Here is a 46,315-nt window from a genome sequence, read left to right as displayed (position 1 = left end):
CGCCGTACTGGTTTTTGTTAATCCACTATAAAATATACCGCAAAACATACCATAAAAGAAACGGTAACGGATAGTTGTAAGCGGTTGATGACGATTATAGACAATAACGGGTTTTCCCAATGAAATTATTGTTTGAATAATAAAAAATCCCAAACCGTAAAAGTTTGGGATTTGTATTTGGCAGAGAGGAAGGGATTCGAACCCTCGATACGCTATTCACGTATACACGCTTTCCAGGCGTGCGACTTAAACCACTCATCCACCTCTCTAATGGCGGAAATTATCCCAATCGGGATAATTTATTATTTGGTGCCCAGGAGAAGACTCGAACTTCCACACCCGTGAGGATACCAGCACCTGAAGCTGGCGCGTCTACCAATTCCGCCACCCGGGCAATCTAAATATTGAAATAAAGCAAAGCATTTGATTTGGTGCCCGGGAGAAGACTCGAACTTCCACACCCGTGAGGATACTAGCACCTGAAGCTAGCGCGTCTACCAATTCCGCCACCCGGGCTTTGCTTTATTTGCTGTTTTGCGGTACAGTGTCCTGCCGCAAAGAAGTCGCTATTATATAGTTCATAAAGAGAATGTCAACAGTCCAAATGAATAAAAATATTAAATCTTTAAATTTACGGGAAAAAGACCCGTTTTTAAGTCGTGAAAAACAGCGTTATGAACATCCTTTGCCCAGTCGGGAATGGATAATCGAATTGTTGGAGCGCAAAGGTGTGCCTTCAAAAATCGAATCGCTTGCGCGCGAGCTGTCGATTACGGAAGACGAGTATGTCTTTTTTGAACGCCGTCTGAAGGCGATGGCGCGGGACGGTCAGGTTTTAATCAACCGTCGGGGCGCGGTTTGCGCGGCGGACAAATCGGATTTGGTCAAATGCCGCATCGAGGCGCATAAGGACGGTTTCGGTTTTGCCGTGCCGCTCACGCCCGCCAAAGACGGTGATTTTGTTTTGTATGAACGCCAGATGCGCGGCATTATGCACGGCGATATTGTCACTGTTCGTCCTGCCGGCATGGACCGTAGGGGCCGCCGCGAAGGGACGGTTCTGGATATTGTCGAACGCGCGCAAAGCAAAGTTGTCGGCCGTTTCTATATGGATAGGGGCGTGGCGATTTTGGAGCCGGAAGACAAGCGTCTGAACCAAAGCATCGTATTGGAACCGGACGGCGTGGCGCGTTTCAAACCTGAATCCGGTCAGGTCATCGTCGGCGAAATTGAGGTTTATCCTGAGCAAAACCGGCCGGCAGTGGCAAAAATCATCGAAGTTTTGGGCGATTATGCCGACAGCGGCATGGAGATTGAAATTGCCGTGCGCAAGCATCATTTGCCGCACCAATTCAGTGAAGCGTGTGCCAAAGCCGCGAAAAAAATTCCCGACCATGTACGCAAAAGCGATTTGAAAGGCCGCGTCGATTTGCGCGACCTGCCTTTGGTAACGATAGACGGCGAAACGGCTCGAGATTTTGACGATGCGGTGTTTGCCGAGAAAATCGGACGCAATTACCGTCTGGTCGTGGCGATTGCCGATGTCAGCCATTATGTCCGCCCCGATGACGCTATCGACACGGACGCTCAGGAACGCAGCACCAGTGTTTACTTCCCGCGCCGCGTGATTCCCATGTTGCCGGAAAACCTGTCCAACGGCATCTGCTCGCTCAATCCTCATGTCGAGCGTTTGTGTGTGGTGTGCGATATGGTTATCACTTACGCGGGCAATATCAAAGAATACCGCTTCTACCCCGCCGTGATGCGCTCTCATGCCCGCCTGACCTACAACCAAGTTTGGAAATGGCTTTCAGGCGGCATCGAGCATCCGTTCAAAACCCAAATCGACACGCTTTACAAACTCTTCAAAATCCTTCAGAAAAAGCGTTTCGAACGCGGGGCGGTGGAGTTTGACAGCATCGAAACCCAAATGCTTTTCGACGACAACGGTAAAATTGAAAAAATCGTCCCCGTTGTCCGCAACGATGCCCACAAGCTGATTGAAGAATGTATGTTGGCGGCAAACGTTTGCGCAGCGGATTTTCTGTTGAAAAACAAGCATACCGCATTGTTCCGCAACCATTTGGGGCCCACGCCCGAAAAACTCGCCGCCTTGCGCGAGCAGCTCGGTCTGTTGGGGCTTCAACTTGGCGGCGGCGACAACCCGTCGCCGAAAGACTATGCCGCGCTTGCCGGACAGTTCAAAGGCAGGCCGGATGCCGAATTGCTGCAAGTCATGATGTTGCGCTCCATGCAACAGGCGGTTTACGAACCGCATTGCGACGGACACTTTGGTCTTGCCTACGAAGCATACGCCCACTTCACCTCGCCCATCCGCCGCTATCCCGACCTGACCGTACACCGCGCCATCAAAGCCGTGTTGAATCAGCAAACCTACACGCCAAAAAAAAGCTGGCAGGCTTTGGGCGTGCATACCTCGTTCTGTGAGCGCCGTGCCGACGACGCCAGCCGCGACGTGGAAAACTGGCTGAAAACCTATTATATGCGCGATAAGGTCGGCGAAGTATTCGAAGGTAAAATCTCCGGCATGACCAGTTTTGGTATCTTTGTAACACTGGACGGCATCCACATTGACGGCTTGGTGCATATCAGCGATTTGGGCGAAGACTATTTCAACTTCCGCCCCGAAATCATGGCAATCGAAGGCGAACGCAGCGGCATCCGTTTCAACATGGGGGACAGGGTTGCCGTCCGGGTCGCCCGTGCCGATTTGGATGATGGAAAAATCGATTTTGTCCTGATTGCCGAGGGGAGCGGCAGGGGGCGGAAAGCTAAATCATCCGCGTCTGTCAAACCGGCAGGGACGGCGGGGAAAGGGAAACCGAAAACCGCCGCCGAGAAAAAAACAGCCCGAGGCGGCAAAGTAAGGGGAAGGGGCGCGTCTGCCGCCGCAGAATCGGGGAAAAAGGCAAAGAAACCGGTTCCGATTAAGGTAAAAAAACGGAAAGGCAAATCATAATGCTGACGGGGTGGCTTGGGGAGGGCGGGGCATACTTTCCCGAAGCCGCCGCCCGATTTTTTGATATGGCGGCCGGCGCATCATTTCAGGCCAATCGAAACGCCCGTATTGAAAGATTGCGTTTATTTCCACCGCCGTTTTGAAGGCCGGCGGTATTCGGCAGACGGGGCGCAAACGGCGTTCAGACGGCATTTTCATTCTTTCGGCGTGTCCGTCCGAATTGCTTTGCCCGTCCGCGCAATCAGCCTGTGCGGCTTGCCTTGAACAGACAAAAAATGCCGTCTGAAACCCGGAAATCAGGTTTCAGACGGCATTTTGCCTTGAAAAGGCTGTTCAAATCAGCGATGGTAGTTCGGTGCTTCTTTGGTAATTTGAACGTCGTGAACGTGCGATTCGCTCATACCTGCGGAAGTGATTTCCACAAATTCGGCTTTTTCGTGCATTTCGGCAATATTGGCGCAACCCAAATACCCCATGCTGGAGCGCAGTCCGCCGGTCAGTTGGTGGATGATGTTCACAATCGGGCCTTTGTAAGGCACGCGGCCTTCGATACCTTCAGGGACGTATTTGTCGGTGCTGTCGGTTTTGTCTTGGAAGTAGCGGTCGGCAGAACCTTGGCTCATCGCGCCCAAGGAACCCATACCGCGATAGGATTTGTACGAGCGGCCTTGGTAGAGTTCGATTTCGCCCGGTGCTTCTTCCGTGCCGGCAAACATACCGCCGAGCATGACGCTGTACGCGCCTGCGGCGAGGGCTTTGGCGATGTCGCCGGAGAAGCGGATGCCGCCGTCGGCAATCAGCGGAACGCCCGTGCCTTTGAGGGCTTCGGCAACGTTGTGAATGGCGGTCAGTTGCGGCACGCCGACACCTGCCACGATACGGGTGGTGCAAATCGAACCCGGACCGATACCGACTTTGACGGCATCCGCGCCGGCGGCGACCAAATCCAATGCGGCTTTGGCAGTGGCGATGTTGCCGCCGATGACTTGGATGTGCGGATAGGTTTCTTTCACCCATTTCACGCGGTCAATCACGCCTTGGCTGTGCCCGTGGGCAGTATCGACGACAATCACGTCCACGCCGGCTTCGACCAAGGCTTTGACGCGCTCTTCGGTATCGCCGCCGGTGCCGACTGCCGCACCGACGCGCAGACGGCCTTCGGAGTCTTTGTTGGCGTTGGGAAACTCGGTGGTTTTTAAAATATCTTTAACGGTAATCAGACCTTTGAGTTCGTCTTTTTCGTTCAGAACCAAAACGCGCTCGACTTTGTGCGTGTGCATCAGTTCGCGCGCTTCGTCTATGCTTGTGCCTTCGGGGACGGTAACCAAACGTTCGCGCGGGGTCATAATGGCGGAAACGGGCAAATCGACGCGGTTTTCAAAACGCAGGTCGCGGTTGGTTACGATGCCGACGACTTTGCCGTTTTCAACGACGGGCAGGCCGGACATTTTGCGTTTGCGCTGCGCACGCATTTCCAAGACTTCGCGGATGAGCGTCGTCGGTGCAACGGTTACGGGGTCTTTGACCACGCCGCTTTCGTGGCGTTTCACTTTGGAAACGGCGCGCGCCTGCATTTCGGGCGGCATGTTTTTATGGATGATGCCGATGCCGCCTTCCTGTGCCATCGAAATGGCGAGGCGCGCCTCGGTAACAGTGTCCATCGCAGCGGAAAGCAGGGGGAGGTTGAGTGTGATTTCGCGGGTGAGCTTGGTTTGAAGTTTAACGTCTCGCGGCAGCACGGTCGAATGTGCGGGAACCAACAAAACATCGTCGAAAGTATAGGCTTTTTCTACGATACGCATAATGCTCGGTCTTTCAGTTTGTGCAAGATGCACGGCATTATAGCACGTTACCGGCGGCTTGACAGTTTATCAGGTTTAATTTTGGTCCCCTTTGAATAGCCCGGTTTTCCTTTGCCGACCACTGTTGCTCCCGTTCTTTCAATTTCAGGAAAAGCTTTTTTCTAATTTTTGGTAAGTGGCTCAGTTATTGAAGCCCTATATCGGGCGGTAACTTCCAGCACAAAAAAACGGAGTAGTTCTTTATTTATTTTTTCCTTTAATTTTCAGTATATTATCTTAATATTTCGAGGGTAACATATCTGCTAATCTAGTTACAGCCCCATATATTATAGATTCAATTGAAAAATAACAGATTCAACTGTACCTTTCTTATACCTGATTTCTTTAAAGTTTTTCCCATTGTCAAAACTATAAAAAAGTCTCTCTTCCTCACCAGAATATCCCATTTCTAATACTAAACAATCTATTTCACAATTACCCCCTCCACTCATATATGTAGTATCAATAGAAAATATATTGCATAATTCCAGAGAATTATATTTATCTATATCAAATAGTTGCTCTCCAAAATCTAAACCATTGTTTCCACCTGCATAATACTTCTCTTCAAAGGATGACTTCAAACTATTAAAAACTGCATTTAGCGTAAAATATCCATATGGGCATATCTTAGGATATATATTCTCTCCTATTATTATCTGAATTTTTCCATAAATAAAACCATTACATTCAGAGTTTTCTTCCCATAAAATCCCAAATTTTCTTGTTGAGTCCATAATAATATTCATATAAATCCTTATATTAATAAATTATTTACAATATCCCCCGCTTTCAGACGGCATACGGCGTGGCGGCGGAATGCCGTCTGAAGGCGGGCGTTATGATAATTGTTCCAGCAGCGTCTGCTTCAATGAGGACTGGATTTTTGGGTTTTTCAGGTCTAGGCTAAAAACGGTAAAACTGTCTTCGGCGCGTTCATCCAGTGTGGAGATTTTGGCATAGCGCAGGCTGACGTTGTGGGCGAAAAAGACTTCCGCCATATCGGCGAGCAGGAAGGGGCGGTTGACGGCGGTGATTTCGACGGAGTACCAATCGGGGTAGTCTTCTTCGGGGGTGATGGTGATGCTTGGCGCGATCGGCATATAGCGGCTGCGGCGGCTGATGCGGCGGCTATGGCTGGAGATTTCGGCAACGGTGTGTCCGTGGATAAAGCTGTTGAGTTCGGCTTCGAGCGCGCTTTGGATGTCGGGGTAGTCTTCGGGAGCGTGCTGCGAGGGGATTTGCACGATGAAGGTGTCGAGGATGTAGTCGTGTTCGGTGATAAAGGCGCGGGCGGCGAGGATATCGAAGCCGTGGCGGCTGAAAATGCGGCAGAGGCGGGCGAACAGGCGCGGGCCGTTGGGCATGAAAACCATGACTTGAAAGCTGTTGCTTTTGGGCAGGATGCGGCTGCGGACGATGGGGGTTTCAAAATCGTGTACGAGGTTGGCGGCGTGCCACAGGATTTCGCGGGACTGGTGGCGGGCGAAGTAGGCGGAACCGAGCGCGTTCCATAGTTTTTTCTGCTGTTTTTCGGGGACGGCGGCGCGGGTGAGTAAGTCGGCGGCTTCCTGCCGGCGGCGGCCGAAGAGGGTGTGCGGGTTGCCGCCGTTGCCTGTAAGGTAGCGTCCGGCGGCATGGAAGAGGCTTTCCAGCAGGCTGGCGCGCCATGCGTTCCACAGCTTGGGATTGGTGCCGCGTATGTCGGAAATGGTCAGAAGGTAGAGCGCGCTGAGGCGTTCGTGGGTTTGGACGCGTTTGCAGAAGGCATCGAGTACGCTGGGGTCTTGGATGTCTTCTTTTTGGGCGACGGTGGACATAAGAAGATGGTTTTCAACCAGCCAGGCGAGCAGGTCGCTTTCTTCTTCGGTCAGGAAGTGGTCGGCGGCAAATTGGCGCGCGTCTGCGATGCCTTGTATGGCATGGTCGCCGCCGCGTCCTTTGGCGATGTCATGGAAAAAGGCGGCAAGGTAGAGGATGTCTTGTTTTTCAAAGGACTGCATCAGTGCAGAGGCGTAGGGCAGCTCGTGGCTGTGCATATCCAAGGCAAGGCGGCGGACGTTGCGGACGACGGTGAGGATGTGGTCGTCCACGGGATAGATGTGGAACAGGTCGTGCTGGAGCAGGCCGACGATTTTTTCCCACGCGGGCAGGTAGCGTCCCAATACGCCGTAGAGGTTGAGGAAGCGCAGGGTTTGGGTCAGTCCGTTGCCGTTGCGGAAAAAGCCGGCGAAGCGGTGGCGGTTTTCAGAATTTTGGTAGAAGCTGCGGTTGATTTTGCGCGTCGCGCCCCACCATGCGCGCAGGGTTTGCGGTTCGAGCGCGGTAATATCGTTGCGCTGCTGCATGATTTCGACGATTTTGAAAATGTGTTCGGGCCGTCTGAAAAAAATATCGGTGTGCCGCGCGGCAATTTGGTTGTTGACTTGGATGTAGTCGTCGTCAATCCGCAGGGTAACGCGCAACGGGGTGGAGGAAACGCGGCTTTGCAGCATAGGCGTGAGGATGCCGCCCAGTTGTTTGACGGTTTTAATCGCGCGGTAAAACACGCGCATCAGTTCTTCGCTTTGGCGGCGGAGGTTCAAGCCTTCATAACCCATGCTTTCGGCGACTTGCGGCTGCAAATCGAACAGCAGGCGGTCTTCGGCGCGCTTGGCGTTTAAATGCAGATGGATGCGGATGTGGGCGAGGCGGCGGTAGCCGTGCGAAAGCATACCGGCTTCGGCACGCGTCAAAATCCGCTGTTTGAGCAGGTCGGGCAGGTCGGTCGCCAAGCCTTGCGCCTTCGCTATCCAAAGCAGGGTGTGGATGTCGCGCAGACCGCCCGGACAGCTTTTGATATTCGGCTCCAATACTGCCCCCGAACCTTGCGATTTGGCGTGGCGGTGTTCCATCTCCACCAGTTTTGCCTCGACAAACGCCGCCACATTGCGCTGCGCGTTCATTTTTTTCGCCAGTTCGTCCGCCGTTTGGCGGTTGCCGAACAAAAAACGGGCCTCTAAAAACGCCGTGTCCCCCGTAATATCGTCGCGCACGCTTTCGCACAGTTCGCCAATGCCGCCGCTTTTTACAGACGGCATCAGTTTGCAGTCCCATAGGGTTTGAACAAACCGGGCAATCTGTTCCTGAATGCCGTCTGAAAGCGGGGCAGGGGAGACAACCGCCAAATCCACATCCGAACAGGGATACAGTTCGCCGCGCCCGAAGCCGCCCACCGCCATCAGGCATAACGCGCTGTTTTGAAAATACTCTGCCCACAATGCCGCCAGTAAGGTTTCGACTGCCGCCGTGTATTCTCTGAAAAATACCGACACGCGGTTGGCTTTCAAATAATGCGCTTCGGCGGCATCGCGCTGCTGTTTGAAGGTTTCCAGTGCTGAAGACAGGTTTGCAGGCATTTTTATTCTTTCGATTGGCGGGAAAAAAGGAGACGGATGGTTCGGCGGTCAAATACCGCTTTCAGACGGCATTTGTCGGGTATCGGCGGAATTGGTCATCAGGTTCAACCGTTCCTGCGGCGGCAGCAGCAACTGATACGCCGCCACGCCCAAAGCCGCCGCCATTTTTTCGATATTCGACAGGGCGATGTTCCAGCGTTTGCGTTCGACTGCCGACACATAAGTCCTGTCCAAACCGCATTGCCGCGCCAATTCTTCTTGCGACCAACCCTTGTTCACGCGGAAAAGCCGCATATTGTATGCCAATACCGCCCGCAAATCCTGTTCGTCAGGCAGTTCGGCAGGCAGAGTCAATTTGTTGCCCATCATTTGCTTCCAAATAAATGGTTAAAGTTAAGCATTTGCTGTTACGGATTTTACTTCACATAAAAGCCAAAAAAAAGGGGTGGCGGCAGCCACACCCAAACACACACACATCAAGAGGAAAGAGGTAACATCAAGACAGATTGGGAAACAGCAAACAAGCAATCTAGATTTCATATCGGTATTATCAAACAAAAACCGTTATCGAGTATTGATTCAAATCAATTTAGATTTGATTCGCAAACCGGCAAAGAAAAACGGCATACCCGTTTATACGGATATGCCGTCTGATGATGCAGGGGACTGCTGTATTTGGCAGTGGTTTGTGTTTTAGTCCTCTTGCGCCGCTGTTTGCAGGTAGTTCGGCAAACCAATTTTGCCGATTAGTTCCTGCTGGGTTTCGAGCCAGTCGATGTGTTCTTCGTTGGTGTCTTTTTGTTTTTCCAACAAATCACGGCTGACATAATCCTGTTGCGCTTCTGCCACGGAAATTGCCGCAATCAATGCCTCATGTTTTTCTTTCTCTTTTTCCAAATCGCAGGCGATGATTTCTTCGGTGGACTCGCCAATCAGAAGCTTGCCCAGTTCTTGCAGGTTCGGCAGACCTTCGAGGAACAGAATGCGCTCGATCAAATCGTCGGCAGCTTTCATTTCAACGATGGACTGTTTGAAGAAATGTTCGCCCAGTTCTTCAAAGCCCCAGTTTTTCAAAATACGGGCGTGAAGGAAATATTGGTTGATGGTTACCAGCAGCAAGCCTAAGTTTTTGTTTAGCTCGCGGATAACCAGACGGTCGCCTTTCATACGGACTCCTTTTATTCCGAATACGGATTACAGTTGGCTTTGGTAGTAGTTGCCTTCGCCAATTAACTCGATCAGGCGCAGCTGCTGTTCCAGCCAGTGGGCGTGGTCTTCTTCGGTATCTTTCAGTTGGGCAACCATCAGGTCGCGCGTAACATAGTCTTGAGCCTCTTCGCACAGTTTGATGCCTTTTTTCAACGCATCACGTACTTCGTATTCGGTTTGCAGGTCGGCTTTGAGGCAGGAAACCACGTCCGTGCCGATATTCAGTTCGGCGCGCGCCATTTTCGGCGTGCCGCCCAGCATCAGGATGCGGCGGATGAAGTCTTCGGCGTGTGTGGTTTCTTCTTCCATCTCGTGATTGAGACGTTCAAAAAGTTTGGTGTAGCCCCATTCGGAGTAGAGGCGGGAGTGGATAAAGTATTGGTCGCGTGCCGCCAGCTCGCCAGACAGCAATTCGTTCATATAATCAACAACAGCTTGATTGCCTTGCATAATATCTCTCTTTCTGTAACTTGGTTTTCGGTATGTCTGAACAGCATCTGTGTCGCTATTCGGGATGCGTGCATTGTATGCAAAAGCTGTCGGCATGACAAATTTTCTATTTAAAATACAAACAATTATCAAAAGAAATAGGGCGTATTCCCCGATGCCTTCCAAATCAGTATGCTGTTTCTTATCGGTTTTTTTGCTGCTAAAACTAAGAATCCATCTCATCCATAAAGAACATTTACACTTATTAACCATAGCGAAAAGCAAATACTGTACGGTTTTTTATCAAAATTTATAATGAATCGTTCTCATTAACCGACAGATTCTTTTGAGATTATCGGATTTTGGGAATAAATTATGCCGTCTGAGGGGCTTTCAGACGGCATAGACAATTAAAGCTGATTAAACAACGCGGCAGACAGCAGCGTAGGAAATTATTTTTTACTTCGGAACGGTATTTTGGGTTTAATGATGCCCGCAACCGCCGTGGCTTTCGCGTAAGGCTTCGGCAGCCTGTTCGTCGGCGTGGTAGCTGGAACGTACCATCGCGCCGATGGCGGCATTGCTGAAGCCCAGTTCGTATGCTTCTTTTTCAAAGATTTTGAACTGCTCGGGCGTAACGTAGCGCAGGACGGGCAGGTGTCCGTCTGAAGGCTGGAGGTACTGTCCGATGGTAATCATTTCGATATTGTGCGCCCGCATATCGCGCATAATTTCACGCACGTCTTCGTCTGTTTCGCCCAAGCCGACCATGATGCCGGATTTGGTCGGGATGTGCGGCATCATTTCTTTATAACGTTTTAATAAGTCTAAAGAATGTTGATAATTGGCACCGGGACGGGCTTTTCTGTACAGGCTCGGATGGGTTTCTAGGTTGTGGTTCATCACGTCGGGCGGGGTTTCGGCAAGGATTTTGAGTGCGATGTCCAAGCGTCCTCGGAAGTCGGGGACGAGGATTTCGATTTTGGTGTTCGGGCTGGTTTCGCGGATGGCTTTGATGCAGTCGGCGAAATGCTGTGCGCCGCCGTCGCGCAGGTCGTCGCGGTCGACGGAGGTGATGACGACGTAACGCAGGTTCATGGCTTTGACGGATTCGGCGAGGTTTCTCGGTTCGTCGGGGTCGAGCATATTGGGCCGACCGTGTCCCACGTCGCAGAACGGGCAGCGGCGGGTGCAGATGTCACCCATAATCATGAAGGTCGCCGTGCCTTTGCTGAAGCATTCGCCGATGTTGGGGCAGGAGGCTTCCTCGCAAACGGTGTGCATCTTTTGTTCGCGCAAAATGTCTTTGATTTCAAAGAATTTGCGCGATGGGAGTTTGGCGCGTATCCATTCGGGCTTTTTCAGTTTTTCCTGAAGGGGGACGACTTTGATGGGGATGCGCGCGGTTTTGTCCGCGCCTCTGAGTTTGATGCCGCGTTTGGGGTCGTCGGTTTTGATTTCACTCATTGTTGTCTGCTTTCGGTGTGAATTGTGTTTCAAGGTGTGCGGTAAGTTTGGCGGCGACTTCGTCCGGCGTGGGGCAGGGTTGGACAAAATCCGCGATTTGCGTCATTTCCATACCGGCGTAGCCGCAGGGGTTGATGTGGGTAAACGGGCTTAAATCCATATTGACGTTGAGCGCAAGCCCGTGATAGACGGAGCCGTTTTTGATACGCAGCCCCAGTGAGGCGATTTTGCGTTCGCCGACGTAAACGCCGGGGCGTTTGGGGTCTGCCGCCGCTTCGATGCCGTATTCCGCCAATGTGGCGATGATGCTGTTTTCAAGCGCGGAAACGATGTTGCGGACGCTGGTTTTGCGCCGTTTGAAATCAATCATCGTATAAACGACCAATTGCCCGGGTCCGTGATAGGTAATCTGCCCGCCCCGGTCGATTTGGACGACGGGGATGTCGTCCCTAATCAGCAGGTGCTCGGGTTTTCCCGCCAGTCCTTGTGTAAAGACGGGCGGGTGTTCGACGACCCACAGTTCGTCTTCGGTGTCAGCATTCCGTCCGGCATTAAAGGTTTTCATCGCTTCAAAAGTCGGCAGATATTCGACCAAACCTTTGTGTATGATTTTCATCTCAAAGTACCACTTTGACCAGTTCGTGCGAAGTCAGCGCGCGGTAGATGTTGTCCAATTGTTCTTGGTTTTCAACCTTTACCTGTACGGTGGCGCCGGTATAGTTGCCTTTGCTGCTCGGACGCGTGGTGATGTGGTGCGCCTGCGTGTCGGGGGCGTGGAGGCGGACGGTGTCCAATACCGCCTGCTCGAACTCGGGATGCACCGCGCCCATTACTTTCAATGGGAAGGTGCAGGGAAATTCGATGAGGGATGTTTTGTTTTTTTGTTCGGTCATGATGTGCTGCCTTGTCGTGTACGGTATGCCGTCTGAAGGCGGGTTTGCCTTTCAGACGGCATCGGATGTGCGTTATTTTAGCCTAAACCGCGATAACAGGCTATCGGGAAGGCGGAGGCTTTTTTGACGGCGCGGCGGTTCTGCTATACTGGCGCGCAATATTATTTTTAGAAGGGTGGTTTTTATGTATCGGAGGAAAGGGCGGGGCATCAAGCCGTGGATGGGTGCCGGTGCGGCGTTTGCCGCCTTGGTTTGGCTGGTTTTCGCGCTCGGCGATACTTTGACTCCGTTTGCGGTTGCGGCGGTGCTGGCGTATGTATTGGACCCTTTGGTCGAATGGTTGCAGAAAAAGGGTTTGAACCGTGCATCCGCTTCGATGTCTGTGATGGTGTTTTCCTTGATTTTGTTGTTGGCATTATTGTTGATTATCGTCCCTATGCTGGTCGGGCAGTTCAACAATTTGGCATCGCGCCTGCCCCAATTAATCGGTTTTATGCAGAACACGCTGCTGCCGTGGTTGAAAAATACAATCGGCGGATATGTGGAAATCGATCAGGCATCTATTATTGCGTGGCTTCAGGCGCATACGGGAGAGTTGAGCAACGCGCTTAAGGCGTGGTTTCCCGTTTTGATGAGGCAGGGCGGCAATATTGTCAGCAGTATCGGCAACCTGCTGCTGCTTCCCTTGCTGCTTTACTATTTCCTGCTGGATTGGCAGCGGTGGTCGTGCGGCATTGCCAAACTGGTTCCGAGGCGTTTTGCCGGTGCTTATACGCGCATTACAGGCAATTTGAACGAGGTATTGGGCGAATTTTTGCGCGGGCAGCTTCTGGTGATGCTGATTATGGGTTTGGTTTACGGCTTGGGGTTGGTGCTGGTCGGGCTGGATTCGGGGTTTGCCATCGGTATGCTTGCCGGCATTTTGGTTTTTGTTCCCTATTTGGGCGCGTTTACAGGACTGCTGCTGGCAACCGTCGCCGCCTTGCTCCAGTTCGGTTCGTGGAACGGCATCCTATCGGTTTGGGCGGTTTTTGCCGTAGGACAGTTTCTCGAAAGTTTTTTCATTACGCCGAAAATCGTGGGAGACCGTATCGGGCTGTCGCCGTTTTGGGTTATCTTTTCGCTGATGGCGTTCGGGCAGCTGATGGGCTTTGTCGGAATGTTGGCCGGATTGCCTTTGGCCGCCGTAACCTTGGTCTTGCTTCGCGAGGGCGTGCAGAAATATTTTGCCGGCAGTTTTTACCGGGGCAGGTAGGCGGTTCCGAAACATATTTGAAGCGGAATACAACCTTGCCCGGGTTTAAATAAAAATGCCGTCTGAACCCCGAAAACAGAGCTTCAGACGGCATTTTCATCACGGCTTATTTGGCGGTTTTGCTGCTGTCGATAATTTTCATACCGGCAGAAATCAGGCTGCCGATGTCGGCAACATTGGCGGGCATAATCAGCGTATTGCTTTCTTTGGCAAGATTGTTGAACGCGGCGACGTATTGTTCCGCAATCTTCAGATTGACCGCATCCGCACCGCCTTGGGTTTGAAGGGCGGCGGCAATTTGACGGATGGCTTCGGCATTGGCTTCGGCAACAAGGCGCAAGGATTCCGCTTCACCTTTGGCGCGGTTGATGCGGGCGATTTTTTCGGCATTTGACGCATTGACCGCAGCCTGAGCCTCGCCTTCGGATTGTTGGATTTCGGCTTCGCGCTGACCACTGGCAAGGTTGATTTGTTCGATTTTACGACCTTCGGATTCGGCGATACGGGCGCGTTTTTCGCGTTCGGCAGTAATTTGCGCCTGCATTGAGCGAAGGATTTCTTGCGGCGGAACCAAGTCTTTAATCTCATAACGCAAAACCTTCACACCCCAAGCCCCGGCCGCCTCGTCCAAAGCCGCAACAACAGTACTGTTGATTTCGTCGCGTTCTTCAAACGTTTTGTCCAACTCCATACGCCCGATAACGGAACGCAGCGTCGTTTGGGCAAGCTGGGTAATTGCCATGATGTAGTTGCTCGAACCGTATGAGGCGAGTTTGGGGTCGGTTACTTGGAAATAGATGATGCCGTCAACAGTCAGCTGCGTATTGTCGCGCGTGATGCAGACCTGGCTGGGGACATCCAAGGGAATTTCTTTCAGCGAATGACGGTAGGCGACGCGGTCGATAAAGGGAATCAAAATATTCAAACCGGCCGTTAGGGCGCGATGGAAACGCCCGAGCCTTTCGACAACGTGGACTTCCTGCTGTGGGATGACAACAAAGGATTTGAAACCGAAAACGGCAACGGCTGCCAACAAGATAATGAAAAATTCCATAATTCCTCCGAGTGTTAAGGTTTTGCGATGATAAGAAGGTTGCCTTCCTTGCGGACGATTAGGGCGCGCGTTCCTGGTTCAAGCTCTTCTTGCCCCGTATTTTGCGCCTGCCAGTGCGTACCGCGATAAAAAACTTCGTAACGGTTGCCGCCTGTGTGTCGGAGGATTTCGACATATTGTCCGGCATCCAAATCCTGATATGAATCCGTTTCAACTTTTCTAACGGCGGTTTTGGCGTGTACGAACCAAATACCCAGCGCGGAAAGCAGAGCGGCGGTCAAGACGGCGGCAGGCGTGCTGCCGGTCAGCCCGTAAGCAATGCCCGAACCCGCCAAAGCCGCGCTGACAACCAAAAGATAAACCGTTCCCGTCAATAATTCGATGATTAAGACGGCAACAGCGGCAACAAACCATACAGTCATACATTTCCCCACAAAGCGCGTCGTTTGACAAAATAACGCAATATCAGCAGTATAGCCGAATTTGAAAGGATAGGGCAGATATGGACACTTGGCACGATGCACTCGGCGGCGAAAAACAGCAGCCGTATTTTCAGGAAATTTTAAATGCAGTCAGGCAGGAACGTTTGTCGGGACAAATCATCTATCCGCCGGCGGCGGATGTATTCAACGCATTCCGCCTGACAGCGTTCGACCGGGTCAAAGCCGTTATTCTCGGACAAGACCCGTATCACGGGGCAGGGCAGGCGCACGGTTTGGCATTTTCCGTCAGGCAGGGCGTCCGCATACCCCCGTCTTTACTCAATATCTACAAAGAATTGGAAACCGACATCGAAGGTTTTTCCATTCCCGCGCACGGCTGTCTGACAGCGTGGGCGGAGCAGGGCGTATTGCTTCTGAACACGGTTTTGACGGTGCGTGCAGGACAGGCGCATTCGCACGCCCTTTTAGGCTGGGAACGCTTTACCGATACCGTCATCAGGCAGCTTGCGACACACCGCAAGCACCTTGTCTTCATGTTGTGGGGTGGGTATGCACAACAAAAAGGGAGGCTGATAGACAGTCAAAACCATTTGATATTGACCGCACCGCATCCGTCTCCTCTGTCGGCATATCGCGGTTTTTTCGGCTGCCGCCATTTTTCACAGGCAAACAGCTATTTGAGCCGGCACGGTATCGATCCGATAAACTGGAAGCTGTGAATGCCGATATAGCCGTTGCCGCCGGCGTGTTAAAATCGCGTTTGATTTGTAATTTCCATTTATTAGGCAAAACCTTATGGCAATCAAAAAAAAATCAGCTTTATGCATCACTTTGGGCGGGCTGCGACGAGTTGCGCGGCGGTATGGATGCGAGCCTTTATAAAGAACTATGTGCTTACGCTATTGTTTTTAAAATATGTTTCTGATAAGCATAAGTACGGCGGCGGCATGATTGAGCTGCACGCCGATACGACTTTTGACGACATCGTCAAACTCAAAAACACCGCCGACATCGGCGACCGCCTGAATAAGATCATCGCCCAAATTGCCGAAGCCAACGACTTAAAAGGCGTGATCGACGTTGCCGACTTCAACGACGAAGACAAACTGGGTAAAGGTAAGGAGATGATCGACCGTTTGAGCAGGCTTGTCGGCATTTTTGAAAAGCTCAACCTTTCTTCCAACCAAGCCGAAGACGACGATTTGTTAGGTGATGCCTACGAATACCTGATGCGCCATTTTGCGACCGAGTCAGGCAAATCCAAAGGGCAGTTTTACACGCCTGCCGAAGTCTCGCGCATTATGGCGAAGATTATCGGAATCAGCGCAGATTGCCCGTCCAGCACCAGCGTTTATGACCCGACCTGCGGCTCGGGTTCGCTGTTGCTCAAAGCCGCCGCCCAAGCCGGCAGCCAAATCAGCCTTTACGGTCAGGAAAAAGATGTGGCAACCGCGTCCCTTGCCCGTATGAATATGATTTTGCACAACAACGAAACCGCCGAAATCAACACCGGGAACACTTTGTCCGATTCGTCTTTCCGTGATGAAAACGACGGGCTTAAGACCTTCGATTTTGCCGTTGCCAATTCGCCTTATCCCGCCCGAAAAAAACGGCGATTACGCCTTTTTGCTGCATCTGCTCAAAAGCCTGAAACCAAGCGGCAAAGGTGCGATTATTCTTCCGCACGGTGTGCTGTTTCGCGGCAATGCCGAAGCGCGTATTCGCACGGAATTGCTTAACCTTGACCTTATTAAAGGCATTATCGGGCTGCCTGCCAACCTGTTTTACGGCACGGGCATTCCTGCCTGCATCATCGTCATCGACAAAGAACACGCCCAAACCGCCCAATTTGCCGAAGAGGGAACAAACCAAGTTATCAGTGGCGGCATTAAAGACGGCAACAAAAACCGTCTGCGTGAGCAAGACATTCACAAAATCATCGACACTTTCACAAACCTCGTTACAGCCGTATGGTGCATTTAAGCGAAATCGCAGCACAAGATTACAACCTTAATCTGCCTCGCTATATCGACAGCGGAGAAGTTGAAGACCTGCAAAATCTCGCCGCCTATCTTTATGGCGGCATACCTGCGCACGATATGGACGCATTGGAAGCCTATTGGCAAGTTTTAGGCCGTATGAAAAACGAGTTGTTTGCCGAACACGATGGCCGCTTTACCACTATACAACGGAATCGATTGCAAATCTTTCCCACTCTCAACAGCTTAAAATCCTGCGGGATTGGTGTGGAATTTAGGGCTAATCTAGTACAGCCCCAAATTTAATCCACTATAAAATCGAAAGCAGCCAAATCAAAGCCCATATATTGGCGCACCCCGATTACGCCGCCTTCAAAGCCGGACACCTGGCAAAGTTTGCCGCGTGGCACACTCAAAACGACCTTGCCGCCATCCAACCGGGCAGGCTTATCCGGAAATGGAGCGAAAGCCTGCTGGACGCGTTCAAACCCGGCAGCCTGATTGAAGAATACGATTTCTACCAAATCCTGACGGACTACTGGGCGGAAACCCTGCAAGACGATGTTTATCTCATCGCCCAAGATGGCTGGAAGGCGGTTAAAAACCTGGCCGAAATCACCAAAGAAAGCGATGAAGACGCGAACCTGACCGTCGTCTTTGAGGAAACCGAAACCGGCAAAAAAGGCAAAGCCAAAACCAAGCGCATCAGCAAAAAATACCGCAGCGAAGTCATCGCCCCCGAGCTGGTTGCCCGCCGCTACTTTTCAGACGGCATCGCCAAGCTGGAAGAAAAACAAAGCGAGCTGGAACGCCTAAGCCAAGAATTGGAAAACCACATAGAAGAACACGGCGGCGAAGAGGGTGCGCTGAACGACGTATTGGATGCAAAAGGCAAACTTTCCGCCAAACTTCTGAAAACCGCATTGGAAGAAAGCGGCATAGAAGAAGGCGAACGGGCTGTTTTACAAACCACCCAAACACTGATGACGCAGGAAAAAGCCGCGAAAGACGCAGTCAAAACCCAAATCGAAGCCCTGAACCTTGCCGTATTCAAACAATTCGGCCGACTTTCCGAAGCCGAAATCAAGCAGCTTGCCGTTCAAGACAAATGGCTTGCCGATTTACAAAGCCGAATCGAAAATCGCTTGGAAAACAGTATTCAGCAGCTTATCAGCCGCTTGAACACGCTGGAAGACCGCTACCGCAGCCCGATGGCCGAGCTTGCCCGAGAAGTGGAAAAGTGGCAAAGCAAAGTCAATGCCCACCTTGAAAATATGGGTTTTGGAGGCTGAAATGGCGGCACAGACAGGCTATAAGGCGAGCGGGTTTTGAGACCTTTGCAAAATTCCCCAAAATCCCCTAAATTCCCACCAAGACATTTAGGGGATCGCGGTTCGGGTGTCCGCACCGCTTAATACGTCGTCGTCCACGAACTGACCCATTTGCTCGAACGCCATCGCAACGCCCGTTTTATGGCGCATATGGACAACTTTCTCCCAAACTGGCAAAGCATCAAACAACAGCTTAATGCCTTGGAGTTATTTGCACAAATATATAATTTAACATAATATATATTATGCGAACTATCGGAAACAGTTGTACGTGTCCCTGTGGTCTTTCCAAGTAGGAAAATTAAAGTATGGACAATGCGGCTGAATGTATAGCCCGGAGCATCCGCGTATCCGAAGGTACTGAACGATATGCCCTGCATCCCTTTCGATGCTTCCATCCAGCCGGTATTGGGAAATACGTTGACCTTCAATATAATATACAGGCAGCCGACACACAGGATATGCCGCTGCTTTTTCATCATTTCTTCTGTCAAATCCTTGGAACAGTTGATTTGAAAACACGGCTTTACATACGTCCCAATTCTCTTTGCAGTGCTTGGATATTTTGCTGCCTGTCCAATACATTGCTTTGCAATGCGTTGATTTCTTGATGGTTGATGTTGCCGCCTTTTGCCAGACGTGCTTGTGATAACATTTTTTGGGCTTCAACCAATGCTTTGCGTTCGTTGCTCAATTCTGTTTCGAGAATTGAGCGTCTGCTGTTGTTTGAGGGTGCTTGTTGCGGCGGCGGCGTATTGGATTTTGCCGGCTTGGATACTGTTTTGACCGGGGCTTTATATTTGACAACCTGTCCGCCGTTTGACGGTGATGATACCGGTTCGGGCGTTTGGGGCGGGATATAGCGTTCGCTGCTGTAGTTGCCGATTGGGGGCAAATCGGTTGAGTGGCAGCTTTTGGACGGCTTGGTGGTGTAAACGGTTTCTCCGTTGATTGTGCAGGTGTAGATTTTGGCCGCATTCGCACCCAATGGGCTTGAAATCAGGGAAAAGTTGATTAGGATTAAGGGGAGTTTTGATTTCATAATGTGCTTGATTCTCGGATAATTATTTGATTTTTTGGTATTTTTTATAATGCTTTCTTGGCGTTTTACGGGCTTTTCTTTTCGGTTGTTTGCTTTTGATTTTCTTTCGGGGCTTTGGCAGCCTGCTTGTTCTTTTTCCCGGCAGGTTTTTTGTTTTTCTTTTTACTTTCTATGTGTATTTTGGCTTCTTAACTGAGTTTTTTAATTTTCAGGCGGTATCCGCCTCCCTGATGGCTGCTGATTTTAGGTAAATCCGCATCGGCGCACGATCCTGCTGGGGCTGATGTATATACGCTTTTGCCATTTGAGTTGCAATGGTATACGGAGGCTTGCGCCGCCGCGCCGGAAAGGGACAGGAGACCCAAGGCGGCAAAAAGTCTGATGTTTATACCGGTAAAAGGCGGTGATAACGCCCGAATTATACCGTTATTGGCAGGCAAAGATAAGCACCCTGCCCGCGCTTCTTTATCGCTCGGCAAACTGTTTCTCGATTTCAGTTTCAATCCGTTCCAATTCTTCTTGACAAGCCAGCCAAACCTCTTCGATTTGGGCAAGTTGTGTTTTGACTTTTGCCAGCTGGGATAAGGTATTTTGCAATTTTTCTTTGTTTGCTTCAAGGTAAGCGTCTTCTTGTGCTAAAAATGCTTCACATGCCGTCTGAATTTCGGAAAGCTGCGCCATTTCTTTTTCGGCACGGTCTATTTTCTGCTGTATCGGCTTGCCGCGTCGGGCTTTTTCCTGACGGATTTGCGCTTCGATGCGCTTGGTGTCTTTGCGGCTTTGGCTTTGTGCGGATGCTGCGGGTGCGGCGGCGGCGTTTTCCTGTGCCAAACGCCATTGGCGGTAATCGTTCAAATCGCCGTCGAAGTTCTTCAGACGGCCTTTGTCGATCAGGAGGAAGCTGTCGGTAGTCGCTTCAAGCAGGCTGCGGTCGTGCGATACGATGATTAAGGCGCCTTGGAAACTTTGCAGAGCGAGCGTCAGGGCGTGGCGCATATCCAAGTCCAGATGGTTGGTTGGTTCGTCAAGCAGCAGCAGGTTCGGCTTTTGCCAAATAATCATGGCAAGGGCGAGACGGGCTTTTTCTCCGCCGGAAAAAGGTTCGGTTTTCTGCAACGCCATATCGCCGGCAAAGTTGAAGCCGCCGAGGAAATTTCGGATTTCTTGTTCGCGTACTTCGGGAGAAAGCTGCTGAATATGCCAAACAGGGTTTTGGTCGGCGCGGATGGTATCGAGTTGGTGTTGGGCAAAATAGCCGATATTGAGTTTTTCGGAACGGACGATGCTGCCAGAGAGCAAATCGATTTTGCCCGCCAAGGCTTTGATAAATGTAGATTTACCGCTGCCGTTGACACCCAATAAACCATAGCGCGCGCCGCTTTCCAGCGACAGGGTAATGTCGTGCAAAACAGTTTTGCCTTCGTAACCCAAATCTGCGTGTTCCAGCTTCAGCAAAGGATTGGGCAGATGCTCGGGATTGTAAAACTCAAAGGAAAACTCGCTGTCCAAATGCGCGGGAGCGATGCGTTCGAGCTTTGCCAAAGCCTTCATGCGGCTTTGCGCCTGAACGGCTTTGGTGGCTTTGGCTTTGAAGCGGTCGATAAAGGATTGCAGATGTTTGATTTGCGCCTGCTGTTTGACATAGGCGGCTTGTTGCTGCGCGAGACGCTGCGCGCGTTCGTTTTGGTAAAAATCGTAATTGCCGCCGTATTGCGTGAGCTTTTGCTGGGACAATTCGATGGTTTGGGTGGTTGCCGCATTGAGGAAATCGCGGTCGTGGGAAATGATGATTTGCGTGCAGGGTAAAGAGGCAAGGTGGTTTTCCAGCCACAAGACGGTTTCCAAATCCAAGTGGTTGGTCGGTTCGTCCAAAAGCAGCAAATCGGCGCGGCAAATCAGGGCTTGCGCAAGATTCAAGCGCATACGCCAGCCGCCGGAAAAGGATTTGACGGGGCGGCTGTGTTCTTCTTGCGAAAAACCCAGCCCGTTCAACAATTTTGCCGCGCGGGCCGGCGCGGTATAAGCGTCGATTTCTTCCAATTTGGCATGATATTCCGCCTGTTTCATACCGTCGTTTTGCGCTTCCGCCTGCCTCAATGCCGTCTGAAGGGTCTGTAACTCGGCATCGCCCTGCAAAACGTAATCTAAAGCGGAAATATCCAAATCGGGCGTTTCTTGGGAAACGGAAGCGAGCCGCCAGTTTTTCGGAATCGAGACATCGCCGCCGTCCTGAGTGATTTCACCCTTGATTAAGGCAAACAGGCTCGATTTGCCCGTCCCGTTTTTGCCGATCAAACCGACGCGCTGACCGGGATTGACGGTAGCGTTGGCTTTGTCGAGCAGGACTTTCAAACCGCGTTGCAGGGTGAGGTTTTTGATTTCAATCATAACGGAAACATCGTCGGGCGGGAAAAGCCCGTATTTTACCTGAAAGTCAGTGCCGATGCCGTCTGAAACGGGAAATTTACGGCTGAAGCCAAGCCCAAGCCCTGCGCCCTTCCGAGTGCAGGAAAACCAATGTCCTGAATGCCGAATCGGTATTCATACATTCCACGCCGATTCCGATTCGAGAAAAATCCGCCATGATTTTGGGATGGATAAACTCCTGAGCCGCGCCCGTCCCGATAATCAATATTTCCAGATAGTCAACAGGTTTGATGTCGGACAACAGGTTTTCCGGAGTCAGATCGGACAAGGTTCGGCATTGCGACAGGCAGACCGAATCCTTATGTACAAGCACGGGTTTATGGAAACTTTGCCCCGCCAGCCGGATTCCGCCCGCACCGCATTCATATTCCGCAAACTGTCCGTCTATCGGATTTTCTTCAAACAACATTTTTTTACCCCGTTGCCGCATCATCTACACCGAAAGGGGTGCAAAATCAGGCGAATTCATGTAGGATTGGCAGATTTCATCTGACCCGCCTGCCGATTTCAGACGGCATTTGATTCAAAGTGCGGCACAATTATATCGGCAGCGGATATTTTCGTCTTTCAATATTTACATTTCAGTCGGCTTACAAGGAGACACAATGAAGCCAGTAAACATCGGTCTTTTAGGTTTGGGTACGGTCGGCGGCGGTACGGCTGCCGTGTTGCGGGACAACGCGGAGGAAATTTCCCGTCGCTTGGGGCGCGAAATCCGTATTTCTGCCGTGTGCGATTTGAGTGAAGAAAAAGCCCGACAAACCTGCCCGTCCGCAGCCTTTGTCAAAGATCCGTTCGAACTGGTCGCACGTGAAGACGTCGATGTCGTCGTCGAATTGTTCGGCGGTACCGGCATTGCCAAAGATGCGGTGTTGAAAGCCATTGAAAACGGCAAACACATCGTTACCGCCAACAAAAAACTGCTCGCCGAATACGGCAACGAAATCTTCCCGCTGGCGGAAAAACAAAACGTCATCGTCCAATTTGAAGCGGCAGTAGCGGGCGGTATCCCAATCATCAAAGCCCTGCGCGAAGGTTTGGCGGCAAACAGGATTAAATCCATCGCCGGCATTATTAACGGCACCAGCAACTTCATCCTCTCCGAAATGCGCGAAAAAGGCAGCGCGTTTGCCGATGTACTGAAAGAAGCGCAGGCATTGGGTTATGCCGAAGCCGATCCGACCTTCGACATCGAAGGCAACGATGCGGGCCATAAAATCACCATCATGAGCGCACTGGCATTCGGCACGCCGATGAACTTTTCCGCCTGCTACCTCGAAGGCATCAGCAAACTCGACAGCCGCGACATCAAATACGCCGAAGAACTTGGCTATCGCATCAAACTGTTGGGCATTACCCGCAAAACCGGCAAAGGCATCGAGCTGCGCGTCCACCCTACCCTGATTCCCGAAAGCCGCCTCTTGGCAAACGTCAACGGCGTGATGAACGCCGTGCGCGTCAACGCCGATATGGTTGGCGAAACCTTATATTACGGCGCGGGCGCGGGCGCATTGCCGACCGCTTCCGCCGTGGTTGCCGATATCATCGACATCGCCCGCCTGGTTGAAGCCGATACCGCCCACCGCGTACCGCATCTGGCGTTCCAACCCGCGCAAGTCCAAGCGCAAACCATCCTGCCTATGGACGAAATTACCAGCAGCTACTACCTGCGCGTCCAAGCCAAAGACGAACCGGGCACGCTGGGGCAAATCGCCGCGCTGTTGGCACAAGAAAACGTGTCCATCGAAGCACTGATTCAAAAAGGCGTGATTGATCAGACCACTGCCGAAATCGTGATTCTGACCCACAGCACGGTCGAAAAACACATCAAGTCGGCAATCGCAGCCATCGAAGCACTGGATTGCGTGGAAAAACCGATTACCATGATCCGCATGGAAAGCCTGCATGACTGAGCCGAAACACGAAATGCTGACGAAAGAGCAGGTTGCCGCGCGCAAAAAAGCAAAAGCCAAAATCCGCACCATCCGCATTTGGGCGTGGGTCATTTTGGCGTTGCTCGCTTTAACCGCCCTGCTCTCCCAATGCGCGATGTCCAAACCGCAGGCAAAACAGAAAATTGTCGAGTCTTGCGTGAAGAATATTCCGTTTGCCGAAAAATGGCAAAACGATTTGCGGGCCCGCGGTTTAGATTCAAACAATACCCGCCTCGCCGTCGACTACTGCAAATGTATGTGGGAGCAGCCTTTGGACAGATTGAGCGAGAAACAGATTAGATCCTTCGGCAAACTCGGCGCACAAGAACAGCTTGACCTGCTCGGCGGCGCAAATGCCTTTGAAGCACGTGACAAGCAGTGTGTTGCCGATTTGAAATCAGAATAATGTGGACCGATAAAAAAGCCGATTCTTTAAAGAATCGGCTTTTTTCATAAAAAACGGCTTACAGTGCGTCTTTCAAAGCTTTGCCGGCGCGGAATTTAGGCGTTTTGGCGGCGGCAATGGTCAGAGGCTCGCCGGTTTTGGGGTTGCGGCCTTGGCGTTCCGCACGTTCGCCCACGTAGAAAGTACCGAAACCGACCAAAGTAACGGTGTCGCCTTGTTTCAGGGCGGTGGTTACTGCATTGGTAGTGGCATCCAAAGCTTTTTGTGCGGCGGCTTTGGAAATGTCGGCTTCTTGAGCAATCGCTTCGATCAATTCAGACTTGTTCACAATCAGTCCCTTCCTGTCTTAAAAAATGATGAAATGCCCGAATACTCGGGGTTTGTACTGCTTGAGCAACTTTCGCTTTATAGCAATTCTGAAATTGCCGTGTCAAGCAAAAAATACGGAATCACCCTATTTGACAGGCTTTCAGGACGAAACCGCATTTTTACAACACATTTCCTGCGTTTCAATGTTTGGTTGCCCTGCTGCGGGGTTTTGGTTTTGAAGCGGATTCCGCCGCCGCTTCCGCACCAGAAGGTTCTGCCCAAGGCTCAGGCTGGCTTTCCAAACCCAGAGCCAATACCTCGTCTATCCATTTGACCGGATGGATGGTCAGGCCGGTTTTCACGTTTTCAGGGATTTCTTCCAAGTCTTTGAGGTTGTCTTTTGGAATTAAAACGTGTTTGATGCCGCCGCGAAGCGCAGCCAACAGTTTTTCCTTCAGACCGCCAATCGGCAGGACTTCGCCGCGCAGGGTAATTTCGCCCGTCATGGCAACATCGGCGCGCACCGGGATTTTGGTGAATGCAGACACCATCGCCAAAGTCATGGCAATGCCCGCACTCGGACCGTCTTTCGGCGTCGCACCTTCGGGAACATGGACATGGATGTCTTTTTTCTCGTAAAAATCAGGAGCCAAGCCCACTGATTCCGCGCGGGAGCGGACAACCGACCACGCTGCAGACACGGATTCCTTCATCACATCGCCCAACTGGCCGGTGCACTGAATCACGCCCTTACCCGGCAATGCTGCGGCTTCGACGGTCAGCAGTTCGCCGCCGACTTCTGTCCACGCCAGACCGGTTACTTGTCCGATACGGTTTTCGCTTTCGGCAACGCCGTAATCGAAGCGGCGCACACCCAAATAGTCGTGCAGATTTTTCTCATTTACTTTAACCGCTTTAGGTTTGGCTTTGCTGGTTTTCTTGGTTTCAGACAACCTCTTCTTATCTTCGTCCAAGGTAATCTGCATCACCACCTTGCGGCAGATTTTGGCAATCTCGCGGTCGAGCGAACGCACGCCCGCCTCGCGGGTGTAGTAACGGATAATATCGCGCACCGCGCTTTCTTCGATTGCCAATTCCCCTTCTTTCACGCCGTTGCGCTTCATTTGCTTCGGCACGAGGTACTGCATCGCGATATTGATTTTTTCGTCTTCGGTGTAGCCGGACAGACGGATGATTTCCATACGGTCGAGCAGCGGGGTCGGGATATTCAGGCTGTTTGAAGTCGCAATAAACATCACATCGCTCAAATCGTAATCCACTTCGGCATAATGATCGGCGAACTTGTTGTTTTGCTCGGGATCAAGCACTTCGAGCAACGCGCTGGCGGGATCGCCCCGGAAGTCGCTACCCAATTTGTCGATTTCGTCGAGCAGGAACAATGGGTTTTTTACGCCGGCTTTTGCCATATTCTGCAGAATCTTACCAGGCATGGAGCCGATATAGGTGCGGCGGTGTCCCCGGATTTCGCTTTCGTCGCGCACGCCGCCCAAAGCCATGCGGACATATTTCCGCCCCGTTGCTTTGGCGATGGATTCGCCCAAAGAGGTTTTGCCCACGCCTGGAGGGCCGACCAGGCACAGAATCGGGCCTTTGAGTTTGTCCATACGTTTTTGGACGGCGAGGTATTCCAAAATCCGTTCTTTGACTTTTTCCAGGCCGTAGTGGTCGGCATCCAGCACCAGTCCGGCTTTGGCGATGCCTTTGCTGACGCGGGATTTTTTCTTCCACGGCAGTTCGAGCAGGGTGTCGATGTAGTTGCGTACGACGGTGGATTCGGCAGACATCGGCGGCATCATTTTGAGTTTTTTCAGTTCGGACAGGCATTTTTCTTCCGCTTCTTTACTCATACCCGCCTTTTTGATGCCTGCTTCCAAGGCATCCAGTTCGCCGTTTTCGTCTTCTTCGCCCAATTCTTTGTGTATCGCTTTAATCTGTTCGTTCAGATAATATTCGCGCTGGGATTTTTCCATTTGGCGTTTGACGCGTCCGCGTATGCGTTTTTCGGCCTGCATAATGTCGAGTTCGGATTCCAGCTGTGCCAGCAGGAATTCCATCCGTTTGCCGATTTCGGAAATCTCCAAAATCTGTTGGCGTTGCGTCAGTTTCAACTGCAAATGCGCTGCGACTGTATCGGTTAGCCGGCTGTTTTCGGCAATGCCGTTAATGCTGCCGATAATTTCGGCGGGGATTTTTTTATTGAGTTTGGCGTATTGTTCAAACTGCGCCAACAGGGTGCGGCGCACGGCTTCGAGGTCGGTATTGCCGCCCGTGTCTTCTTCCACGACCGCCTCTATATGGGAAACGAACAGCCCGCCCGTGTCTTCAATAGTCAGAACACGTCCGCGATACAGCCCTTCGACCAATACTTTTACCGTGCCGTCGGGTAGTTTCAACACTTGCAGGACTTGTGCGACCGTACCGGTCTGATACAGGTCGGCGGCAACCGGTTCTTCTACCGCCGCATCGGTTTGCGCCAACAGGAAAACCGGCTCCTCGCGGGTAATGGCGTTTTCCAGTGCGGCGATGGATTTCGGCCTGCCGACAAACAGCGGCAGAACCATATGCGGGTAAACGACGACATCCCGCAAAGGAAGGGTTGCCAAGGCGGCATATTCCTCAAAATGCTTTTCTTTTTGTGTCATAGGTACTCTCTTGTGTCTGACAGATTGCCGATTTTCGCGTACATTGGGGTTGAAGGTATTATTTCAAGCATATGTGGTTTATTTATGGAGTTTGATGCGATGCCGTCTGAAACATTCCGGCTTCAGACGGCATGGGCTTGGAAAGACAAGGCGGGAACAAAAAACTGTTCTGTGTTGCCGCTCCTTGCTGTACCATCCGTATGGTTTGCGGTTCTGCCGCCCTATTTTCAAAACATGACGCAGGTATTCCATGTCTTCTTTTATTTTTCCCGATAACGGGTTCGAATGGCGCAACGAAAGTCTGCAAAAGCCGCCCAAAGGTTGGCATTATGTCCGCGAAAGTGGTGCAAACGGCATTTTGAAGGCTGCCTATCAAAATATTGCAACTGTCTGGCAGGGCGATTTCCACAATGCCAAACAGGTGCTTTCCGCAATGAAGAAGAAGGTCCGCAAACCTGCCGCCGTCCGTTCCGATGCGGATATTGCCGCCCTTTTCCACGCCCACCGTATGAAGCAGGCGCAGCAGAGCCGTATTCTGAATATGCTTGCCGTTGAAATCCGCCCCGGTTTTGTGTTGGACAACAAACGCGCGCCCGATATACGCGCCGCCCTGCTCGACGTGTACGGAGAGGCGGACGGCAAACCGTTTTTCCTGCCGCTCAATCTGCTGCTGGGGTTTATGGGTGCGCACGAGTGGCATAAGAAAGGGGTTGCCGTTCCGCAGCTGGGCAGCAGCATACACGTTCCTTTCGGCGTATTCTCGCCGTTGCGCGGCGAATACCTCGACCTGCTCGCCCATGCGCCGTCAACGGGTTTTCAGACGGCATTCGATATCGGGACGGGCTCGGGCGTGCTTGCCGCCATTTTGGCGAAACAGGGCATTCCTTCCGTCATCGGCACGGATACCAATCCGAAAGCCGTCGCCTGCGCCCGTGCCAATATTGCCCGTTTGGGCTTTGAAAAACAGGTTGAGATACGGGAAACCGATCTGTTTCCCGAAGGGTTTGCCGACCTGATTGTCTGCAATCCGCCCTGGCTTCCTGCCAAGCCAACTTCCGCCGTCGAATCCGCGTTATACGACCCCGAATCTGCGATGCTGGCTGCGTTTTTGCGGGATGCGCCGAAACATCTGAATCCCGATGGAGAAATCCGTCTGATTATTTCCGACCTTGCCGAACATCTGCACCTGCGTCCGTCCGATTTTCTGGATAAGGCATTTGCTCAGGCAGATTTGCGCGTTGCGGATGTTTTGAAAACCAAACCGGTTCACAAAAAAGCTGCCGACCCGGACGATCCGCTGGCTTTTGCCCGAAACAGGGAAACTACTTTCCTATACCGTTTGAAAAAGGCATAAGGGGCTGCGGTGCGCTTCCGGCGGCAGACATCGGAACGCCCGCGCCGCCGGCACGGCATCATTCGGGCGGATTATTCTTGTGAAAATACCCGCTCGAGCATACTGCCCAATGCCGTCTGACGCGTTTTGACAGTGGCGGCAGCTTGCCGGAAGGTTTCTTCTCCGCCGAAGAATACGAACTTCTCCCTCGCGCGGGTAATGGCGGTATATAACAGCTCCTTACTCAATCCGGACAATGCATCGTCCCCTTCGTCCGAAGGTGCGGCGGAAGGCGGCAGCAGCCAGACTTCCCGATATTCCGAACCTTGGCTTTTGTGGACGGTCATGGCGAATGCGGGTTCGAAATCGGGCAGGCAGCTTACCGCTACCTTTTTAAATCCGTCCGCATCGGCAAAATAGGCGGCAAGGCTGCCCTGCCGTCCGACATCTTCCATAATCAATCCGATGTCGCCGTTGAACAGTTCAAGCGCGTAGTCGTTCTGTCTGATCATAATCGGTTCTCCGGCGAAATAGGCCTGATGTTCCGGTATGTTCATTTTGCGGCGTACATGGCGGCAATAGGCTTCGTTGAAGTCTTCCGCATCCTGCCGCCAAGCTGCCAGGACCACGATATCCGAGATGCCTGCGTATGCGGCTTCGATATTGCCGTCTTTTACCGCCTGCCAATAGGCTTTGTGCGCCCGGTACAACCTTTCGACTCGAGCGTTCGGACTGCATTCCGAATGTTCCAGTTCGTCCGGAAACTGGTCAAACAATGCCCACGCCCCCTCATCGCCCGATACGGCGGCACGGGCAAGGCAGCCGATGCCGCTGTTGTCGCCGAAGCGGTGGCTGAACGACAGATGGGCGGTGTTTTGCGCCAACACGGGCGGATTTGCGCTGACGCTGAAACCGTGTTCCGGAAGGAAGCCGGCCAGCCTTTGGTGCGTTTCTCCGTCCAAAACGGTTTTTTGCGACAAAACGGACAGCACCGCCCCGATTCCGACGGACGGGAGCTGGTTTTCATCCCCCAGCAGAATCACGCGCGCGCCGGTTTTGACCGCTTTCAAAAGTTGCAGCATCAATGCGGTATCCAACATGGAGGCTTCATCGACAATCAGCACATCGAACGGCAGCGGACGGATATGGTCGAACGCCGCCTGCATTTTGGGCGGGCGCAGCTTCAGCAATCGGTGGACGGTTTGCCCTTCCAGTTTGAGCAAATGGCGGCGGACGGCCTCCGGCGCGTCAAAACCGTTGATTGCACGGTGCAGCGCGCGCGCCATATGTGCTGCCGCTTTGCCCGTCGGTGCGGCAAGCGCGATATGGGGAAGATTTTCGTCTTCACCGCAAATCAGCGCCAGCAGTTTGGCAACCGTTGTCGTTTTGCCCGTTCCCGGCCCGCCGGTAATCACCATAAAAGACTGTAACAGTGCCAAGGCGGCGGCATCGCGCTGTCCTTCGCTGCCCGCGCCTTGAAACCATTTTGCGAGGTTTTGCCGCGCACCTGTCGCGTCGGGGGCGGATGTGCCGGCTGCCGCCAAGCGTTTTATCTCGGCAGCCAAATCGTATTCCAACTGCCACATCCTGCCCAAAAACAGCCTTCTGCCTTCCAAAATCAAAGGCGCGGCGGATGTTCCGACCACGGGTGCGAGTGCCGACAGCGCATCAGCCTCGCCACCGCTCAAACGGATAAACGAATGACCGTTCTGCAATGCCTGAAACAGGCGTTCGGTACAGTTTGCAAGCACTTCGTCGCCAGAACCCGCATAGTGTTCCAAAAAACGGATTGCCGCCCTTGCCGCCGCTTGGGCAAATTCATCTGTCTGCCGTTCCATCGTATTCCTTGTCGAAATGCCGTCTGAAGGCGTGGGGCTTCAGACGGCGCGGTGTTGTTTCGGCTGTTTAGGCGTTTGCGCCCTGTTTGGGGTGCAGGCTGCCGTCTTTCATGACCATCACGCGCCCGAAGCGGCCGGCGAGTTCGTCGTCGTGCGTTACGACCACCAGCCCCGTTCCCAATTCTGTTTTCAGTTCCAGCATCATATCCAAAACATTCCTTGCGTTTGCTCGGTCGAGATTGCCGGTCGGTTCGTCGGCAAGCAGGCATTTGGGTTGCGTAACCAAGGCGCGCGCAATGGCGGCACGCTGCCGCTCACCGCCTGAAAGTTCGCCCGCGCGGTGCGTCGAACGGTGTTTCAGTCCGACCTTGTCGAGCATCGACATTGCCGTTTCTGCCGCCTCTTCACGGCTTTTTTTGCCGATCAGAAGCGGCATCATCACGTTTTCCAGTGCCGAAAATTCAGGCAGAAGATGGTGGAACTGGTACACGAAACCGAGATGGCGGTTACGTAAATCGCCCAAACGCCGCTGGTTTAAGGTACGCAAATCCTCGCCCATCAGCAGCACCCTGCCTTCAGACGGCATATCCAGCCCGCCTAGAATATGCAGCAGCGTCGATTTTCCGCTGCCCGAAGAACCGATGATGCCAGTGCTTTCCCCCGCGCGGATTTCCAAATCCAAGCCGTGCAGCACCCGAACGTCCAAACCGCCGTCCCGATAGCGTTTGCCCACGCCTTCGCATTTCAAAATCAACTCACTCATAACGCAAAGCCTCCGCCGGTTGGGTTTTTGACGCGCGCCGGCTCGGGTAGAGCGTCGCCACGAAAGACAGTCCCAAAGAAATGCAGGCAATCAGGGCAACGTCGCCCATATCGACATCGCTGGGCAGGTAGTCGATAAAATAAACCTGCGAATTGATGAGGTGGACACCGAGCAGGTTTTCAAAAAACGCCACGACCCTGCCGACGTTCCAACCCAAAAGCACGCCGCAGACCACACCCGCCAGCGTGCCGAAAAAGCCTGAAAACGCGCCCTGCACCATAAAAATCTTCATCACGCCGCCAGGGGAAAGACCCAAAGTCCGTAAAATCGCAATGTCCGCCTGCTTTTCCGTAACCGCCATCACCAAGGAAGAGACAAGGTTGAACGCCGCCACGGCGATAATCAGCGTCAGGATGATGAACATCATCCGTTTTTCCAACTCGACCGCCTCAAAATAGCTTCGATTGCTGAACGTCCAATCGCGCACCCAAACCGTATCCCTTTGCGCCTCCGGAATCAGTGTTGCCGTCAAGGCGGGGGCGTTTTGCGGGTCGGCGAGTTTCAGCCGCAGCCCCGCAACTTCCTTATCCAAGCGGTACAGTACGCGCGCGTCTTGGATATGCGTCATCGCCAATGAGTTGTCCACTTCGTAAACGCCCGTCTTAACCAGACCGACCACGGTAAACTGCTTCAGGCGCGGCACGACTCCGGCAGGGGTAACGTTGCCCTCCGGCGTGATGACGGTAACTTTATTGCCGACTTCCGCCCCCAAAGCCTCCGCCAAGCCGACACCGAGGATAATGTCAAACTCGCCCGGAATCAGGTCTTCAAATTTGCCTGCCGGCATTTTGTCGCCGTATTCCACCACTTTGCGCTCTTCAGACGGCAAAATGCCGCGCATCTGCACGCCCCTGATTTCGCCCGCATTGGCCAGCAATGCCTGATTGGAAACATAGGGCGCGGCAGCCAAAATACCTTTGCGGTTTTCGGTAAACCGAAGCAGGTTGCGCCAATCCGTATCCGTATTGTCGATATAGCCGATTTCGGCGTGCGGCGCGACATTCAGGAGCTGCCCGCGTATTTCTTTCTGAAAGCCGTTCATAACCGACAAGACGACAATCAGCGCGGTTACGCCCAAGGCGATTCCGGCAATCGAAACCATCGTGATAAACGACATAAAGCCGTTGCGCTTTTTCGCCCTGAGATACCTCAAGCCTATCCAAGCCTCTAGAGAAAACATAACGCTACCTTAAAAATGTCTGCAAACGTGCCGCCCCGGACGGCGGTTTGGGGGCGGCGGCAAAAGTTTATTGTACCGTAAAACCCAGGCAGCGTCCGAACGCCCGAGTGCGGGGGACGGGGCGGCAGAGCGGGCGGAAAACTTGCACAACGCGTCAAACTGCCCTATCCTTTCCTTCAGAAAAACCGTTTCTTGAGGAAAACAATGAATATCCGAACTGCTTTTGCTTTGTGCGCCATCGCCTTATCCGCCGCTGCGGCTGCCTACGCCAAAGAAATCAAAATCGATGCCAACAACACGCCTTATTCCGAAGCCGACGCGCAAAAGCTGGCGGCAACGGCAGTCGGTATGGGTGTTAAGGAACCTATCAGCCTGAACGGCGGCAGCGACAGCATTACCGTGTCCGGCAGCAGCGCGACGCAGTGCGTGTTCAAAGTCGGCAACGGAGGCGCATTGCAGATTCAAGGGCTAAACTGCAAGTAAACCGCCCGGAAAAATGCCGTCTGAAGGCTTCAGACGGCATTTTGCATTGGCGGCGTTATGCCCCGCCTTCTTTAATCAGGCGGCGTTCGTACACCGCCTGCGCCAGCGTTCCCGCATCGACATATTCCAATTCGCCGCCCAAGGGGATGCCCTGCGACAGCCTGCTGACTTTGTAAGGCAGGTTTTTAAAAAACTCGGACAGGACATACGCCGTCGCATTGCCTTCTGCGGTAAAAGCGGTTGCAATAATGATTTCTTCGACTTCCCCGCCGCCCAGCCGTTGCGCCAGCCTGTCCAATGCGATGGCGGATACGTCCATTCCCAGTGCCGTATTGATTTGCCCCATCAGGACGAAATACAGCCCGTCGTGGCAGTTTGCCGCTTCCATATTCGACACGTCGGCAGGCATATGCACCACCATCAGCCGCCGCCCGTCGCGTGTTTCATCGGCACAAATATCGCACAATCCGCCTTCGCAAAACGTGTTGCACATCGCGCAATGATCGACCTGCTTCAATGCCGTCTGCAAGGCATCCACCAGTTTTTCAGCCTCTTTGCGCTTGTGTTGGAGCAAATGATACGCTATCCGCTGTGCCGATTTCGGCCCGACGTTGGGTAAAACCTTCAGCGCGTCGATCAATCCTTGGAAGGCATCTTGTTTTTTGTGGCTCATCATATTCCGCCGTATGGGAAAACGGCCGGAATATTCCGACCGTTATTTTGTCAACAAAAGTGTCAATTACTGACCGTCGCCGTTGTCGACCGATTGCGCTCCTTTGGTCTGTTTGATTTTGCCGTTGAAATAACGTATCAACAAGTCGAAAGTATTGGCAGACTGCTGTTGCGCCAAAGCCTGTTTTGCAAGCGGAAGCTGTGCGGCGATATCATCCGGCGGGGTTACAGCCTGTACTTCGACAATCACGGGTGCCGGCAGACCGATCAGCCTGACGTAGGCGGGTTTGCCGTTTGCCGGTTTTGCTTTCAGCAGTTCCGCATAAGCCTCGGGCGGCATGGACTGCCTTGCCTGCTGTGCGCCCAAAACGGACACTTCCGACCATTTCACGTCAACAGCCTTGCCGCCGTTCAGTTGGGTAAGCACGTCTTTTGCCTTGTTTTCGGCAAGTTTGGCGGCTTCGGTACGGATATAAGCCTGACGTACCGCGTCTTTGGCTTCGGCAAACGGCAGGGTTTTCTCTTCGCGGACTTCTTTGGCGCGGACGACCCACGCGGTTTCGCTGTTGATGGTCAGCACTTCGGAATTGTGTTTTTTCTTCAATACGTCGTCGCTGAATACGGCATTGATCAGGTTTTCGGGCATACCGGACATTTGCGCATCCTGCCTGCTCAGCCAAGTTTCTTGGGTTTCGACTTTCAAACCGCTGTTTTTGGCGGCTTCGGCAAGCGAGGAAGGATGGTTGAACGCGTCATCGCCCAGCTTTTCTTTTGCCTTATTGAAGTCGGCAACCGCCTTTTTCATTTTCAATTCGTTTTCGACGGCGGCTTTTTCCTGCTCGAAAGAAGGTTTGGCTTCATTTGTCGGCAAACGCGCCACGCGCTCTTCAAACGCATTTTTCACTTCCGTTTCACTGACGGTCTGTTTGTCTGCAAAATCCTTCAGATTCAAGGCGACATATTCTAATTTGACCGCCTGCGGCAGCAGATAGTCTTTTTTGTTCGCATTATAAAATTTCTGCAAATCGGCTTCAGACACTTTGACTTGGGCGATGAACTCGTCGGGGTTGAAAGTGTGCGAACGGATGGTGCGGTTGACCTGCGTCAGCCTGATCAGCTGTTCCGCCTGCGCGTCGCCGACCAATACGCCGTTTTGGACGAGGTTTACCAAATTCTGCAAGGCAAACTGATCGCGGATTTCTTCGACAAACTGGTCTTCAGACATATGACGTTGGGAAAGGTAGCGGTTTAAAAGCGCGTGGTCGAATTTGCCGTTTGCGTCGTGGAAATTGGGATCGTCCACGATAATCTGCTTGATTTGTTCGGAAGAAACCGAAATGCCCATCAGCTTCGCGCCCTGTTTCAGGTAGGCGCGTTGCAGCAGGGATTGGAACACCGCGTCGCGCGAAGGGCCGCCGCCGTCCGCCTGTTCGTTCTGTATGGCGTTGTTGATGGAGTGGTCGCTGATTTTTTCGTCGCCCACTTGGACGATGTAGTCGGCACCCGGATGGGATACCGTGCTGACCCCGAAGCCGACGAAGGTTAATGCAATCAGGCCCAAAAGGACTTGGGCGGGCGTTCTGTATTTTTCGATGGAATGGAACATATTTTAAATCGGGATATAGAATGGGAACGGGAAATTCAAGTCGGGTATTGTAACGGTTTTTATCCCTGTCTGCACGGGGCTTGCCGGTTGAAGATGCCGTCGTAGGTTTCTTCGCTGAAGCCGGCGTAAACCTTGCCGCCGCACTCCAATACGGGACGCTTGATCAGGCTCGGCATTTCGGACATCAGTTTGACGGCCTCCGCTGTCGAGGACAGGGCTTTTTGCTGTGTTTCGGCATCGAGTTTGCGCCAGCTTGTCCCGCGTTTGTTGAGCAGGGTTTCCAAAGGCACTTGTTCCAGCCACGAGCAGATTTCCGCTTCAGACGGCATCTGTTTTTTGAAATCCCGAAACTCAAACTCCAAGCCGTATCCGGCAAGCCGGTTTTTGGCTTTTTTGACCGTATCGCAATTTGGGATGCCGTGAAGGACTATCATTTGGAAACCTTTTGTCTGAAATAATAAAACGGATATTTTACTATAAGTGTCTGAAAATTTGCCCGTCTGTTTCAGACGGCGGGGCGGTTATGTTACAATCCGAAAATTCAACAAATTTAATCTCTTGTTCAATATAAGGTTTTACCCATAATGATTTCTACCAACGGCATTACCATGCAGTTCGGCGCGAAGCCGCTGTTTGAAAACGTATCCGTCAAATTCGGCGAAGGCAACCGCTACGGCTTGATCGGCGCGAACGGCTCGGGCAAATCCACCTTCATGAAAATCCTCGGCGGCGATTTGGAACAGACGGCCGGTGAAGTTGCGATTGAAAACGGCGTGCGTTTGGGTAAATTGCGCCAAGACCAGTTTGCCTACGAAGACATGCGCGTGCTGGACGTGGTGATGATGGGCCATACCGAAATGTGGGCGGCGATGACCGAACGCGACGCGATTTACGCCAACCTCGAAGCCACCGAAGACGACTACATGAAAGCCGCCGAACTGGAAGCCAAGTTCGCCGAATACGACGGCTACACCGCCGAAGCGCGCGCCGCCGAACTGTTGAGCGGCGTGGGCATTTCCGAAGATTTGCACAATGCGACCATGGCAGAAGTCGCCCCGGGCTTCAAACTGCGCGTATTGCTGGCGCAAGCCCTGTTCTCCAAACCGGATGTATTGCTCTTGGACGAACCGACCAACAACTTGGACATCAATACCATCCGCTGGTTGGAAGGCGTGTTGAACCAATACGACTCCACGATGATTATCATCAGCCACGACCGCCACTTTTTGAACGAAGTCTGCACTCACATGGCGGATTTGGACTACAACACCATCACCATCTATCCGGGCAACTACGACGACTACATGCTCGCCTCCGCCCAATCGCGCGAACGCGCCCTGAAAGACAATGCCAAAGCCAAAGAGAAACTGCAAGAGCTGCAAGAGTTCGTCGCCCGCTTCTCTGCCAACAAATCCAAAGCCCGTCAGGCAACCAGCCGTCTGAAACAGGCCGACAAAATCAAATCGGAGATGGTCGAAGTCAAACCTTCCACCCGTCAAAACCCGTATATCCGTTTTGAAGCCGATGAAAAAGCCAAGCTGCACCGTCAGGCTGTGGAAGTTGAAAAACTGGCGAAACGCTTTGAAACCCAGTTGTTTAAAAACCTGAACTTCATCCTTGAAGCGGGACAACGCCTCGCCATCATCGGCCCGAACGGCGCGGGCAAATCCACCCTGCTGAAACTCTTGGCCGGCGCGTACAACCCCGAATATTCAGACGGCCTGTTACCGGACGAAGGCACCATCAAATGGGCGGAAAAAGCCAGTGTCGGCTACTATCCGCAAGACCATGAAAACGACTTCGACGTCGATATGGACCTGAGCGAATGGATGCGCCAATGGGGGCAGGAAGGCGACGACGAACAAGTCATCCGCGGCACTTTGGGGCGTTTGCTCTTCGGCAGTAACGATGTCGTGAAAAAAGTGAAGGTTCTCTCCGGTGGTGAAAAAGGCCGTATGCTTTACGGCAAACTGTTGCTGTTGAAACCCAATGTCTTAGTCATGGACGAACCGACCAACCATATGGACATGGAAAGCATCGAATCCTTGAACATGGCACTGGAAAAATACAACGGCACGCTGATTTTTGTCTCCCACGACCGTCAGTTCGTTTCCTCCTTGGCAACCCAAATCATCGAACTGGACGGCAAAGGCGGATATGAACACTACTTGGGCGATTACGAAAGTTACTTGGAGAAAAAAGGCGTAGCATAACCGCCGGTTGGAACAATGCCGTCTGAAGCCGCTTCAGACGGCATTGTTGATAACTTTAAAATAGGAAGCATATGCAGACTTACCTCGTCGGCGGTGCCGTCCGCGATTATCTTTTGGGCTTGCCCGTCAAAGACCGCGATTGGGTGGTCGTCGGCGCAGACGCACAAACCATGCTGGCGCAAGGCTTCCAGCCTGTCGGCAAAGATTTTCCCGTGTTTCTCCATCCCGAAACGCACGAAGAATACGCCCTCGCCCGCACCGAGCGCAAAACCGCCAAAGGTTACGCTGGCTTCAGTTTCCACGCCGACAAAGACGTTACGCTGGAGCAGGACTTGATGCGCCGCGACCTGACCATCAACGCGATGGCGCAAGATGCGGACGGCAAGATTATCGACCCTTTCGGCGGACAACGGGATTTGGCGGCAGGCATTTTGCGCCACGTTTCCCCGGCCTTTGCCGAAGACCCCGTCCGCATCCTGCGTACTGCCCGCTTTGCCGCGCGCTACGGATTTGAAATCGCCGAAGAAACCATGAAGCTGATGCGGCAGATGGTGGCAAACGGCGAAGCGGACGCATTGGTTGCCGAACGCGTCTGGCAGGAATTGGCGAAAGGTTTGATGGAAAAAAATCCGCGCAAAATGATTGAAGTGTTGCGCGAATGCGGCGCACTCAAAGTCTTGCTGCCCGAAGTCGATGCCCTCTTCGGCGTGCCGCAACGCGCCGACTACCATCCCGAAATCGACAGCGGCATCCATACCCTGATGACGCTGCAACGCGCCGCCGATATGGGCTTGAGCCTGCCCGAACGCTATGCCGCCCTGCTGCACGACTTGGGCAAAGCCAAAACACCGTCCGACATCCTGCCGCGCCACCACGGACACGACCTCGCCGGTGTCGAACCCATGCGCGAAGTCAATCAGCGGCTGCGCGCGCCGAAACATTGCGCCGAGCTTGCCGAATTGGTTTGCCGTTGGCACATTATTTTCCACCAAGTCGGACAGCTTAAAAGCCAAACCATTCTGAACGTTTTGAAAAAAACCGACGCTTTCAGACGACCCGAACGCTTTCAGACGGCATTGAACGTCTGCATTGCCGACACGCAAGGCCGTCTGAACCGCGAACACACGCCCTACCCGCAACGCGCGCACTGGCTCGCCTTACTCGAAGCCGCCAATCAGGCGGATTCGGGCAAAATCGCCGCCGAATGCCGCGCGCAGGGAAAAGCGCACCTTATCGCCGAACAAATCGACCGGGCGCGGCTGGCACAAATCGCCCCATTGCAAAAAGCGTTTCGAGCGGCGCAAGACAAAACAGAAAAACATTAAAACGTCCAATGCAGCCACTATTATAGTGGATTAAATTTAAATCAGGACAAGGCGACGAAGCCGCAGACAGTACAGATAGTACGGCAAGGCGAGGCAACGCTGTACTGGTTTTTGTTAATCCACTATAAAGTTTTGAGGACGATACCCAATCCAAGCTTTGCAACAGCCGCCGCCATATCCGCTATAATTCACGCTTCAGCCATTCCGCCCCCGACATAAAATCATGACCCTGAAAACCGATTTATTGCCTAAAATCAACAACGAAGATTATCAACGCCTCATCCTCAAACACAGTGCGGAATTTAGCGGTGGCGAAATCCGCCTGTTGAACGAAATCCTCGAAAAATTCAATTTCGACGTTGTTCAGGCGCAGGCATTGGCGCAAGCCGTCATGCAGCAAATCCGCTTCGACCCCAACGCCTATCACATCGACAGCGATGACGAAGACACCACAGGCATCTGCCCACACTGCATCAATCCGCCCATGCCGCCCCTGCGCGATTACCTCGTTTGGCGCGAAACGCGCGGATAAAACGCTTTTGACCGTTATCTTTTCAATGCCGTCTGAAACGCCGCCGACCGTTCAGACGGCATACCCGACAAAGGGAACACTATGCTGCAAACCGACAACCTAACCGCTGCCCAGCCCCAGCGCATCATCACTGCCCAAAGCATCTCCTCACAAGAAGAGTTGCTCGAACGTGCCCTGCGTCCTAAAACGCTGGACGACTATATCGGGCAAGACAAAGCCAAAGAACAGCTTGCCATTTTCATCCAAGCCGCCAAAAAACGCGGCGAAGCACTCGACCACGTTTTGCTCTTCGGCCCGCCCGGACTGGGCAAAACCACACTGGCGCACATCATCGCCAAAGAATTGGGCGTAAATTTGCGCCAAACCAGCGGCCCCGTCCTCGAACGCGCAGGCGACCTCGCCGCCCTTTTGACCAACCTTGATCCGCACGATGTATTGTTCATCGACGAAATCCACCGCCTCAGCCCTGTTGTCGAAGAAATCCTCTATCCCGCGCTCGAAGACTACCGGCTCGACATTATGATAGGCGAAGGACCCGCCGCCCGTTCCGTCAAAATCGACCTGCCGCCCTTCACGCTCATCGGCGCGACCACCCGCGCCGGTATGCTGACCAATCCGTTGCGCGACCGCTTCGGCATCGTCTCCCGCCTTGAGTTTTACGAAAACCGAGACCTTACCACCATCGTCAGCCGTTCGGCACAACTGTTGCAGCTCGATATGTCCGAAGAAGGCGCGGAAGAAATCGCCAAACGCAGCCGCGGTACGCCGCGCATCGCCAACCGCCTGTTGCGACGCGTGCGCGATTTCGCCGACGTGAAAAACAACGGCACAATCGACGGCGGCATCGCCGATGCCGCTTTAAGTATGCTGGACGTGGACGCGCAGGGGCTGGACGTGATGGACAGGAAATTTCTCGAAGCCGTTTTGCACAAATTCGGCGGCGGCCCGGTCGGTTTGGACAATGTTGCCGCCGCCATCGGCGAATCTACAGACACCATCGAAGACGTTATCGAACCCTACCTTATCCAACAAGGCTTCCTGCAACGCACCCCGCGCGGCAGGATGGCGACCGAACGCGCCTACCTGCATTTCGGGCTGCCCGTCGAAAAATAACGCAATGCCGTCTGAAACAGAGCTAATTTTCAGACGGCATTTCTATTTCAATCATTGGCGCAAGGTTCAGCCTGCCGCTTTTTTCCAGTTCCGCCCTCATCGCATCAATCACCGCCTTATAGTCTGGTTTGCCGAAAATCGCAGAACCGGCAACAAAGGTATCCGCACCAGCTCGGGCAACGGCGGCAATATTGTCGGTTTTGATGCCGCCGTCCACTTCGATGGCGATGTGCCGCCCGCTTTGTGCTTCGTACCGATCCAGCATCGCCCGCACCCGGCGGATTTTTTCAAGGGTGTGCGGGATGAAGCTTTGTCCGCCGAATCCGGGGTTGACCGACATCAGCAAAACCATATCCAGCCTGTCCAATACGTTTTCCAACAGATATACGGGCGTTGCCGGATTCAACACCAGCCCCGCCTGACAGCCCATATCACGAATCAGGCTCAAGCTGCGGTCGATATGGCGGCTCGCCTCGGGATGGAACGTGATGATTGATGCTCCTGCTTTGGCAAACGACTGAATCAGGTCGTCAACGGGTTCGACCATCAGATGCACATCAATCGGCACGCTTGCATAAGGCTTCAACGCCGCGCAAACCATAGGGCCGAAGGTCAGGTTCGGCACATAATGGTTGTCCATCACGTCAAAATGGATCAGATCTGCACCTGCCGCAATGACGCTTTCCACCTCTTCTCCAAGGCGGGCAAAGTCTGCCGACAAAATACTGGGTGCGATACGGTAGGCGGTCATATTTTTTCCTTCAATGCCTTTACGGGCGGACTCAACGCGGGAAAGCCCCGAAACAGCATTATTAACAAAAGTTAACTGCCATAATACCATCTTTCACACGGCAATCAAGTATATTGTCCGAAATATCTGGATTAAAGGAAAAGCCGTGCCACTGCCCGCTCCCTGCCGTTTCGCCAAACCTGCCGCCTCTTTTTTAAGTATGGCTTTGCTTTCCTGCCAGCTTTCCCACGCCGCCACGGCTTATATCCCCCTGAACGATTTTCAACCGAACTGCGACATACGCCGACTCGGACTGACACAGGGTCAGCACAATGAACTGCGTAAAATCCGCGCCGCCTTCAAAATGGCGGGCGACAGGGCGCGTTTGAAGGTTATGCATTCCGAACACAGCCGCCGCCGGTCTGTCGTCGAAATCATTTCTTCGGATGTTTTTAATCGGAACGAGGCGCGCGATTATGTCGAAAGCCGCTATTTGTCCGGTATGGATTTTGCGGTGGACGAATTGGAAATCCAACACCGCTTCTTCCATATCCTCACACCGCAACAGCAGCAAATGTGGCTTTCTTCCTGCCTCAAATAATCCCCGAAACGCTCACAACGCCCGTTGTTTCGGCAGCCTGCCCGCCCAGTCGCAGGCAAACTGCCACGCGGAACGTCCCGAACGGCTGCCCCGCGTCTGCGCCCACTGCAATGCCGCCATCTGTGCGGTTTCATCATACGGCACGCCGAAATCTTCCAGCCAATTTTGCACCGCCGCCAGATAATCGTTTTGATCGAACGGATAAAAACTGAGCCACAATCCGAATCGGTCGGACAGGGATATTTTTTCTTCCACCGCTTCTTTCTGATGGATTTCCCCCCGCATCCCCGTCGTACCGGCATTCTCGTCAAAATATTCGGGCATCAGGTGCCGTCTGTTGGAAGTCGCGTAAACCAAAACGTTGGCGCAACGTTGAGACAGACCGCCGTCTAACGCGGTTTTCAATGCCTTATAGGTTTCATCGCCGCTTTCAAACGACAAATCATCGAAAAATTCGTTCAATTCCATCTCTACCTCACTTTGCATATCTTTGCGCCATCAGCCGTTCGACGGTGTCGACGATTGCCTGCGTATTCGGATCGATTTCGATGTTGATCCTGTCGCCGACCTTTCTGCTGCCGAACAGCGTCCGTTCCAAAGTTTCGGGAATCAGATGGACATTGAAACGGCCGTCTTCGACTTTGCCTATGGTCAGGCTGCAACCGTCCAAGCCGACGAACCCTTTGGTCAGGATATAGGGTTTGAGTTCATGCGGGAGCGAAAACCAAACCGTGCGGTTGAACCCGTCCCGTTCGATTTCGACAATAGGCACGGTTGCCATAATGTGTCCGCTCATGACGTGTCCGCCGATTTCGTCTCCGAAACGCGCCGCCCGTTCGATGTTGACGCAATCGCCTTCCTTCAGCAGCCCCAAATTGGTTTTTGCCAAAGTTTCCGCCATTAAATCGAAACTAACGCGGTTTCCTTCGATTTCGGTAATCGTCAGGCAGCAGCCGTTATTGGCAACCGATGCGCCGCGTTGCAGATTGTCCGCCGCCTCTTGCGGAAGCTCGACGACATAAGTGTGAAATGCCTCCGACGGGCGGTGGATTGCCGTCAGTTTTCCCAAGCCTTGAACAATGCCTGTAAACATAATCCTGTTTTCCTGTGTCGGTAAAATGGTGCAAATTGTAGCATCTCCCCGCGAAAAATGCCGTCTGAAATGCCTTCAGACAGCATTATGCCTCCGATTCGGGCAAAAACCGCCCGGTACGGCTTGACCTTTCCTTTCTCGGTTTGCGTGTTCAAGTCGGCAAAATGCCCGTCAAACTCGAATCTGACCGACCGCGCCCTTTGCTGCTGCAACCAGCTTCTTAATGTTTTCATACCCGAAAACAGATAGGGAATCGCGCTTTGCAGAATCTGCGGGCGGATATACATAATGTTGTAGTGCATCGTTATCGGCGTTTCCACATAATACGCATTGCACAACGGTGTGCGTTTCGACACGGTTTCAAACCTCGCCACCAAATCGCCCGGCAGATACGGCATATCGCACGGCACAACCAAAAGCCAGTCGGCAGTCGCCAACTGCAAATCGTTGGCTGCGGTACACAATGCCGAAAGCGGGCCGAAATGCTGCCACTGCCGTGCGTCCGGAAAAATATGCGGACTTCTTCGAGCATATTCTTCCAAATTCCGGTTGGTGCTGATGGCGATATGGCTGACCTGCGGCCTGACCCTGTCGATGACATGATCTATCAGTGCCTTACCCCCCAAAAGAGCAAGCCCTTTGTCCTCGCCTCCCATACGGCTCGCCTGACCGCCGGCCAGTATCAGGGCAAAAGTTTTCATTGCGGATGCTCTCTTGGAAAAGTTCGAGGTTTTCATGATTGCAGTCTGCCGTTCCCAATGACTCAAAATGCCGTCTGAAGCAGACGGCAAATAAATTCATATTATCTGAATTTTATCATAACATGATTTAACACTGAAGCGGTACGGATTATGTTTTCCTTAACCAATTCTTTCTGAGCAGTTGTATCTAATCCCAAAGAATGATATTGTTTGCATTATTTAGAACAATTTTTCGCCGAGCATGATACTGCCAGCCCGTTTTTCAGACGGCATCAGCCTTTCCCTACGCCTGAAACTCCTGACCGGAGTGTGGGTCGGGTTGGCGGCATTGTCTGTCGTTTTGACACTGCTGCTCTCTTTGCGTCTGGAAAACGCGGCCTCCGTCATCGAAGAGGCGGGCAACTTGAGAATGCAGGCATACCGTCTGGCATACATGGCGGGTGAAGGATCTCCCCGCTCCCAAATAGACAATCAGGTTGACGAATTTGAAAAAAGCCTGAATCGTATTTCACAAAGTGATGCCATCCATCCGCTGATTCCTTCGGACACCCCTCTTGCTTATGATTTGATACAATCCATGCTGATTATAGATTGGCAGGCACACATCCTCCCCCCGCTCCAGTCCTACCGGCGACCGACTCAGGTCGATCTCTACCGCTTTGCCGGAAACATCGAACTGTTTTTGCAGGCATTGGAAAATGCCAACGAAAAAAACACATGGTGGCTCAGGCGTTTTCAATGGGCAATTATGTTGATGACGCTGGTGTCGTCTGTACTGATGCTGTTTTGGCACCAGATTTGGGTTATCCGGCCGCTGCAGGCGTTAAGGGAAGGTGCGGAACGCATCGGACGGAGGTGTTTCGATATTCCGGTTCCCGAAGGCGGTACGCCGGAATTCAAACAGGTCGGGCGTTGTTTCAATCAAATGGGCGGCAGGTTGAAAATTTTATATGATGATTTGGAAGGACAAGTCGCCGAGCAGACACGCAGTCTCGAAAAACAAAATCAAAACCTGACCCTGCTGTACCAAACTACACGGGACCTGCACCAATCCTACATACCGCAACAGGCTGCAGAACATTTTCTAAACCGTATCCTGCCCGCCGTAGGAGCAGATTCCGGCAGAGTTTGTTTGGACGGCGGATCCGATGTTTATGTTTCCATTCATCATGCGGATTGCGGCACAGCAGCTTCGGATTTGGGGAAGTACCATGAGGAAATCTTCCCCATTGAGTACCAGAACGAAACATTGGGCAGGCTGTTGCTCAGCTTTCCAAACGGCATTTCTCTTGATGAAGACGACCGCATCCTGCTTCAAACACTAGGCAGGCAATTGGGCGTATCGCTTGCCGGCGCAAAACAGGAGGAAGAAAAACGCCTGCTTGCAGTATTGCAGGAACGCAACCTGATTGCGCAAGGATTACATGACAGCATCGCACAAGCATTAACGTTCCTAAACCTACAGGTACAGATGCTGGAAACCGCCTTTGCCGAAAACAAACGGGAGGAAGCCGTAGAAAACATCGGCTTCATCAAAACAGGCGTGCAGGAATGTTATGAAGATGTCCGCGAACTGCTGCTCAACTTCCGTACCAAAATCAGCAATAAAGAATTTCCCGAAGCCGTTGCCGACCTATTCGCCCGCTTTACGCAACAAACCGGGATAACGGTCGAAACCGCCTGGGAAAACGGTTCGTTCCTGCCGCCTCAGGAAGCGCAGCTCCAAATGATTTTTATCCTGCAGGAAAGCCTGTCCAACATCCGCAAACACGCCCGCGCCACCCATGTAAAATTCACCCTTTCCGAACACGGCGGACGCTTTACCATGACCATCCAAGACAACGGACAAGGTTTCGACACGGAGAAAATAGGAGAACCCACGGGCAGCCATGTCGGACTGCACATCATGCAGGAGCGTGCCAAACGCATCCATGCCGTTTTAGAAATCCGTTCCCAAGCTCAACAGGGAACCACCGTCTCATTGACGGTTGCATCTGAAGAAAGCTTGAAATGACTATTAAAATTATTCTGATAGACGACCATACCCTCTTCCGCAGCGGCATTAAAGCCCTTTTGTCGCGCCAACACGGTTTTGAAGTCATCGGCGAAGCCGCAGACGGCCTCTCGGGCATTAAAATGATCAACCGGCTCCAACCCGATGTCGTCCTGCTTGACCTTGATATGCCCGGTATGAACGGACGCGAAGCACTCTCCCAAATCATCAGCATCAATCCGCAGCAGGCAGTGATTATGCTGACCGTTTCCGAAGACAGCGACGATTTGACCGAATGTATGCGCATCGGCGCGCGCGGCTACCTGCTGAAAAACATCAACGCCGACTTTCTGCTCGAAAGCATACGCAAAGCCGCCGAAGGCGATAATGTATTCTCGCCCGAGATGACCGCCAAACTCGTCAAAAGCCTGATTTCCCCCCAACCTGCCCAAGGGACGCAGGCACTCTCCTCACTTACCCCTCGTGAACTGGAAATCTTGGGCTATCTCGCCGCAGGACACAGCAACAAAATCATCGCCCGCCACCTCGATCTTGCCGAATCCACCGTCAAAGTCCACGTTCAAAACCTGCTCCGCAAACTCAACCTCAGCAGCCGGGTGCAGGCCGCCGTTTACGCCATCCGGCACAACGTCCCCCAACCTGTGCCGGAATAGGCGTTCAGACGGCATATTAGGGGTTTTAATCCCCGTACGGTCATTCGGATAACAGACCAAGCATGTAAGTTTATGCCCCCATAAGTACGCTTGGCATAGCAGTAATATTGTTCGGTTCAGTGTTTTCCGTTTGCCCCTATCTGATACTGCAATATCAGCTATGCCGTCTGAAAACGCATCATCATGATATTTTCAGACGGCATAATAAAAAGCGGAAATACTAATGCAGGGTAAAATGTTCCATTCCGAATCCCATAAATATACAATGGCTTATATCGTTTAAGCATGTGTAACCCACCCTCATATCAATCAATATATAGTGGATTAACAAAAACCAGTACGGCG

At 52.5% G+C, this 46,315-nt stretch carries 44 protein-coding genes, 3 tRNA genes and 3 pseudogenes; 21 read left to right on the top strand and 29 right to left on the bottom strand.

What is annotated here, in order from left to right; translation table 11 throughout:
* Positions 1 to 178: 178 nt before the first annotated feature.
* From HMPREF2959_RS01020 to HMPREF2959_RS01010, 3 genes are all read right to left on the bottom strand, one after another.
* Positions 179 to 269 (bottom strand) — tRNA-Ser (locus tag HMPREF2959_RS01020).
* 38 nt (positions 270 to 307) lie between these two features.
* A tRNA-Leu gene (locus HMPREF2959_RS01015) sits at positions 308 to 394 on the bottom strand.
* A gap of 35 nt (positions 395 to 429) precedes the next feature.
* A tRNA-Leu gene (locus HMPREF2959_RS01010) sits at positions 430 to 516 on the bottom strand.
* Between the two features lie 88 nt (positions 517 to 604).
* Here HMPREF2959_RS01010 and rnr point away from each other — a divergent pair.
* Together rnr and HMPREF2959_RS13105 are read left to right on the top strand one after the other, a co-directional pair.
* On the top strand, positions 605 to 2,980 hold the full coding sequence (gene rnr, locus HMPREF2959_RS01005; protein WP_002243523.1) for a ribonuclease R: 2,376 nt from the start codon (positions 605 to 607) through the stop codon (positions 2,978 to 2,980).
* Between the two features lie 108 nt (positions 2,981 to 3,088).
* Positions 3,089 to 3,244 (top strand): hypothetical protein, encoded by a 156-nt coding sequence (locus HMPREF2959_RS13105; protein WP_232616615.1) that lies wholly within the window; start codon positions 3,089 to 3,091, stop codon positions 3,242 to 3,244.
* 74 nt (positions 3,245 to 3,318) lie between these two features.
* On the opposite strand, the gene guaB is transcribed toward HMPREF2959_RS13105, so the two are convergent.
* From guaB to HMPREF2959_RS00950, 9 genes are all read right to left on the bottom strand, one after another.
* Entirely contained in the window at positions 3,319 to 4,782 is a 1,464-nt protein-coding gene (gene guaB, locus HMPREF2959_RS00995; RefSeq protein WP_002217182.1) for an IMP dehydrogenase, read from the bottom strand.
* Between the two features lie 326 nt (positions 4,783 to 5,108).
* Positions 5,109 to 5,570, bottom strand: a complete 462-nt coding sequence (locus HMPREF2959_RS00990) for a hypothetical protein (protein ID WP_002213539.1) — start codon at positions 5,568 to 5,570, stop codon at positions 5,109 to 5,111.
* Between the two features lie 90 nt (positions 5,571 to 5,660).
* A complete protein-coding gene (gene glnD / locus HMPREF2959_RS00985) occupies positions 5,661 to 8,219 on the bottom strand; it encodes a [protein-PII] uridylyltransferase (RefSeq protein ID WP_002236988.1) in 2,559 nt (852 codons plus the stop codon).
* 48 nt (positions 8,220 to 8,267) lie between these two features.
* Entirely contained in the window at positions 8,268 to 8,588 is a 321-nt protein-coding gene (locus HMPREF2959_RS00980; protein ID WP_003710267.1) for a helix-turn-helix domain-containing protein, read from the bottom strand.
* A 324-nt stretch (positions 8,589 to 8,912) separates the two neighbouring features.
* Positions 8,913 to 9,386 (bottom strand): bacterioferritin, encoded by a 474-nt coding sequence (gene bfr / locus HMPREF2959_RS00970; protein ID WP_002217178.1) that lies wholly within the window; start codon positions 9,384 to 9,386, stop codon positions 8,913 to 8,915.
* A gap of 27 nt (positions 9,387 to 9,413) precedes the next feature.
* Positions 9,414 to 9,878 (bottom strand): bacterioferritin, encoded by a 465-nt coding sequence (gene bfr / locus HMPREF2959_RS00965; protein ID WP_002217177.1) that lies wholly within the window; start codon positions 9,876 to 9,878, stop codon positions 9,414 to 9,416.
* Positions 9,879 to 10,340: 462 nt separating this feature from the next.
* Entirely contained in the window at positions 10,341 to 11,324 is a 984-nt protein-coding gene (gene lipA, locus HMPREF2959_RS00960) for a lipoyl synthase (protein WP_002217175.1), read from the bottom strand.
* A complete protein-coding gene (gene lipB / locus HMPREF2959_RS00955; RefSeq protein WP_002217173.1) occupies positions 11,317 to 11,940 on the bottom strand; it encodes a lipoyl(octanoyl) transferase LipB in 624 nt (207 codons plus the stop codon). The genes lipA and lipB overlap by 8 nt, the downstream gene beginning before the upstream one ends.
* Position 11,941: 1 nt before the next feature.
* The gene (locus HMPREF2959_RS00950) at positions 11,942 to 12,217 is read right to left on the bottom strand and encodes an HP0495 family protein (protein ID WP_002217171.1); all 276 of its coding nucleotides are present in this window, start codon (positions 12,215 to 12,217) and stop codon (positions 11,942 to 11,944) included.
* A gap of 184 nt (positions 12,218 to 12,401) precedes the next feature.
* Between HMPREF2959_RS00950 and HMPREF2959_RS00940 the strand changes: the two genes are divergently transcribed.
* Positions 12,402 to 13,472 (top strand): AI-2E family transporter, encoded by a 1,071-nt coding sequence (locus HMPREF2959_RS00940; RefSeq protein WP_002225205.1) that lies wholly within the window; start codon positions 12,402 to 12,404, stop codon positions 13,470 to 13,472.
* A gap of 106 nt (positions 13,473 to 13,578) precedes the next feature.
* On the opposite strand, the gene HMPREF2959_RS00935 is transcribed toward HMPREF2959_RS00940, so the two are convergent.
* On the bottom strand, positions 13,579 to 14,526 hold the full coding sequence (locus tag HMPREF2959_RS00935; RefSeq protein ID WP_002229498.1) for an SPFH domain-containing protein: 948 nt from the start codon (positions 14,524 to 14,526) through the stop codon (positions 13,579 to 13,581).
* A 14-nt stretch (positions 14,527 to 14,540) separates the two neighbouring features.
* Positions 14,541 to 14,948, bottom strand: coding sequence for an NfeD family protein (locus tag HMPREF2959_RS00930; RefSeq protein ID WP_002217167.1), 408 nt, complete (start codon positions 14,946 to 14,948; stop codon positions 14,541 to 14,543).
* A gap of 80 nt (positions 14,949 to 15,028) precedes the next feature.
* Between HMPREF2959_RS00930 and ung the strand changes: the two genes are divergently transcribed.
* The 6 genes and pseudogenes from ung (at position 15,029) to HMPREF2959_RS13435 (ending at position 18,516) form a co-directional block, all read left to right on the top strand.
* On the top strand, positions 15,029 to 15,688 hold the full coding sequence (ung, locus tag HMPREF2959_RS00925; RefSeq protein ID WP_002227314.1) for a uracil-DNA glycosylase: 660 nt from the start codon (positions 15,029 to 15,031) through the stop codon (positions 15,686 to 15,688).
* Positions 15,685 to 15,894, top strand: coding sequence for a type I restriction-modification system subunit M (locus HMPREF2959_RS12485; protein ID WP_009346183.1), 210 nt, complete (start codon positions 15,685 to 15,687; stop codon positions 15,892 to 15,894). The genes ung and HMPREF2959_RS12485 overlap by 4 nt, the downstream gene beginning before the upstream one ends.
* Positions 15,836 to 16,952: pseudogene (locus HMPREF2959_RS00915) on the top strand (N-6 DNA methylase). The gene HMPREF2959_RS12485 and the pseudogene HMPREF2959_RS00915 overlap by 59 nt, the downstream one beginning before the upstream one ends.
* Positions 16,940 to 17,254 (top strand): hypothetical protein, encoded by a 315-nt coding sequence (locus HMPREF2959_RS00905; protein WP_002213517.1) that lies wholly within the window; start codon positions 16,940 to 16,942, stop codon positions 17,252 to 17,254. Before HMPREF2959_RS00915 ends, HMPREF2959_RS00905 begins: the two are co-directional and overlap by 13 nt.
* Positions 17,255 to 17,295: 41 nt before the next feature.
* Positions 17,296 to 18,240 carry a hypothetical protein gene (locus tag HMPREF2959_RS00900; protein WP_002232472.1) on the top strand — a complete coding sequence of 315 codons (945 nt, stop codon included), beginning with the start codon at positions 17,296 to 17,298 and terminating at the stop codon, positions 18,238 to 18,240.
* Positions 18,241 to 18,390: 150 nt separating this feature from the next.
* The gene (locus tag HMPREF2959_RS13435) at positions 18,391 to 18,516 is read left to right on the top strand and encodes a hypothetical protein (protein WP_079884442.1); all 126 of its coding nucleotides are present in this window, start codon (positions 18,391 to 18,393) and stop codon (positions 18,514 to 18,516) included.
* Positions 18,517 to 18,805: 289 nt separating this feature from the next.
* Here the strand turns inward: HMPREF2959_RS13435 and HMPREF2959_RS00890 are convergent, their stop codons facing one another.
* The 3 genes from HMPREF2959_RS00890 to HMPREF2959_RS00875 form a co-directional block, all read right to left on the bottom strand.
* The gene (locus tag HMPREF2959_RS00890; protein WP_002213515.1) at positions 18,806 to 19,321 is read right to left on the bottom strand and encodes a hypothetical protein; all 516 of its coding nucleotides are present in this window, start codon (positions 19,319 to 19,321) and stop codon (positions 18,806 to 18,808) included.
* Between the two features lie 465 nt (positions 19,322 to 19,786).
* Positions 19,787 to 21,709, bottom strand: coding sequence for an ATP-binding cassette domain-containing protein (locus HMPREF2959_RS00880; protein ID WP_070696247.1), 1,923 nt, complete (start codon positions 21,707 to 21,709; stop codon positions 19,787 to 19,789).
* Positions 21,710 to 21,785: 76 nt separating this feature from the next.
* On the bottom strand, positions 21,786 to 22,157 hold the full coding sequence (locus HMPREF2959_RS00875) for an Mth938-like domain-containing protein (protein WP_014575374.1): 372 nt from the start codon (positions 22,155 to 22,157) through the stop codon (positions 21,786 to 21,788).
* A gap of 196 nt (positions 22,158 to 22,353) precedes the next feature.
* On the opposite strand from HMPREF2959_RS00875, the gene HMPREF2959_RS00870 reads away from it, so the two are divergent.
* Positions 22,354 to 23,661, top strand: a complete 1,308-nt coding sequence (locus HMPREF2959_RS00870) for a homoserine dehydrogenase (RefSeq protein WP_002222431.1) — start codon at positions 22,354 to 22,356, stop codon at positions 23,659 to 23,661.
* The gene (locus HMPREF2959_RS00865) at positions 23,654 to 24,088 is read left to right on the top strand and encodes a hypothetical protein (protein ID WP_002217157.1); all 435 of its coding nucleotides are present in this window, start codon (positions 23,654 to 23,656) and stop codon (positions 24,086 to 24,088) included. The genes HMPREF2959_RS00870 and HMPREF2959_RS00865 overlap by 8 nt, the downstream gene beginning before the upstream one ends.
* 58 nt (positions 24,089 to 24,146) lie before the next feature.
* On the opposite strand, the gene HMPREF2959_RS00860 is transcribed toward HMPREF2959_RS00865, so the two are convergent.
* Together HMPREF2959_RS00860 and lon are read right to left on the bottom strand one after the other, a co-directional pair.
* Positions 24,147 to 24,416 (bottom strand): HU family DNA-binding protein, encoded by a 270-nt coding sequence (locus tag HMPREF2959_RS00860; RefSeq protein WP_002213508.1) that lies wholly within the window; start codon positions 24,414 to 24,416, stop codon positions 24,147 to 24,149.
* A gap of 181 nt (positions 24,417 to 24,597) precedes the next feature.
* Positions 24,598 to 27,060: an endopeptidase La gene (gene lon / locus HMPREF2959_RS00855; RefSeq protein WP_002243525.1), complete on the bottom strand. Its 2,463-nt coding sequence runs from the start codon at positions 27,058 to 27,060 to the stop codon at positions 24,598 to 24,600.
* Between the two features lie 99 nt (positions 27,061 to 27,159).
* Between lon and HMPREF2959_RS10435 the strand changes: the two genes are divergently transcribed.
* Positions 27,160 to 27,336 carry a nitric oxide synthase gene (locus HMPREF2959_RS10435; RefSeq protein ID WP_226893060.1) on the top strand — a complete coding sequence of 59 codons (177 nt, stop codon included), beginning with the start codon at positions 27,160 to 27,162 and terminating at the stop codon, positions 27,334 to 27,336.
* Entirely contained in the window at positions 27,311 to 28,414 is a 1,104-nt protein-coding gene (locus HMPREF2959_RS00850; RefSeq protein WP_002243526.1) for a methyltransferase, read from the top strand. Before HMPREF2959_RS10435 ends, HMPREF2959_RS00850 begins: the two co-directional genes overlap by 26 nt.
* 71 nt (positions 28,415 to 28,485) lie before the next feature.
* Here HMPREF2959_RS00850 and recD read toward each other — a convergent pair whose 3' ends face one another.
* The 3 genes from recD to HMPREF2959_RS00835 all read right to left on the bottom strand — a co-directional run bounded on the left by recD (position 28,486) and on the right by HMPREF2959_RS00835 (position 32,234).
* On the bottom strand, positions 28,486 to 30,231 hold the full coding sequence (gene recD, locus HMPREF2959_RS00845; RefSeq protein ID WP_070696244.1) for an exodeoxyribonuclease V subunit alpha: 1,746 nt from the start codon (positions 30,229 to 30,231) through the stop codon (positions 28,486 to 28,488).
* A gap of 67 nt (positions 30,232 to 30,298) precedes the next feature.
* Positions 30,299 to 30,994 carry a lipoprotein-releasing ABC transporter ATP-binding protein LolD gene (gene lolD, locus HMPREF2959_RS00840; RefSeq protein WP_002237003.1) on the bottom strand — a complete coding sequence of 232 codons (696 nt, stop codon included), beginning with the start codon at positions 30,992 to 30,994 and terminating at the stop codon, positions 30,299 to 30,301.
* Positions 30,987 to 32,234, bottom strand: a complete 1,248-nt coding sequence (locus HMPREF2959_RS00835; protein WP_002213503.1) for a lipoprotein-releasing ABC transporter permease subunit — start codon at positions 32,232 to 32,234, stop codon at positions 30,987 to 30,989. Before HMPREF2959_RS00835 ends, lolD begins: the two co-directional genes overlap by 8 nt.
* 204 nt (positions 32,235 to 32,438) lie before the next feature.
* Between HMPREF2959_RS00835 and HMPREF2959_RS00830 the strand changes: the two genes are divergently transcribed.
* Entirely contained in the window at positions 32,439 to 32,717 is a 279-nt protein-coding gene (locus HMPREF2959_RS00830) for a hypothetical protein (protein ID WP_002220967.1), read from the top strand.
* A 55-nt stretch (positions 32,718 to 32,772) separates the two neighbouring features.
* Here the strand turns inward: HMPREF2959_RS00830 and recR are convergent, their stop codons facing one another.
* The 3 genes from recR to HMPREF2959_RS00815 all read right to left on the bottom strand — a co-directional run bounded on the left by recR (position 32,773) and on the right by HMPREF2959_RS00815 (position 35,429).
* Positions 32,773 to 33,390, bottom strand: coding sequence for a recombination mediator RecR (gene recR, locus HMPREF2959_RS00825; RefSeq protein ID WP_002219242.1), 618 nt, complete (start codon positions 33,388 to 33,390; stop codon positions 32,773 to 32,775).
* A 66-nt stretch (positions 33,391 to 33,456) separates the two neighbouring features.
* On the bottom strand, positions 33,457 to 34,995 hold the full coding sequence (locus HMPREF2959_RS00820; RefSeq protein ID WP_002241585.1) for a SurA N-terminal domain-containing protein: 1,539 nt from the start codon (positions 34,993 to 34,995) through the stop codon (positions 33,457 to 33,459).
* Positions 34,996 to 35,054: 59 nt separating this feature from the next.
* Positions 35,055 to 35,429 carry an arsenate reductase gene (locus HMPREF2959_RS00815; protein WP_002223750.1) on the bottom strand — a complete coding sequence of 125 codons (375 nt, stop codon included), beginning with the start codon at positions 35,427 to 35,429 and terminating at the stop codon, positions 35,055 to 35,057.
* A 150-nt stretch (positions 35,430 to 35,579) separates the two neighbouring features.
* Between HMPREF2959_RS00815 and HMPREF2959_RS00810 the strand changes: the two genes are divergently transcribed.
* The 4 genes from HMPREF2959_RS00810 to ruvB all read left to right on the top strand — a co-directional run bounded on the left by HMPREF2959_RS00810 (position 35,580) and on the right by ruvB (position 40,178).
* Positions 35,580 to 37,208 carry an ABC-F family ATPase gene (locus tag HMPREF2959_RS00810; protein ID WP_002243528.1) on the top strand — a complete coding sequence of 543 codons (1,629 nt, stop codon included), beginning with the start codon at positions 35,580 to 35,582 and terminating at the stop codon, positions 37,206 to 37,208.
* Positions 37,209 to 37,279: 71 nt separating this feature from the next.
* Complete coding sequence (locus tag HMPREF2959_RS00805) at positions 37,280 to 38,533, top strand: multifunctional CCA addition/repair protein (RefSeq protein ID WP_002243529.1); 1,254 nt, start codon at positions 37,280 to 37,282, stop codon at positions 38,531 to 38,533.
* Between the two features lie 223 nt (positions 38,534 to 38,756).
* Positions 38,757 to 39,065 (top strand): hypothetical protein, encoded by a 309-nt coding sequence (locus HMPREF2959_RS00800; RefSeq protein ID WP_002217140.1) that lies wholly within the window; start codon positions 38,757 to 38,759, stop codon positions 39,063 to 39,065.
* 81 nt (positions 39,066 to 39,146) lie between these two features.
* Positions 39,147 to 40,178 (top strand): Holliday junction branch migration DNA helicase RuvB, encoded by a 1,032-nt coding sequence (gene ruvB, locus HMPREF2959_RS00795; protein ID WP_002243530.1) that lies wholly within the window; start codon positions 39,147 to 39,149, stop codon positions 40,176 to 40,178.
* A gap of 22 nt (positions 40,179 to 40,200) precedes the next feature.
* Here the strand turns inward: ruvB and rpe are convergent, their stop codons facing one another.
* Positions 40,201 to 40,929, bottom strand: coding sequence for a ribulose-phosphate 3-epimerase (gene rpe / locus HMPREF2959_RS00790; RefSeq protein WP_002219237.1), 729 nt, complete (start codon positions 40,927 to 40,929; stop codon positions 40,201 to 40,203).
* 145 nt (positions 40,930 to 41,074) lie between these two features.
* Between rpe and HMPREF2959_RS00785 the strand changes: the two genes are divergently transcribed.
* Positions 41,075 to 41,509: a Spy/CpxP family protein refolding chaperone gene (locus HMPREF2959_RS00785; protein WP_002229506.1), complete on the top strand. Its 435-nt coding sequence runs from the start codon at positions 41,075 to 41,077 to the stop codon at positions 41,507 to 41,509.
* 12 nt (positions 41,510 to 41,521) lie between these two features.
* Here HMPREF2959_RS00785 and HMPREF2959_RS00780 read toward each other — a convergent pair.
* The 3 genes and pseudogenes from HMPREF2959_RS00780 to HMPREF2959_RS00770 all read right to left on the bottom strand — a co-directional run.
* A pseudogene (locus HMPREF2959_RS00780) lies at positions 41,522 to 41,962 on the bottom strand (DUF815 domain-containing protein); the annotation flags it as partial.
* A gap of 22 nt (positions 41,963 to 41,984) precedes the next feature.
* The gene (locus HMPREF2959_RS00775) at positions 41,985 to 42,602 is read right to left on the bottom strand and encodes a riboflavin synthase (protein ID WP_002217135.1); all 618 of its coding nucleotides are present in this window, start codon (positions 42,600 to 42,602) and stop codon (positions 41,985 to 41,987) included.
* A gap of 137 nt (positions 42,603 to 42,739) precedes the next feature.
* Positions 42,740 to 43,339, bottom strand: a pseudogene (locus HMPREF2959_RS00770) (molybdenum cofactor guanylyltransferase); the annotation flags it as partial.
* Positions 43,340 to 43,544: 205 nt separating this feature from the next.
* On the opposite strand from HMPREF2959_RS00770, the gene HMPREF2959_RS00765 reads away from it, so the two are divergent.
* Together HMPREF2959_RS00765 and HMPREF2959_RS00760 are read left to right on the top strand one after the other, a co-directional pair.
* Positions 43,545 to 45,317, top strand: coding sequence for a histidine kinase (locus tag HMPREF2959_RS00765; RefSeq protein WP_002243533.1), 1,773 nt, complete (start codon positions 43,545 to 43,547; stop codon positions 45,315 to 45,317).
* Positions 45,314 to 45,970: a response regulator gene (locus tag HMPREF2959_RS00760; protein ID WP_002243534.1), complete on the top strand. Its 657-nt coding sequence runs from the start codon at positions 45,314 to 45,316 to the stop codon at positions 45,968 to 45,970. Before HMPREF2959_RS00765 ends, HMPREF2959_RS00760 begins: the two co-directional genes overlap by 4 nt.
* Positions 45,971 to 46,315 lie beyond the last annotated feature (345 nt).

Origin of the sequence: Neisseria sp. HMSC070F02, from assembly GCF_001814225.1 — a bacterium.
Classification (GTDB): Bacteria; Pseudomonadota; Gammaproteobacteria; order Burkholderiales; family Neisseriaceae; genus Neisseria; species Neisseria meningitidis.
This window is presented reverse-complemented; position numbering and strand designations above follow the sequence as displayed.

What these genes read in the sequence shown, in the direction of transcription:
- rnr (WP_002243523.1), top strand. Translation starts at nt 605, where the DNA reads ATGAATAAAAATATTAAATCTTTAAATTTACGGGAAAAAGACCCGTTT.
- guaB (WP_002217182.1), bottom strand. Translation starts at nt 4,782, where the DNA reads ATGCGTATCGTAGAAAAAGCCTATACTTTCGACGATGTTTTGTTGGTT.
- HMPREF2959_RS00990 (WP_002213539.1), bottom strand. Translation starts at nt 5,570, where the DNA reads ATGAATATTATTATGGACTCAACAAGAAAATTTGGGATTTTATGGGAA.
- glnD (WP_002236988.1), bottom strand. Translation starts at nt 8,219, where the DNA reads ATGCCTGCAAACCTGTCTTCAGCACTGGAAACCTTCAAACAGCAGCGC.
- HMPREF2959_RS00980 (WP_003710267.1), bottom strand. Translation starts at nt 8,588, where the DNA reads ATGATGGGCAACAAATTGACTCTGCCTGCCGAACTGCCTGACGAACAG.
- bfr (WP_002217178.1), bottom strand. Translation starts at nt 9,386, where the DNA reads ATGAAAGGCGACCGTCTGGTTATCCGCGAGCTAAACAAAAACTTAGGC.
- bfr (WP_002217177.1), bottom strand. Translation starts at nt 9,878, where the DNA reads ATGCAAGGCAATCAAGCTGTTGTTGATTATATGAACGAATTGCTGTCT.
- lipA (WP_002217175.1), bottom strand. Translation starts at nt 11,324, where the DNA reads ATGAGTGAAATCAAAACCGACGACCCCAAACGCGGCATCAAACTCAGA.
- lipB (WP_002217173.1), bottom strand. Translation starts at nt 11,940, where the DNA reads ATGAAAATCATACACAAAGGTTTGGTCGAATATCTGCCGACTTTTGAA.
- HMPREF2959_RS00950 (WP_002217171.1), bottom strand. Translation starts at nt 12,217, where the DNA reads ATGACCGAACAAAAAAACAAAACATCCCTCATCGAATTTCCCTGCACC.
- HMPREF2959_RS00940 (WP_002225205.1), top strand. Translation starts at nt 12,402, where the DNA reads ATGTATCGGAGGAAAGGGCGGGGCATCAAGCCGTGGATGGGTGCCGGT.
- HMPREF2959_RS00935 (WP_002229498.1), bottom strand. Translation starts at nt 14,526, where the DNA reads ATGGAATTTTTCATTATCTTGTTGGCAGCCGTTGCCGTTTTCGGTTTC.
- HMPREF2959_RS00930 (WP_002217167.1), bottom strand. Translation starts at nt 14,948, where the DNA reads ATGACTGTATGGTTTGTTGCCGCTGTTGCCGTCTTAATCATCGAATTA.
- ung (WP_002227314.1), top strand. Translation starts at nt 15,029, where the DNA reads ATGGACACTTGGCACGATGCACTCGGCGGCGAAAAACAGCAGCCGTAT.
- HMPREF2959_RS00905 (WP_002213517.1), top strand. Translation starts at nt 16,940, where the DNA reads ATGGTGCATTTAAGCGAAATCGCAGCACAAGATTACAACCTTAATCTG.
- HMPREF2959_RS00890 (WP_002213515.1), bottom strand. Translation starts at nt 19,321, where the DNA reads ATGAAATCAAAACTCCCCTTAATCCTAATCAACTTTTCCCTGATTTCA.
- HMPREF2959_RS00880 (WP_070696247.1), bottom strand. Translation starts at nt 21,709, where the DNA reads ATGATTGAAATCAAAAACCTCACCCTGCAACGCGGTTTGAAAGTCCTG.
- HMPREF2959_RS00875 (WP_014575374.1), bottom strand. Translation starts at nt 22,157, where the DNA reads ATGTTGTTTGAAGAAAATCCGATAGACGGACAGTTTGCGGAATATGAA.
- HMPREF2959_RS00870 (WP_002222431.1), top strand. Translation starts at nt 22,354, where the DNA reads ATGAAGCCAGTAAACATCGGTCTTTTAGGTTTGGGTACGGTCGGCGGC.
- HMPREF2959_RS00865 (WP_002217157.1), top strand. Translation starts at nt 23,654, where the DNA reads ATGACTGAGCCGAAACACGAAATGCTGACGAAAGAGCAGGTTGCCGCG.
- lon (WP_002243525.1), bottom strand. Translation starts at nt 27,060, where the DNA reads ATGACACAAAAAGAAAAGCATTTTGAGGAATATGCCGCCTTGGCAACC.
- HMPREF2959_RS10435 (WP_226893060.1), top strand. Translation starts at nt 27,160, where the DNA reads ATGCCGTCTGAAACATTCCGGCTTCAGACGGCATGGGCTTGGAAAGAC.
- HMPREF2959_RS00850 (WP_002243526.1), top strand. Translation starts at nt 27,311, where the DNA reads ATGTCTTCTTTTATTTTTCCCGATAACGGGTTCGAATGGCGCAACGAA.
- recD (WP_070696244.1), bottom strand. Translation starts at nt 30,231, where the DNA reads ATGGAACGGCAGACAGATGAATTTGCCCAAGCGGCGGCAAGGGCGGCA.
- lolD (WP_002237003.1), bottom strand. Translation starts at nt 30,994, where the DNA reads ATGAGTGAGTTGATTTTGAAATGCGAAGGCGTGGGCAAACGCTATCGG.
- HMPREF2959_RS00835 (WP_002213503.1), bottom strand. Translation starts at nt 32,234, where the DNA reads ATGTTTTCTCTAGAGGCTTGGATAGGCTTGAGGTATCTCAGGGCGAAA.
- HMPREF2959_RS00830 (WP_002220967.1), top strand. Translation starts at nt 32,439, where the DNA reads ATGAATATCCGAACTGCTTTTGCTTTGTGCGCCATCGCCTTATCCGCC.
- recR (WP_002219242.1), bottom strand. Translation starts at nt 33,390, where the DNA reads ATGAGCCACAAAAAACAAGATGCCTTCCAAGGATTGATCGACGCGCTG.
- HMPREF2959_RS00820 (WP_002241585.1), bottom strand. Translation starts at nt 34,995, where the DNA reads ATGTTCCATTCCATCGAAAAATACAGAACGCCCGCCCAAGTCCTTTTG.
- HMPREF2959_RS00815 (WP_002223750.1), bottom strand. Translation starts at nt 35,429, where the DNA reads ATGATAGTCCTTCACGGCATCCCAAATTGCGATACGGTCAAAAAAGCC.
- HMPREF2959_RS00810 (WP_002243528.1), top strand. Translation starts at nt 35,580, where the DNA reads ATGATTTCTACCAACGGCATTACCATGCAGTTCGGCGCGAAGCCGCTG.
- HMPREF2959_RS00805 (WP_002243529.1), top strand. Translation starts at nt 37,280, where the DNA reads ATGCAGACTTACCTCGTCGGCGGTGCCGTCCGCGATTATCTTTTGGGC.
- HMPREF2959_RS00800 (WP_002217140.1), top strand. Translation starts at nt 38,757, where the DNA reads ATGACCCTGAAAACCGATTTATTGCCTAAAATCAACAACGAAGATTAT.
- ruvB (WP_002243530.1), top strand. Translation starts at nt 39,147, where the DNA reads ATGCTGCAAACCGACAACCTAACCGCTGCCCAGCCCCAGCGCATCATC.
- rpe (WP_002219237.1), bottom strand. Translation starts at nt 40,929, where the DNA reads ATGACCGCCTACCGTATCGCACCCAGTATTTTGTCGGCAGACTTTGCC.
- HMPREF2959_RS00775 (WP_002217135.1), bottom strand. Translation starts at nt 42,602, where the DNA reads ATGTTTACAGGCATTGTTCAAGGCTTGGGAAAACTGACGGCAATCCAC.
- HMPREF2959_RS00765 (WP_002243533.1), top strand. Translation starts at nt 43,545, where the DNA reads ATGATACTGCCAGCCCGTTTTTCAGACGGCATCAGCCTTTCCCTACGC.
- HMPREF2959_RS00760 (WP_002243534.1), top strand. Translation starts at nt 45,314, where the DNA reads ATGACTATTAAAATTATTCTGATAGACGACCATACCCTCTTCCGCAGC.